Origin of the sequence: Candidatus Bartonella washoeensis Sb944nv, from assembly GCF_000278135.1 — a bacterium.
Taxonomy (GTDB): domain Bacteria; phylum Pseudomonadota; class Alphaproteobacteria; order Rhizobiales; family Rhizobiaceae; genus Bartonella; species Bartonella washoeensis.
The window spans coordinates 411,886-469,556 of record NZ_JH725022.1 but is presented as its reverse complement, the minus strand read 5'-3'; the positions used below and the strand labels follow the sequence as shown (position 1 = coordinate 469,556).

The following is a 57,671-nucleotide window of genomic DNA, read 5'->3' as shown; positions in this document are numbered from 1 at the left end:
TATTGAATCAATATTTACCGAAAGCAAGCCGCATGAAAAGTAATGGACGTTTAATGGCTTCTGCACACTATAACTTACCCACTGGCATCAATATCCCTATACCACTCATTAAAGCTGATCCAAACGATCTCGATAACGAAATTTCTACTATGTTAACAGCATTTGCAGAACAACCTAGAAATTCCAACACAGCAATAGCCGCTGTAAACCAAGTAATTATACCAATCCCTAACCCTCAAAAAACTGTACCCGTTGAGACAAATAAAATTGTTACGGCTTCTTTGTCTACAAACGCCGGATGGGCCATCCAAATTGGTTCTCTACCCAGTAAAGAACAAGCAAAGGCTCTGCTTTTAAAAGCAAAAAACATAGCCTATCCCACTTTAAAGCAGGCATCTTCACATATGCAACTGTTTGAAAAAAGTGGACGTCGCTATTATCGTGCGCGGTTTATAGGCTTTCAATCAAAAAAAGCTGCATTCAATGCTTGTTCGACGTTAAAGAAAGCAAATTTTAACTGCTATACTGTAGCTTACTAAAAATTTTTGAATTCTGCGTTAAGGATAGTATCATGACAGATAATGCTCTTGCTTCCTCTTCTGAAAAAGAAAAATTATTGAAGCAATCATCTCTGCTCTCATTGCGCTTTCTTCACGATGCTGCAACAAAACTTGCTGGCTTAAAATCTACTCCCACTACGCTAGATACGCAGTCTCTTGTTAATCTTCTTATTTGCCAAACAACGCGAAATCGTCGTCTCGCAATGCCTCATGTCCGCATTCATTTACGCGTTGCAAGCCAAACCGGTAGTGTCCCTATTAAAATCCATCTAGGTGCTACAAATGTCTAGTTTTATAAGTAATTTCACAAAAAATGATTTTATTAATGAGCGTTGTCTCACATTGCCTATAATCTTTAAAAATCCTTTCACAGTCGCACTTCTTCCTTAAATTTATAAGAATTGCGTCACCAACTTCTGTTCAACTATCTGTATAAACATCTTCAGCTTTTCAATAAAACTATCCCTTTTAAAATGCATTAAACCCGCCAAATGTTAGCCTATTTTGGGGTTTAATATCGAAGCTTGTCCTTGGTACTCTTTGTATAAGAAATAAAGTAAGGCTCGACATTGGATGCGCAATTTTCTCATTGTAAATGTTGTGAAAAAAAAATCTTCTTCAATAACTCGCGAGGCTGTCCAAGCAACACAGACGTTGTTCAAAATTGCCTAAGTCCTCTTCTGAACTTGTGTTTTTCAACACGAGAAAGCAATTTAAAAATATGACTCTTATCAATGAAAAAGCCGTAAAGAATTTATCAGATTAAATATCATTGGCATGCTTTAACAGGATATTGCATTGACTGCCAAGCCAGCTTTACTCGTTTCTTTATAGCGTTCACTCATATCATGTCCAGTCTGGCGCATTGTTTCTATACAAGCATCAAGAGAAACAAAATGTCTCCCATCACCATGCAACGCTAGGGAAGAAGCTGTCACCGCCTTAACGGCACCCATTGCGTTGCGTTCAATACAAGGAACCTGTACAAGACCTGCAACCGGATCACATGTCATTCCCAAATGATGCTCAAGTGCAATTTCTGCTGCGTTTTCAATTTGAGCTGGAGTTCCCCCCAATGCCGCCGTCAACCCTGCGGCTGCCATTGAAGATGCCGTCCCAACTTCACCTTGACAACCAACTTCTGCACCAGAAATAGAAGCATTATGTTTGATGACACCACCAATAGCTGCTGCCGTCAACAAAAAATTATGTATCCCCTCTCGATCTGAACCATCATTAAATTGAAGATAATAACGCAAAACTGCAGGTACTACACCAGCAGCACCATTTGTCGGTGCCGTAACAACACGACCACCCGCCGCGTTTTCCTCATTCACAGCTATAGCGTAAACAGAAAGCCAATCATTTGCCCAAAGTGGGTGATTACGATTTTTCTTTCGAACTTCCGAAAGCTTATCATGCAGTTTTTTAGCACGCCTTTGAACATGCAACCCACCCGGTAACTCACCTTCTTGTGAAAGTCCTCTCTCAATGCACTTTATCATAGCTGAAAAAATTTTATCAAGCCCACTATTAAGAGCACAACGCTCCATCTTTGTCTCTTCATTTATACGCTTCATTTCAGCAATTGAAAGTCCTGATTTTTCTGACATTGCCAACATCTTACTTGCAGAATCAAAGGGATATGGCACTGTAGATGTTTCTGGTTGTCTATTATTATTCCTACGACTTAATTCATCCTCAGTCACAACAAAGCCACCACCGATAGAATAATAAATTTGCCGTAAAAGAACATTGCCATCAGCATCCAGCCCTTCAAATGCAAGCCCATTAGCATGACCAGATAAGGTTATCTTTCGTTCAAAAATAAGATCACTTTGCAAATCAAACTGATAAGCAGGATGACCTTTCGGTTGCACTTTCTTTTCACGTTCAACCTTTTCTAACAGCAACTCTATATGGTCAGGATCAATAGTAGAAGCTTCTTCTCCCGCAAGCCCCAATATAATAGCTCTATCTGTAGCATGACCAATTCCCGTGAAAGCTAATGAACCATAAAGATAGACACGTATATGAGAAACTTTAGCATGAGATGGCCCCCTAAAATTTCGTGCAACAATCTCTTGCAAAAACATATTAGCAGCAGTCATCGGCCCCATTGTATGTGAGCTAGAAGGACCAATACCAATTTTAAAAAGTTCAAAAACAGATAAAAACACCGATCACCTCAAAATTCACCTCAAAATCAAATATGAACTTTGAGTGCACGCCTTTTTACCATTTCTGTGCTATTTAAAATCACATTGCGAGATAAGCTAAAAAAATAACAAAAATAAACACGAATGTCGCTCGTCTCGCTACTACCCAGCATTTTCTTTCTATAGCGCTTTCCATAGCTAACCTTCAAAAAAACTAACAATGATCCCCGAGCAATCATTCTCTTAATGTCTTAAACGTAGTAAAATAACTGTTAACATGCAATATTAAAATTTAACAAAAATGAAAGGTTCCCACCGAAATTTGTGATAATATCTCAAGTTCTTAAAACTTTACGCTTAATTACATAAAAATATTCTATGGATATGTTTCAATAAAACGTACAAAACTCTCGATTGGTTCGCGTTCAGTCTCAAAATTGTTTTCTGGGGCGTTCACATCACGATAACCAAGTGCCATACCACAGATAATATGCCGATCAGAAGGGACTGACAAAAGCGTACGAATTTGTTTGTGATAATCGGCAAAAGCAGCCTGACAACATGTATCTAATCCAAATCCACGCGCTGCTAACATAAGGGTCTGCATAAACATACCTAAATCAAGCCAACTCCCCATTTCCATGTCATGATCTATTGTGAACAAGAATCCCACAGGTGCGCCAAAAAATGTAAAGTTCCGTGCCTTCTGGTGAAGCATTTTTTCCTGCTCACCTTTTTGAATTCCAAGACTTTTATAAAGATCCAAACCAACTTTACGACGCCTCGAAAGATAAGGCTCACGCCATTGACGTGGATAATAATCAAATTCACGTTCTCCCTTTACACCTGAGAGTACGAGTTGTGAGAGTTGCTCTCCCACTCGCTGCAAAATTTTTCCAGTTAAAACAATCACTTGCCACGGTTGGAGATTTGTTCCAGATGGAGCACGTGCTGCAAATTTTAAAATTTCTTTGATTGTTTCCTGTGTAACCGGCTGATTAGTAAAAGCTCGAATTGACTTTCGTGACAGAATAGATTGGAAAATATCAATAGGAGAATCCGTCATTATTTTTACTTTCTCTTTGTAGAAAAATAAAACTGGATATTGTTGTCTTCTCATAAAGACAACATGTCACTAAAAAACTTAGCAACACTTTTTATTCGCTCTACTCTTCTCGAATGATTTATAAACTCTATGCATTATCAATATTTGTTACTTAAAAACTATCACAGCAGATCTTTTAATGACAAGGCAATCATCGAAAATGAATGAATGAATGAAACAAATTTTAAAATCAACGATTAACTCCTAATTCAGCTAAACTCTCAAAAAAAGTCTCCTCGATACGTTCTAAATCATGCAGCAGATCATTAATATCGTGCTGCATCTGCTGTAAATCAGCCCGTTTTTTATTAATCCTTGCAATTAATTCCTTAAGCTTTTTCTCATCATCTGGCGGTTTGCCCGCCATAGCTAACATATCAGATATCTCAGACAAAGAAAATTTAACTCTTTTAGCACGCAGTATTTGTTTTAATTTATGACGATCCGTTTGCGTATAAAGCCGTATGCCCCCACGCCGGACAGGCACAAGAAGCCCTTCTTCTTCATAATAACGCAAAGTCCGAGCAGTTATTGAAAACTCCCGTGTCAATTCACCAATTGAATAATATCCGTACATTCCTATCATTCTGTTTTCATAGATCACACTATTAGCAAATAGCATAGCTGTCTTTTATAAATTTTAGTTAGCATTTTATCCTCTTTATCCTCTGCTTTCTTGCATGTTTAATAAGGAATAAAAATTTCCCAGTCATGCAGACATCTACGTCAGAAAATTGATTATTTTTCGGATTATAGAAAAGATTTTTAATTATTCGTTATGATGCCTTTTCAGGCTTTTCTTTATAAAAAATATAATCAAAAAAATTCTAATGATCTTCAAAAGCTGTCGTCACCTCATTTTAAGATAATTTATCCTTTCCCCTTCACGTATGCCAGTCCATCATATTATCCTGATAAACTTTTCAACTTTGAATGTATTGAAAATAAACTCTAATGAGAAACTTTATAAATTAAATAAATTAAGCAATAAAAAGATTGCTATCATTAGATCAACATCTTTACACTTATGAAAGTGACAAACCAGCACCGTCATTTGTATTCGTCATCTCCCAATTTTGCTGGAATGCTATTACATTGAGATGCTTGATAAAAGGCATATTTACGCCTTTCTTAAACGTTTTTTTATCCATATACTAATCCCCACTTGTGACGTACAAGCAAATGGTTTTGATTGTTTTATCATAAATAGGTTTAATAAGATAAGAGAATCATACGATATTCGGGAGCTAATTCAAATTAAAATAATGAATTATGCTTATAAATTAATATCTTATCGAAAAATACAGCATAAGTATAATCAACTTCAAAGGTATTCGAAATGGCAATCGCCTTACAGTTATATTTATCAAAAAAGATACTATTTCTGCCTTTAAAAATCAAAAAATGCCCAAACTCTACATTCAGGCATTTTTATATCACTGCTGACATGCATTCAAATTACTCAGAAATTGCTCCGGCTGTCATATTTGTTAACATAGCTTTAGCCTCTTCGTTATTACTAGACTTACGCCGTTCATCAACAATCAAATCATCACGAACTGCAGCAATGCGGCGGATTTGAGCAATCGTACCACCTGTACCTGCAGGAATAAGACGACCGACAATAACATTCTCCTTAAGACCTTGCAAAGTATCAATCTTTCCAGAAACAGCCGCCTCAGTAAGTACTCGAGTTGTTTCCTGAAATGATGCTGCCGAAATAAAGGATGGTGTTTGAAGAGAAGCCTTTGTAATCCCAAGAAGGATAGGATTACCAGATGCAGGTCTTTTCCCTTCTGCAATCAAATTATCATTGATTTCATCCAATTCAATACGGTCAACATGATCACCCGGAATATAACCAGAATCTCCAGATTCAGTAATTTCAACTTTTTGCAACATCTGACGAACAATCACTTCAATGTGCTTGTCATTAATTAAAACACCCTGCAAACGATAAACTTCTTGGATTTCATTAACAAGATAAGACGCCAAAGCTTCAACCCCTTTAATCGCCAAGATATCGTGAGGAGCAGGATTACCATCGAGGATATAATCTCCTTTTTCAATTTGATCGCCTTCTTGGAAGTGAAACAACTTGCCCTTTGGAATCAAATATTCTACTGGCTCGAGAGTTTCATCATTTGGTTCAATGATAATACGGCGCTTATTCTTATAACCACGACCAAACCGGATCGTACCACTAACCTCGGCAATGATAGCGTGATCCTTTGGACGTCGCGCTTCAAACAGCTCAGCCACACGCGGGAGACCACCCGTAATATCTTTTGTCTTAGCACTTTCCATTGGCAAGCGAGCAATAACATCACCTGCTTTAACATGGGCTCCAGGCTCAACAGAAAGAATGGTTTCCACTGACATCATGTAACGGGCTTCACCACCCTTATACAATTTAGCAATACTTTCACCTTTTTTATCTGAATGGATGATAATAGCCGGTTTTAGATCAGCACCACGTGGATTTGCACGCCAATCAATCACCAAACGCTTCGTAATGCCCGTAGATTCATCAGCCGTCTCAGTAACTGATAAACCATCAATCATGTCTTCAAAGCCTACATAACCTTCAACTTCAGTTAGAATTGGACGTGTGTAGGGATCCCATTCCGCTATACGTTGGCCACATCTAACTACGTCACCATCATCAACAAAAATACGCGCACCATAGCTAATACGATGCACAATACGCTCTTTTCCAGCCCCATCTTTGATAATGACAGCCATATTACGTCCCATAACTACCAAATGGCCTTCAGAATTGCGAACCACATTGCGATTACGAATTTCCACCGTACCTTCATAAGATGCTTCTAAATGAGATGAATCAACAACCTGTGCTGTTCCGCCTAAGTGGAAAGTACGCATAGTAAGCTGAGTTCCCGGTTCACCAATTGATTGAGCGGCAATAACGCCAACTGCCTCACCCTGATTAACCGGTGTCCCACGCGCCAAATCACGTCCATAGCATTTTGCACAAACACCAAGGCGTGTTTCACATGTCAAAGCAGAGCGGATTTGAACAGACTGAATTCCGGCTTCTTCAATCTCAGCAACATCAGCCTCCTCAATCATTGCACCACCTTCAAGGATAACCTCTCCAGAAACTGGATGCAAAATATCAACAAGCGCTGTACGACCAAGAATTCTTTGCCCCAAAGATGCAACAATTTGTCCTGCATCAACAATTGGCTGCATGGTAAGACCCTTTGCCGTCCCACAATCAACTGCTGAAATAATAGCATCCTGTGCAACATCAACAAGACGCCTTGTTAGATAACCAGAGTTGGCAGTTTTTAACGCCGTATCAGCAAGTCCTTTACGTGCACCATGAGTCGAGTTGAAGTACTCGTTAACAGTTAGACCTTCTTTAAAATTTGAAATGATTGGTGTTTCAATAATTTCCCCAGATGGTTTTGCCATTAACCCACGCATACCAGCCAACTGCTTCATCTGGTTAGCAGAACCACGCGCACCAGAATGCGACATCATATAGATTGAGTTCATTGGCCGCTGCCGACCTGTTTTAGGATCAAATTCGACAGCCTGAATACGTTTCATCATTTCATCCGCAATGCGATCCGTACATTTACCCCAAGCGTCTACAACCTTGTTATACTTTTCACCTTGCGTAATCAGACCATCATTATATTGCTGTTCATATTCTTTAGCCAAAGCTTCCGTTTCTGCAACCAAACGTGACTTGCTATCAGGAATAACCATATCGTCCTTACCAAATGAAATTCCCGCTCGACAAGCATGAGAAAAGCCGAGCTGCATAATACGGTCACAGAAAATAACCGTCTCTTTTTGCCCACAGTGTCGATAGACTTGATCAATCATTTTCGAAATATTCTTTTTCGTCATTTCTTGATTAACAATATCAAATGAGATATTTGGGGTTTTCGGCAAAAGCTCCCCAATAATCAAACGACCAGGCGTAGTATCATAAAGTTTAGCAATTTCTTTCCCGTCATTACCTATACTTTTAACACGGCCTTTGATCTTCGTGTGAAGAGTTACAACCTTATTTTCCAATGCGTGATAGAGCTCACCTATGTCGGAAAAAGCCATTCCCTCACCCGGTTCTTTTTCAGAAACAATCGAAAGATAGTAAAGACCAAGAACCATGTCCTGTGACGGAACAATAATTGGTGCACCATTGGCTGGATGAAGAATATTATTGGTCGACATCATCAAAACACGCGCTTCAAGCTGCGCTTCAAGAGAAAGCGGAACATGAACCGCCATCTGATCACCATCAAAATCCGCATTAAAAGCAGTACATACCAATGGATGAAGCTGTATAGCTTTTCCCTCAATCAAAACAGGTTCAAAAGCTTGAATCCCCAAACGGTGCAATGTCGGTGCACGGTTCAGCAAAACAGGATGTTCACGAATAACTTCATCCAAGATATCCCAAACCTCTGGATGTTCTTTTTCAACAAGCTTCTTTGCCTGTTTTACGGTTGACGAATACCCCTTTGCATCAAGCCGTGCATAAATAAATGGCTTAAATAGTTCAAGAGCCATTTTTTTGGGGAGACCACATTGGTGTAACTTTAATTCAGGGCCTGTCACAATAACAGAACGCCCCGAGTAATCAACACGTTTTCCAAGTAAATTTTGACGGAAACGTCCTTGCTTACCTTTTAGCATATCTGAAAGAGATTTTAGCGGACGCTTATTGGCTCCAGTAATTACACGCCCACGCCGACCATTATCAAACAACGCATCAACAGCTTCCTGCACCATACGCTTTTCATTGCGCACAATAATTCCAGGAGCACGCAATTCAATCAGTCGCTTCAATCGGTTATTACGATTGATAACCCGCCGATAAAGATCGTTCAAATCTGACGTCGCAAAACGGCCACCATCAAGTGGAACCAATGGACGTAAATCTGGTGGAATAACCGGAATCGTTTTCATAATCATCCACTCTGGTTTATTGCCAGATTCAAGGAAATTTTCAACAATCTTAAGTCGTTTAATTAATTTCTTCTGCTTTAACTCCGAAGTCGTCTCAGACAATTCAACACGTAAATCATTCGCGATTTTTTCTAACTCCATGCTGGCTAGAAGTTCATAAATAGCTTCAGCACCAATCATGGCAGTAAACTGATCTTCACCGAACTCATCAATAGCAAGCATATATTCTTCTTCAGAAAGAAGCTGATGGAGTTTAAGGGATGTCAATCCTGGTTCTGTTACAATATAATTTTCAAAATAAAGAACCCGCTCAATATCTTTCAAAGTCAAATCTAAAAGTGTAGAAATACGACCTGGTAACGATTTAAGGAACCAAATATGAGCTACAGGCGCCGCAAGCTCAATGTGTCCCATACGCTCACGACGTACACGCGAAAGAGTAACCTCTACACCACATTTCTCACAGATAATGCCCTTATATTTCATGCGTTTATATTTACCGCATAAACATTCATAGTCTTTTATCGGACCAAATATACGCGCACAGAAAAGACCATCACGCTCTGGCTTAAAAGTCCTATAATTAATAGTCTCAGGCTTCTTGATCTCACCGTATGACCAGGACAAAATCTTCTCAGGGCTCGCAATTGAAATACGAATAGAGTCAAATGTCTGCGCTGGCGCATGAGGATTGAAAAGATTCATGACCTCGTGGTTCATGCTGTTCTCCTTCAAAGATTCTTAGAACCTGTTGTAATATCTCATTAATTCTACTACAGACCTTATTTAAAACTTGTTGCTACTTTTTAAAATGTCTGTGCTACTTTAATAGAAATTTCTTTATTTAGCCTCTTCTCAGAACAATCAGAGCACACTCTTTCTCAGTGCACTCTTGGAATTATTGTTCTTTTGTATCAGACAATGCTCGTTGTGCAATAAGCTCACGTGCATCATCAAGTTCTACATTGAGAGCGAGTGAACGCATTTCTTTTACCAATACATTAAAGCTCTCTGGTATACCTGCCTCAAATGTATCGTCACCACGCACAATCGCCTCATAAACTTTTGTTCGACCAGCCACATCATCCGATTTGACTGTTAGCATCTCTTGCAAAGTATATGCTGCGCCATAAGCTTCAAGTGCCCAGACCTCCATTTCACCAAAACGCTGACCACCAAATTGTGCTTTACCACCTAATGGCTGCTGCGTAACAAGTGAATATGGTCCAATCGAACGCGCATGAATTTTATCATCAACAAGGTGATGCAATTTCAACATGTAAATATAACCCACCGTCACTGGACGATCAAAAGGCTCTCCAGTGCGACCATCATAAAGCGTAACCTGCCCTGAGCTATCTAAGCCAGCTTCTTCAAGCATCATATTAATATCAGCTTCATGCGCTCCATCAAAAACAGGCGTTGCAATTGAAACACCTTTTCTCATCTGCTGCGCTAATTTGTAAAGGCTCTCATTGTCATATTGACGCACTGGTTCATTATGATCATTATCAGGCAAGAGACTCTCAATACGCTGACGTAAAGGAAGTATATCCCCAGTCTCTTGATACAAATCTACCAACTTACCAATCTTCTTGCCCATACCTGCGCACGCCCAACCAAGGTGCGTCTCAAGAATTTGACCCACATTCATACGACTAGGCACACCAAGCGGATTCAAGACGATATCAGCATGGGTCCCATCTTCAAGAAATGGCATATCTTCTATTGGAAGAATACGTGATACAACACCTTTGTTACCATGACGTCCCGCCATCTTATCGCCTGGTTGGATTTTGCGTTTCACAGCCACAAAAACTTTCACCATCTTCATGACACCAGGGGGCATTTCATCGCCTCTTTGGACCTTCTCAACTTTATCCATAAAACGGCGTTGCAACGCTTCTTTTGATTCATCATACTGTTTGCGCAAAGCCTCAATTTCATTCTGAAGCTTTTCGTCTTCAACAGCAAATTGCCACCACTGCGATCTTGGATAATGACCCATTATCGTACTGTCGAGCTTCTTGCTTTTTACAAAACCTTTTGGACCTTCTACAGCAACTTTACCTACCAACATATCGGTAAGACGTGCATAGACATTGCGATCAAGAATCGACTGTTCATCATCACGGTCTTTAGCTAAACGCTCAATTTCTTCACGTTCAATGGCCATCGCACGTTCATCTTTTTCCACACCATGGCAGTTAAAAACACGAACTTCCACAACAGTCCCAAAAGTCCCAGGAGGCATTCGCATCGAAGTATCACGAACATCTGAAGCCTTTTCCCCAAAAATTGCACGCAGAAGCTTCTCTTCCGGTGTCATGGGACTTTCACCCTTTGGTGTAATCTTACCAACCAAAATATCACCAGGCTGAACTTCAGCACCAATATAAATAATACCAGCCTCGTCAAGATTCCTTAGAGCCTCTTCCGCAACATTAGGAATATCACGCGTAATCTCTTCAGGACCAAGCTTTGTATCACGTGCTGCAACCTCAAACTCTTCAATATGAATGGAGGTAAAAACATCATCGGCAACAATACGCTCGGAAAGCAAAATGGAATCTTCATAATTGTATCCATTCCAAGGCATAAATGCCACCAAAACATTCCGCCCAAGAGCTAGATCACCAAGATCGGTAGACGGCCCATCTGCAATGATATTACCCTTCTCTATCCGATCACCAACATGCACAAGAGGACGCTGATTAATACAAGTAGACTGATTGGAACGCTGAAATTTCTGTAAACGGTAAATATCAACGCCAGACTTGGAAGGATCTAAATCCTCTGTGGCACGGATAACAATACGGGTGGCATCAACTTGATCAACAATACCAGCACGCTTTGCACCAACAGCGGCTCCTGAATCACGAGCTACTATTGCTTCCATACCCGTACCAACAAATGGCGCTTCAGCACGCACAAGCGGAACTGCCTGACGCTGCATATTCGATCCCATAAGCGCACGATTGGCATCATCATTTTCCAAAAACGGAATAAGAGCAGCAGCTACTGAAACCAACTGTTTTGGTGAAACATCCATTAAATCAACATGATCACGCGGTGCCATCAAAACTTCACCCGCATGACGGCAGACAACAAATTCTTCTGTAAAACGCCCTTCAGAATCTAATGACGAATTGGCCTGAGCTACATAATGCTTTGATTCTTCCATAGCAGAAAGATAAATAACTTCTGTAGTCACTTTACCATCAATAATTTTGCGGTATGGACTTTCAATAAAACCATATTTATTAACACGCGCAAAAGTTGCTAAGGAATTAATCAGACCAATATTAGGACCCTCCGGTGTTTCAATCGGACAAATACGACCATAATGCGTAGGATGGACGTCACGAACTTCAAAACCTGCACGTTCGCGGGTCAAACCGCCTGGACCAAGAGCAGAAAGACGACGCTTATGGGTAATTTCAGATAATGGATTGGTTTGATCCATAAACTGCGATAACTGTGAAGACCCAAAAAATTCACGAACCGCTGCAGCTGCTGGCTTTGCATTGATCAAATCCTGTGGCATAACCGTGTCAATTTCAACAGATGACATACGCTCTTTTATCGCACGCTCCATACGAAGCAAACCAATGCGATACTGATTTTCCATCAATTCGCCAACTGAACGAACGCGACGATTGCCAAGGTTATCAATATCATCAATTTCCCCACGCCCATCACGCAATTCAACCAACATCTTAACAACAGCAAGAATATCTTCTTGACGCAAAACACGAACCGTGTCCGGACAATCAAGATCCATACGCAAATTCATCTTAACACGTCCAACAGCGGAAAGATCGTAACGCTCCGGATCAAAAAATAATGAATGGAACATAGCTTCTGCTGTGTCTATTGTCGGTGGCTCACCTGGACGCATGACTCGATAAATATCAAACAATGCATCTTGACGACTTTCGTTTTTATCGACTTTTAAAGTGTTACGGATATATGCCCCAATATTCATATGATCAATATCAAGGATATTAATTTGATCCGCATTAACATCAAATAAAATCTTTAATGCTTTTTCGTCAATCTCATCACCAGCTTCAAGATAAATCTCACCTGTCTCATAATTGACTATATCTTCCGCTAGATAGGATCCTAATAAATCATCCTCACTGACTTTAACTGCCTTTAGACCTTTTTCTGCCAAAGTCTTTACAGCACGAATCGTTAGCTTTTTACCAGCTTCAGCAACAACTTCACCACTGTCTGCATCTACAAGGTCAGAAACGAGCTTCATTCCTTTAAAGCGATCAACAGAATAAGGAATACGCCATCCATCTCCGTCCCGTTCATAAGCAACTTTATTATAAAAAGTCGACAAAATATCTGACGCATCCATACCTAATGCCATTAAAAGGCTCGTAACAGGAATCTTGCGCCGCCGATCAATACGAGCATAAATGATGTCCTTAGCATCAAATTCAATATCAAGCCAAGAACCGCGATAAGGAATAACACGAGCAGCAAAAAGAAACTTTCCCGATGAATGCGATTTTCCTTTATCATGGTCAAAAAAGACACCAGGAGAACGATGCATCTGTGAAACAATAACACGCTCTGTACCATTAACGATAAAGGTACCATTCGTCGTCATTAAAGGCATATCGCCCATATAAACGCCCTGTTCTTTAATATCTTTGATATCTTTCGAGCCAGTATCCTCATCAACATCAAAAACGATTAGACGCAATATGACTTTTAATGGTGCAGCATAAGTCAAATCACGTTGACGACATTCTTCAACATCAAATTTTGGTAAATCAAATTCATAACCAACAAACTCGAGCATAGCTGTACCGGAAAAATCCGAAATAGGAAATACCGATTTAAAAACAGCCTGTAAGCCTTCATCTGGACGCCCGCCTTTCGGTTCCTCAATCATGAGAAACTGATCGTATGATGCTTTTTGAACCTCAATAAGATTTGGCATTTCTGCCACTTCGGGAATCTTACCAAAAAACTTGCGTACGCGCTTACGACCATTGAATTGTGACGTCATTGCTAGGGTCTGAGCCATCGTCGCTCCTCGATCTTTACTCTTCAAGGTAGACTAAACCTTGAAAGCTTTACATCATTAACCTGCACATGCAGACCAGTTCATTTGATACCCATAGTGAGTATCATCAACTCACCCCATTAACAGCAGCCATTGATTTACTTGGCTCTACAATGAGGGGCACTAGGAGTAAAACCCACATCCGTTACAGCCACTGAACTGTTGGAAAGGGTTTCATTAACCACCTTTTCTCCTTTCAGGAGAAAGAAATCGGCGAACATGAATGCCCGCCGATAAAACCAAATTTACTTAAGTTCAACTTTAGCACCAGCAGCTTCAAGTTGAGATTTAATTTTTTCTGCTTCGTCTTTAGAAGCACCCTCTTTAATAGGCTTAGGCGCTCCCTCAACAAGATCTTTAGCTTCTTTAAGACCAAGTCCAGTAAGAGCACGAACTTCCTTAATGACATTAATTTTTTGAGCACCACCTTCAACAAGAATGACATCAAATTCTGTTTTTTCTTCAGCAGCTGGAGCAGCAGCACCGGCAACAGCAGCAACAGCTACAGGAGCAGCAGCTGAAACTCCCCATTTTTCTTCAAGTAATTTAGAAAGCTCTGCAGCTTCCAAAAGAGTTAGGTTAGAAAGGTCCTCTACGATCTTCTCTAGATCAGCCATTTTAAAATTCCTTCAATTAAAAGATTTGAACCATTGTTTAGAACTTATTCAAAAAAAATAGAAAAGCATCCAAGCTCTCCCATTACCATGAATACAAAACAGCCTTAAGCCGCTTTACCCTCCTGAGCATATGCGCCAATAACACGTGCAACCTGCCCACCAGGTGCATTAACAACCTGTGCAATACGGGTCGCAGGAGTAGAAACCATACCAACAAGTTTCGCCCGCAACTCATTTAATGAAGGCAATGAAGCCAAAGACTTCACAGCATCTACACTCAAATTTGTTGCACCCATTGAACCGCCAAGGATGACAAACTTGTCATTGGTTTTCGCAAAATCAACAGCAATTTTTGGCGCTGTAATTGGATCTTCTGAATAAGCAATCAGTGTCTGCCCAGTAAACAAACCCACTATCGATTCAGATTCCGTGCCCTGAAGAGCGATTTTAGCAAGACGGTTTTTGGCGACTTTAACGGCACCGCCAGCTTCACCCATTTTTGAACGAAGATCGTTCATCTGTGAAACTGTCAGACCGGAATAATGTGCAACAACAACAGAACCAGACTTTCGAAAAGCCTCATTAAGCCATGTAACAAATTCGCGTTTTTCCGCTCTATTCACTGTCTCTCTCCATTTAACAGATTTGCTTAAAACAAACCTGCTGGTTACCTTTGATAACATAAAATACTTCATGCTATCGATGAGGATCCTGTCCCCTTTTTCACGCACAACGATCAAAGGCAACCTTGGCTCAAACCCTTTAAGTCTTCAAACTCTATAGTTCTTACCCCAGTCTCATGAAGGTTTTTATGATTAAGATACTCAAATAGTACCACCCACAATCTCGGACAGGATATTCCGGAATTTCTTCCGGTACAACCTAAGCTCAATAAAGCCTAGATAGCTGAATGCCAACAAAAAGCGACACCCTAAATATATTTTTGATATTCACATACCCCAAAATAAAATTATAAATCTGCACCTATTCTGAACGAACGGTTGCAGGATCAACTTTAATTCCAACCCCCATAGTAGAAGAAACTGCGACACGCTTAATATATTCACCTTTTGCACCTTGTGGCTTAGCTTTAATAACCGCACTCGCAAAAGCTTTAATATTTTCTATTATCTTCTCAACCCCAAAAGAAGCCTTACCAATACCAGCATGCACAATACCAGCTTTTTCAACACGAAACTCAACAGCACCACCTTTAGAAGCCTTAACAGCACTGGCAACATCAAGTGTTACGGTACCAACTTTAGGATTTGGCATCAAACTCCGTGGACCTAGTATCTTACCAAGACGACCAACAAGAGGCATCATGTCTGGTGTTGCAATACAACGATCAAAATCAATCGTCCCACCATTAATGCTTTCGAACAAATCTTCAGCTCCTACAATATCTGCACCAGCAGCCTTAGCTTCTTCAGCCTTATCCCCACGTGCAAAAACAGCAACACGAACATGGCGCCCAGTTCCATTGGGCAAATGCGCAACACCTCTAACCATTTGATCTGCATGACGCGGATCAACACCTAAATTCATTGAAATCTCAATTGTTTCATCAAACTTAGCAACCGCACGCTCTTTAATCATCGAGACTGCATCTTTTAAAGCGTAAAGTTGATTAAAATCAATATCTTTACGAATATTTTTTATTCTCTTTGCTACTTTTGCCATAACATTAGCCTACCACTTCCAAGCCCATAGAGCGCGCAGAACCTTCAATCATGCGCATTGCTGCCTCAACGTCATTTGCATTAAGATCCTTCATTTTTGCCTCTGCAATTGAACGAATTTTATCACGAGAGATACTGCCCACAGATATTTTACCAGGCTCTTTCGAGCCAGACTTCAAATTTGCTTCCTTCTTTAAGAAAAACGATACAGGAGGCGTCTTTAGAGAAAATGTGAAAGACTTATCTTGGTAATAAGTGATAACTACTGGTATCGGTGCCCCTTTTTCCATTTCCTGCGTAGCCGCATTAAATGCCTTACAGAACTCCATAATATTAATACCACGCTGACCAAGAGCAGGACCAATCGGTGGAGACGGTGTAGCCGCCCCGGCAGGAACCTGCAGCTTGAGCTGACCTATACTTTTTTTTGCCATAACAATCTGCCTTCAATTTTACTGGTAAACCGACAATTAATCTTGCCTGCCACCGGCTGCAGTCAAGTGGTTCGGATCCTTAAGCCGACAATAGCCATAAATCACCTCCCACCAGTTACTTAAAGTGATTAAAACCACCCTAAGCTTAATCAGAGTTTTTCAACCTGACCAAACTCCAAATCAACGGGCGTAGGACGCCCAAAAATTAGCACCTCAACCTTAAGGCGAGAGCGCTCTTCTTCAACCTCTTGAACAACTCCGTTAAATGAAACAAAAGGACCATCAGCAACACGCACTTGCTCTCCAACCTCAAACAACACAGAAGACTTTGGAGAACCAACACCTTCCTGAACTTGTTTAAGAATCTGCTCCGCTTCTCGATCAGAAATAGGAACAGGACGTGAATCTGAACCTAAAAAACCTGTCACTTTAGGCGTATTCTTAATGAGATGATAAACCTCATCTGTTAACTCAGCACAAACAAGAACATAACCAGGAAAAAATTTTCGCTCTGTATCAATCTTACGACCACGACGAACTTCAACAACACGCTCTGTGGGAACAAAAATTTTTTCAAATAAGTGATCAAGCCCTTTTTGTTTCGCTTCCTTCTCAATAGCTTCCGCTACTTTCTTTTCAAAATTTGAATACGCTTGAACAATATACCAACGAGCAGCCACAATCACACTTCCTTGCACCATCAACCAAAAAGATACTTCAGGAGATCAATACCACGCCAAACACTAAAATGCATAACCTGATCTACAATAAAAAAGAAAGCTGAAGCCAATGCCGTTACTAACAACACCATAACAGTAGAAATCACCGTCTCACGACGGGTAGGCCACTTCACTTTAACTGTTTCTGCATAAACCTGCCTTAAAAAGGTAATGGGATTACTTTTAGTTGCCATCAGTCACCACTATACTCTTTGCTCTAACCTTATTGTAATCTATACAACAAATAAAATACGACGAAAATGCGAAAGACTAAACTTCAGCCTTATACAGTCACCTCGTTCTTTACTCAATACCGATTCATGGACAAAAAAACAAGCCCTATACAAAAAAAAGCAAAGAAGGCAGTGCAAATCTACCTTCTCACCGACTAAAACCCATTCACTTCTGGCAGGGGCAGCAGGACTTGAACCCGCGACCTGCGGTTTTGGAGACCGCCGCTCTACCAACTGAGCTATACCCCTAACTCTGTAAAATTAAAATACCTCGCAATACACCTTCAGTAACTATTATGAATATTATTTACTCAATGATTTTAGAAACGATACCTGCACCAACAGTACGACCACCTTCACGAATAGCAAAACGAAGCTTCTCTTCCATAGCAATCGGAACGATCAATGAAACATCCATTGCAACATTATCACCAGGCATAACCATCTCTGTACCTTCTGGTAGCGTAACAATCCCCGTCACATCTGTTGTACGGAAGTAAAACTGTGGACGATAATTCGTGAAAAAGGGTGTATGACGACCACCTTCATCTTTCGTTAAAATGTAAGCCTCTGCTTTAAACCGCGTGTGAGGTGTAACGGAACCAGGTTTCGCCAAAACTTGTCCGCGCTCAATCCCTTCACGATCAATACCTCGAAGCAACGCTCCAATGTTATCACCAGCCTGACCCTGATCTAAAAGCTTACGGAACATTTCAACCCCTGTAACTGTCGTCTTAGAAGTTGGTCGAATTCCTATAATCTCAATTTCCTCACCAACTTTAATAACACCCCGCTCAACACGACCAGTCACAACAGTTCCACGACCCGATATCGAAAAAACATCCTCTATCGGCATCAAAAATGGTTGATCAACAGGACGCTCAGGAGTTGGTATATAATTATCCACTTCACTCATTAAAAGGCGGACAGCATCTTCACCAATGCTTTTATCTTTGTCCTCAAGGGCAGCCAACGCTGAACCTTTAACTATTGGAATATCATCTCCTGGGAAGTCATATTTCGATAAAAGCTCCCGAACTTCAAGCTCAACAAGTTCCAAAAGCTCAGCATCATCAACCTGATCAACCTTATTAAGAAAAACCACAATCGCAGGAACACCAACCTGACGCGCCAAAAGAATATGCTCACGAGTCTGAGGCATGGGACCATCAGCGGCAGAAACAACCAAAATCGCACCATCCATCTGTGCTGCTCCTGTAATCATGTTCTTCACATAATCTGCGTGCCCAGGACAATCAACATGCGCATAGTGACGCTTCTCTGTTTCATACTCAACATGCGCGGTGGAAATAGTAATCCCACGTGCACGCTCTTCTGGTGCTGCATCAATTTGGTCATACGCTTTAAATTCACCAAAATATTTCGTAATTGCTGCCGTCAATGAAGTCTTCCCATGATCAACGTGACCAATGGTACCAATATTAACATGCGGCTTCGTACGTTCAAATTTGCTCTTTGCCATTGCTGTCAATCTCTTATCTTGTTAGCACCTAGAATAGGCTTCCAGAACTGAATCAAACTGGACCAAAAAACAGCCCAACCATTACAACTCTTAGACGGCAAACTCCGCCCAATTTATGATGAAAATTATTTTCCATCGTGGTCACTTGCCTAATCACCAACAATGTCTGGCATCAATAATCATTTGGAGCGGGTAGCGGGAATCGAACCCGCATATTCAGCTTGGAAGGCTGCTGCTCTACCATTGAGCTATACCCGCATACCATTTAATAACTTTCTTCCGATGAATGGTGGAGGGGGTTGGATTCGAACCAACGTAGCATACGCAACGGATTTACAGTCCGCCCCCTTTAACCACTCGGGCACCCCTCCATTACATCGTCAAAGTTGCGCGATGAGGCATCACTACAACCAATTCTTGATCACTTATCCAATTGATTGGTCGCGGGGTGGTTATGCCGATTACTATCGTATCTGTCAACAGAATAAATACAATTCTGTACAAAATTCCCTAATAATTTTAAAATACAGCTTTTTTCTATCTACTTTTGTCATTAACACGCTATAAAGAAAATATGAAAGAAAAAATATCGAAAAATTTTGACTATGCTCGTCTACGGCCTCGATCCCACTATGCAAAAGGCTTTCCCTCTCCGCCCGCAACGCACATGGACCAGAAAAAATCCTTCTTAAAAGAAGGAATAATTCACCTTTATGGGATCCACTCAATTTATGCAGCTTTAAAAAATCCCAAAAGGGTTTTTAAGCATCTCTATGCAACACCAAATGCCTTAAAACGATTAAATATACCCGAATCAGATTTCCCTTGTCCCATTACATTATGCACACCTAAAAAACTTGATTCGCTCGTTGGAAGTGATGCAGTTCATCAAGGTGTTGTTGCCGAAACTGTCCCTCTCAAGCCGTGCCAATTGTCTGAACTAACGAATACTGATCTTGTCATTGTAATGGATCAAATTACCGATCCACATAATGTCGGCGCTATTATGCGTTCTGCAGTTGCATTTAAAGCTGGAGCACTCATCACTACTTTTCGTCACTCTCCCCAAGAAAGTGGCGTTCTTGCCAAAGCCGCCTCAGGAGCTCTAGAGATGATTAATTATATAACTGTACAAAACCTCTCTAACGCCCTCCAAGAACTTCATAAAGCAGGTTTTACTAGCTTTGGTCTCGATTCCGAAGGTGAGTATCCTCTAGAAACAGCATTAACAGGCGAAAAAATTGCCCTTGTCCTAGGAGCAGAAGGTAAAGGCTTACGCAAAAAAACACGTGAAACTGTTGGCGCCTTAACACGCCTTGATATGCCTGGAAACATTAAATCATTAAATGTTTCAAACGCAGCAACAATAGCACTCTATGCAGCTCATAAACATCTTAGACTGTAATTTTTACTTTATCATGCGAAATATCAAAAAAACCAACTAAAAAAAAGCCTGAAAAAAGCCCGCCAATATGGCTCTCCCATGCAATTGAAACATTCCCTCCTTCAAACAGAGAAGAGGAAATTCCTATGATAAAATTAATCATCAGCCATATGCCAACATAAATCTGCACCGTCTTCGAACAAAGCGCTTTTTTAATCGACCTCAAAGGGCCAAAAAATCTCTTATTCCGTACACTGACACCAACATAAACAGCGGAAAAACCGTAACGTGCAACGGCCCCCATCATTCCAGAAATTACACCAGAAGCCCCGACAACCGGGACTGTACTATCTTGATGAAATGTAAAATAAGTCAACACAGAAATAGCTGCCGTTAATACCCAAAAAATTAAAAAACGTAAACTGCCCAACTGCCTTACCAAAGGAGATCCAAAAACCAAAAGCCAAGCCATATTAATAGCAACATGTTCAAAACTACCATGCATGAATGAATAACTCATAATAGTATGACCAAATGCTAAAGGCTCTGCCTTGAATAACACCGGTGTAAATGAAAAAAATTGAAGGCTTTTAAAATAGAGCCAACCAGAAAAAAAATACTGCGGAATGAAATAAATATAACAACAAAGTGCTATCAAAACGACTATAATAAATGGGACATTAAGCAATGGTTCTTTAGGCTGTTTTGATAAAAAAAGAGTATTATTACATTTGTGGTCAGCATCTTTCATGGTATAAAATTTCCTACTCTTTGTAGAATTAGATAGTCCTTCGTACAAAACAGATATATGCATTTTGATAATGAAGAACCGAACTTAAAACTTATATTCCTTTAGTTCTTACTTCTAAATATCGAATGTCTTACCATGAAAAGCTTTTTGTATCTTATACAAAACTATTAAAAAACGGATATAAAAACCTTCCCCATGAAATGGCTAACCCGTTCTAACGCAAATTGAGATTGTTTAAATTAGCTGAACTTCTTATTGTATCCATAGTCTTGATTGCTAATCTATTTAATGCGATCAACCAAAATGAAAAGACTAGACCCTCATTAGAATCATAGAGCATAAACCCATTTGTGTTCTTTCTGTGTAATAATGATGACTTATCGTTGCAATTTGATAACCTACATCTTCAAGAAAACCACCACAAACGCAAAATAAACAACCTATCTATTAAGCACCCGAGTAAAAATAATATAGAAGATTTATAATAAATAATGCGTTGATTTTAATATATAATTTTACATAAAAGATCATTGAGGGGATAGATTTTGAGCGCTCTGCTTGCAATCTTGTAACCACACGTCATAAATAGGGTGCTCTACAGCATTCAAGCCAGGACTATCGGCATACATCCATCCTGTAAAAATACGCCGTACTTTTTTATCTAATGTTATTTCATTAACTTCAATAAACCCAGTTGTGCGGGTCGGCTCGTCCTCAGAACTGGTATAACACACTCGCGGTGTTACCTGAAAAGCACCGTATTGATAAACTTCACCAAGAGAAACTTCAAAACGCGTGGTCCGACCAGTAATTTTATCAAGCCCCGAAAAAACAGCAATTCCATTGCTAATACGTGCAGCTTGCACTCTGCTCATTGAAGACAAGAACACTATAATCCCGACAAAAAAAGCACAAAAAAGACGCCTCAACCCTGTCAGTAAAAAAAAACTCATAACATCAAATCAATCGCATTTAAAAATAATTCTAATTACAAAATAGCGCAAACTAAGAAAAAATACACTCACGCATTAAAACAGGTCATTTTCTAGGTGACCATGCATCATAATCTTCGTATATAGAAGAGCGCTCATCGTTATGAACAATGGAGCTCTTTGGTCGATATGCTGCATTTGTCCCTGTCATGTTAGCAATATGGGGCTTTTCCCATTCATACGGCTGATAATTCTCCTGCGTAGGCGGATTATCACAGCGATGATGGATCCAACCATGCCAACCTGGTGGAATAGTAGAAGCTTCAGAATAATCTTTATAAATTACCCAGCGGCGCCTATAACCATCTTTATGGCAGCCACCCTCATAATAAATATTCCCAAACTGGTCCTCCCCTACACGCTTGCCTTTGCACCACGTGAAAAAGCGTGTATTGATGGTATTACCACTCCACCACGTAAAGATTTGCTTAAAAAAACTAGCCATTCTTTATTCCATTTCTTAGCATGCTGATAAAATGAACCGTTGGAATAAACCTCTTATGACACTTGAAATTACTGAAAATAAAAATTATCCGTAAAATTAATCACAATTTCATTTTATAGAAAATCTTAATTCGTATTCTTTAGCTATAAAAATAGCATATTTATGGACTTTTCTCCACCCTATAACATTAATCTATACCAAGTTTTACCTTCACAAGTTCATTCACAGTCTGAGGATTTGCCTTACCACCTGTTGCCTTCATTACCTGTCCAACAAACCAACCAACTAAAGCGGGTTTTTGTTTTGCTTGCGCCACTTTATCAGAATTATTAGCAACAATTTCATCAACAGCTCTCTCAATCGCCTTTGTATCTGTTACCTGCTTCATATTGCGTTCTTCGACAACCTGACGTGGATCCCCACCTTCACTCCAAATAATCTCAAACAGATCCTTAGCAATTTTTCCAGAAATAGTGCCTTCTTTAATAAGATCAATGATGCACCCCAATTGGTTTGGTGTTATCGGTGTCTCTTCAATCCCACGATTATCTTTATTTAAAGCACCCAAAAGATCATTGATCACCCAATTAGCAGCCATCTTCCCATCACGGCCACGTGCCACTTCTTCAAAATAGTCAGCAATTGCTTTTTCTGTTACAAGAATCGAGGCGTCATACGGAGTCAACCCCATCTTATTGATAAAACGTTCTCTTATATCATCAGGTAATTCGGGCAATTCTTCTGCCAAAGCGTCGACAAATGCTTGATCAAATTCCAATGGTAAAAGATCAGGGTCAGGAAAATAGCGATAATCATGTGCTTCTTCCTTTGAACGCATAGACCGCGTTTCACCTTTAGCTGCGTCAAAAAGCCGAGTTTCTTGATTTATTACACCACCATCTTCTAAAATTGCAATCTGACGACGTGCCTCATATTCAATCGCTTGACCAATAAAACGAATAGAGTTAACATTCTTGATCTCACAGCGTGTTCCAAAATCTTCACCAGGACGACGAACTGATACATTAACATCCGCACGCATAGAACCTTCATCCATATTGCCATCGCAGGTACCCAAATAACGAACAATTGTACGCAATTTTGTCATATAGGCTTTGGCTTCATCTGCTGAGCGCATATCTGGTTTAGAAACAATTTCCATAAGCGCAACACCAGAACGGTTAAGATCTACAAAAGACATTGTTGGGTGTTGATCGTGCATTGACTTTCCAGCATCCTGTTCAAGGTGCAATCTTTCAATCCCAATTTCAATGTCTTCAAACTGGCCATTTGAATCCGGACCAACAGATATGGTGACCTTCCCCTCACCTACAATCGGATAGCGAAATTGAGAAATTTGATACCCCTGCGGTAAATCAGGATAGAAATAATTCTTGCGATCAAAAACAGATTTCAGATTAATGTTAGCCTTTAATCCTAAGCCAGTTCGAACCGCTTGACGAACACATTCATGGTTAATAACAGGTAGCATACCAGGCATAGCAGCATCAATAAACGATACGTGATTATTTGGCTCAGCACCAAATTTGGTTGACGCACCTGAAAAAAGTTTTGAATTTGATATGATTTGCGCATGAACCTCCATGCCAATGATGACTTCCCAATCACCTGTAACGCCAGAAATAAAACGCTTAGAATCAGGAGTACGCGTATCAATGATTCCCATTGCCAATCCACTATTAATATTTTAAAGCATATTCGATGGCTAATCTAAAACCACTATAAGTGCAAGCCTAGAATATAAATGTAATAAAAGAGCCCTACTTTAATCAGGCTTTTCTCTTGAGAAAATATTAACCTTTTTTAGATGCTTTTTTCTTGGCTGGAGCCTTTTCTGCATTTTTTTCTTTCACTGCTGTTTTTTTCTTCTCTGGTTTTTTTTCGGTTAAATCTGATTCATCATATTCCTTCATCAGCTCTTCAACTGTCACTTCTTTATCTGTGACTTTTATCCGCGCTAGCAAATGGTCAATGACTTTTTCTTCAAAGATTGGAGCACGTAGATTTGCAACAGCTTCAGGTGTTTTACGGAAAAAATCCATAATCTCTTTTTCTTGCCCAGGATATTGGCGAACCTGATCAAAAACTGCTGCCTTTAGTTCATCCTCACTTATTTTAACACCAACTTTCATCCCAATTTCAGAAAGTACCAAACCGAGACGAACACGACGCTGCGCAAGCACACGATATTCTTCTCGCGCTTCCTCCTCTGTAACTCCTTCATCTTCGAAAGTGCGTCCAGCCTTTTTCAGATCATCATTAACCTGGGCCCATATATTGTTAAACTCAATTTCCAAGAGTCCTTCAGGAATTTCAAAACTGTAATCAGCATCTAAAGCATCAAGAATTTGACGCTTAATTTTTTGACGAGTCATTGAGCCATATTGATTTTCTATCTGCCCACGAACAACTTCACGTAAACGATCTAGAGATTCTAAACCAACTTTTTGCGCTGCTTCATCATCAATTTTTAACGAATCCGGTTTAGAGACAGCTTTAACAGTGATATCAAATTCTGCATCACGACCAGCCAAATGTACTGCACTATAATTATCAGGAAATTTAACAGAAATTGTTTTCATATCACCTGCCTTCACGCCAACCAATTGCTCCTCAAAACCAGGAATAAATTGTTTTGATCCAAGAATCAGTTGTGCACCATGATCTGCTCCCCCCTCAAATGGGACACCCTCAAGTTTTCCTAGATAATCTATTGTAACACGATCACCTTCTTCAGAAGTTCCCTCTTTTAACGAATAACTACGGGTAGAAGAAAGGATACGCTCTACTTGCTCATCAATCTCTTGTTCAGGAATAACCGCAATTTCACGAATAATTTCAATATGTTCAAAGTCTTTAATTTCAAATTTTGGTAAAACTTCATACTTCAAACTGAAAACCAAATCGGCTTTAGCATCCAGAATTTTTTCATCTTCATCTATATCAATCTGCGGCTGCATAGCTGAACGTTCATTGCGGTCAGCTAAAATAGAACGGGGCGCATCGCTTACAATCTCATTAAGAATTTCCGCCATAAAAGATTTGCCGTACATCTTTCGCAGGTATCCAGCAGGCACCTTACCGGGACGAAAACCATTAAGCTTGATCTTACCTTTGGTATCATCCAACCGTTCATTCAATCTTTCTTCTAAATCTCTCGCCGGAACCACGATCTTAATTTCGCGTTTCAGTCCTTCATTAAGCGTCTCGGTAACCTGCATCAAACAACCTTCATTTTTTTCTAAGGAGAGGGGTAACCCACTCTGATAAATTACATTCTAACACTGGAGTGTCAAATCACCATGAAGTGGAATTCCAAACACGTAAAAATCCGTAGTGCTCAAGAAACTCCATTGGTGCGGATGGAGGGACTCGAACCCCCACGGTCTCCCGCCAGAACCTAAATCTGGTGCGTCTACCAATTTCGCCACATCCGCTCAAACTTACAAGCCAGTAACCTTATACAAGCGGCGTTTCTATACCATTAATTAAAGAAAAAAAGCAAACAAATATATTCAAAAAGCTAAATACACATCATTCTTAATAAATGACAAAAACAAAATCTATGCTTTTCAGACAGAAAAGCTTCCGCTATATGTTAAATATGTTCAATACTCCAATCCATATCATAGGCGGCGGTCTAGCAGGTAGTGAAGCAAGCTGGCAAATCGCTCAATCAAGAATCCCTGTTGTTTTGCATGAAATGCGGCCTCAAAAGAAGTCTGATGCCCATAAAACCGATAAGCTTGCAGAACTTGTCTGTTCCAATTCATTCCGTTCTGATGATTCCTCTACAAATGCCGTAGGACTTTTACATACTGAAATGCGATTAGCAAAATCCTTGATTATGAAGGCTGCGGATGCCAATAAAGTACCTGCAGGAAGTGCGCTTGCCGTTGATCGTAATAGATTTTCAAAAAATGTTACAGAAACACTCGAGAATCATCCTCTAATAACTATAGAACGTGAGGAAATTCAAAAGATTCCTGAGGATTGGCGTCACGTTATCATTGCAACTGGCCCCCTTACTTCACCAACTCTCGCTCAAGCAATACAAGCAATAACTGGAACAGAAGCGCTCTCTTTTTTTGATGCCATTGCCCCCATTATCTACACAGATAGTATTGATATGGACATTTGTTGGTATCAATCTCGCTATGATAAAATCGGACCTGAGGGAACTGGAAAGGATTACCTTAATTGCCCCCTTAATAAAGAACAATATGAAGCATTTGTTCAAGCGCTGAAAAGTGCAGAAAAAACAGAATTCCGTGACTTTGAAAAAACACCGTATTTCGATGGATGCCTGCCAATCGAAGTTATGGCTGAACGCGGCCTTGAAACTTTAAGGCATGGCCCCATGAAACCTATGGGATTAACTAATGCCCACAATCCCACAGTTAAAGCCTACGCCGTCGTCCAATTACGCCAAGACAATAAACTTGGAACCCTTTATAATATGGTCGGCTTTCAAACAAAACTAAAATATGGCGAACAAATTCGCATTTTTAGAATGATCCCTGGTCTTGAAAAAGCTGAGTTTGCACGCCTTGGGGGACTTCACCGCAATACCTATCTCAACTCACCAATCATTCTTGATCAAACTCTTCGTTTAAAAGAAAGGCCTCAACTGCGCTTTGCTGGACAAATTACTGGATGTGAAGGTTATGTAGAATCATCTGCAATAGGGCTTCTCGCTGGACGTTTTGCCGCCGCTGAATATAACAATAACACCCCTTGCCTACCACCACCAACCACAGCGTTTGGGGCTCTTTTGAACCATATTACAGGCGGCCACATCGTAATGGAAGAAACAGAGAGAAAATCCTTTCAACCAATGAATATCAATTTTGGACTTTTCCCACCGATTGCTTCTATCAATCACTCAGGAAAACGCTTGACAAGCAAAGAAAAAAAAATAGCGAAAAAGCAAGCACTAACTGCAAGAGCCCTGAATGACTGTATACAATGGTTAAAAGGCGTAGAAAAAAATAATTCCTAAACCAATCTATTTTTTCTCATTTTCATGAGATATAAACCACAAATTTTCCGACTATTCGATCCGTATTGTGGTCTCTAATTTGTTGAACAGCATAGAAAATTTAAAAGAAAATTTTACTATAAATAGATTTGTTATTATTATAAAAACGAATCCTAAAAACACCTTAATCGTCAAATGCGATAAAAAATCAATCAGACGTACCTTCAATATCAACATTTCCATTGCTACTATAAATGTCAGCTATAAAAAAGCACGATAGCCCCTCAAGATCAATGTTTTATTGAAATGTTGGAATTTATCTATGCACATCAACCGCATGCAAATCTTGAAAATATCTTCAAAACTCACAATATTGGAAGAAAAAAAACGCTGCAAAACTTTATCTAAGAAGTATGTGCAAAATACTCGCGAAAAAAACCCGTTTATAAATAAACTGGGTTTTTTTCCAGTGTAACGTAAATTATTTATTATTAACAGCTTCTTTAAGAGTTTTTCCTGCAGAGAATTTGGGTACAGAACGCGCTGGAATATCAATTTCAGCTCCAGTCGAAGGATTGCGTCCTTTTGTAGCAGCACGACGAGAAACTTCGAAAGAACCAAACCCCGGAAGACGAACATCACCTCCTGAAGCTAAAGCTTCCGTTACAGAAGCGATAAAAGCATCAACGACAGAGCCAGCTTGCGCCTTCGAAACACCTGCCTTTTCAGCAACGGAGTTAACCAATTCACTTTTATTCATTAAACATTTCCTTTCCCTATATTACCAGATAACACAACTTAACCGTGTCATCCATCAGTTTATTGAAAAGTACAATAAACAGAAGTCTTATTTTTATCCAAGACATTGTTTTTTAGCAATAATCACAGTTATTCACGGATTTTTTTTACTTTTTCTCAAAATAGATAGAGAAAGAAACAAGAAAATGTCTGCTGTTTCTTTGAAAATGTAGTTAAAAATCAGATAATGAATCAGTGCGCAATCTGCATTCCTTCACTATCGCTCTCTGTCCTGATAGCTACAGGCACCGTGGAAGGCTCCGTCCATTCAATAGGATCAGGAAAACGAACCAAAGCATGGTTGAGAACTTCGCTTACATGACTTACCGGAATAATTTCCATATTATTTTTGACATCATCGGGAATATCAATCAAATCCTTTGCATTTTCTTCAGGAATGAGCACTTTCCTTATACCTCCTCGAAGAGCCGCAAGCAGTTTTTCTTTCAATCCACCAATCGGCAAAACACGCCCACGTAAAGTAATTTCACCAGTCATCGCAATATCTTTATACACAGCTATCCCTGTTAACACCGAAACAATTGCAGTAACCATTGCAATCCCAGCTGATGGACCATCTTTTGGTGTAGCACCTTCTGGAACATGAACATGGATATCGCGCTTATCAAAAAGGGGAGGTTCAATGCCAAAATCAATAGCACGAAACCGTACATAAGACGCTGCTGCTGAAATTGACTCTTTCATGATATCACGCAAATTTCCAGTTACGGTCATTTTGCCTTTACCTGACATCATAACACCTTCGATAGTCAATAGCTCCCCACCAACCTCGGTCCACGCAAGTCCAGTAACAATCCCAACCTGATTTTCTCCTTCAATCTGGTTGTAACGATAACGTTTAACACCTAGGAAATCATCAATATTATTTTCCGTAATCTTTACGGATTTTTGATACGTTTTAAGAATTTTTGTAACTGATTTACGTGCTATCTTCATTAATTCACGCTCAAGGTTACGAACACCCGCTTCACGCGTGTAAAATTGAATAATCGATCTTATAGCTCCATCAGAAACACTCAACTCCTTTTTAGACAAACAGTGATCTTTCAATGCTTTTGGTAAAAGATGCTGTTTAACAATCTCCATTTTTTCACATTCAGTATAGCCAGCAATACGAATAATTTCCATACGATCCATTAACGGCCCTGGGATATTAAGAGTATTGGCAGTTGTAATAAACATAACATCAGAAAGATCATATTCGACTTCCAAATAGTGATCAATAAAAGTACCATTTTGTTCAGGATCAAGCACTTCTAATAAAGCCGATGCAGGATCTCCACGGAAATCTTGCCCCATTTTATCAATTTCATCGAGTAAGAAAAGTGGATTAGACTTTTTAGCTTTTTTCATAGACTGAATAATTTTTCCAGGCATAGAACCAATATATGTGCGACGATGTCCACGAATTTCTGCTTCATCTCGCACACCTCCTAGTGAGATACGAACGTATTCACGCCCCGTCGCTTTTGCAATAGAGCGAGCAAGTGATGTTTTCCCTACACCAGGTGGCCCCAGTAAACAAATAATAGGACCTTTTATTTTTGATGCTCGGCTTTGTACTGCTAAATATTCAACAATTCTCTCCTTGACTTTTTCAAGACCAAAATGTTCATTATTCATGACTTTTTCAGCAAAATCTAAATTGTTTTTGATTTTCGACTTTTTGCCCCAAGGCATTGCTAATAACCAATCAAGATAGTTACGTACAACTGTTGCCTCTGCAGACATAGGAGACATATTCCGTAACTTTCTGAATTCTGCCTCTGCCTTTTCGCGTGCTTCCTTCGAAAACTTTGTCTTCGTGATGCGGTCTTCTAACTCAGAGAGCTCATCGCGGCTATCATCACCTGCTCCTAATTCTTTCTGGATAGCCTTCATTTGCTCATTGAGATAATATTCACGTTGGTTTTTTTCCATTTGCCGTTTAACATGCGAACGAATACGCTTCTCAACCTGCAAAACAGAAATCTCTCCTTCCATGAAAGAAAGAACACGCTCAAGGCGATCACGAATAGGCAATAGCGCTAATATTTCTTGTTTTTCTGAAAGTTTAATCATCAAATGAGAGGAAATAGTATCGGCAAGCTTAGAAGGATTATCGATCTGGCCAATAGCATTGACAATTTCAGGAGAAATTTTTTTATTAAGCTTTACATAATTTTCAAAATAGGCAATCACCGATCTTGAGAGAGCTTCAATCTCAACATCATTCTCCCTAGACTCCTCGATAATAGTTGCACAAGCTTGATGATAATCTTCATGTGCTGTAAACTGGATAATTCTTGCGCGAGCAATCCCCTCAACCAAAACCTTTACGGTTCCATCAGGAAGCTTCAAAAGTTGAAGAATATTAGCAAACGTCCCAATATCATAAATATCTTCCGATTTTGGATCGTCATCAGAAGCATTCTTTTGTGTAACTAATAATATCTGCTTATCAACTGCCATCGTCTCTTCAAGAGCGCGAATTGATTTTTCTCGGCCTACAAAAAGTGGAACAATCATATGTGGGAAGACAACGATATCACGAAGAGGTAAAACAGCGTAAACCCCTTCTCTTACCCCATCTGTCTTTTCATCAATATATTGCATAATTCTCCTTTCTGGAGCCTATGTGATCTATTTACTACACAAGCCCGCCCTTAGAAAGCCTCCAGCTCTCCACAATACATGAAGTGGTAACTGCGAACATATAAATCAAGCATTCTGACTACAATACCCAAAAACAACCATCCTCAAATGGTGTTTATTACCACTTCTCATATCGCATAATATCATGCCGATACATTTTCTTTATCTTCTGCACATTCTGAGTAAATATAAAGAGGACGTGCTTCGCCATCAACTACATCACTCGAAATGACCACTTTTTGAACTCCTTCAAGAGCTGGAAGCTCAAACATAGTCTCAAGAAGTATCTTCTCCATAATAGAGCGCAAACCACGCGCACCAGTTTTACGCTCAATCGCCTTCTTAGCAATAACCCGTAAAGCATCTTCATGAAATGCTAACTCAACATTTTCCATCTCAAAAAGACGCTGATATTGCTTCACCAACGCATTTTTAGGTTGTGATAAAATTTGAACAAGTGCGTTAACATCCAAATCCTCTAAAGTAGCCACAATGGGAAGACGACCAATAAACTCTGGTATCAAACCGAACTTTATAAGATCTTCTGGCTCTAAATCACGAAAAATCTCACCGACACAACGTTCATCAGGTGCCTTAACTGTAGCAGAAAAACCAATGGAAGTTTTTTTACCACGTCCTGAAATAATTCGCTCCAAACCAGCAAAAGCTCCGCCACAAATGAACAAAATATTTGTTGTATCAACCTGAAGAAACTCTTGCTGCGGATGCTTGCGCCCCCCCTGAGGAGGAACAGAAGCAATTGTTCCTTCCATAATTTTTAACAACGCTTGCTGAACACCTTCCCCTGAAACATCTCTTGTAATAGAAGGATTGTCAGCTTTGCGAGAAATCTTATCAACCTCATCAATATAAACAATACCACGTTGTGCTCGTTCGACATTATAGTCAGCAGCTTGCAGAAGTTTCAAAATAATATTTTCAACATCTTCACCCACATAGCCTGCTTCAGTCAAAGTGGTAGCATCTGCCATCGTAAAAGGTACATCAATAATACGCGCCAATGTTTGTGCTAGATAAGTTTTACCACATCCCGTTGGACCAACAAGGAGAATGTTTGATTTTGCTAACTCAATATCATTGCTTTTAGACTGATGCGCAAGCCGTTTATAATGATTATGAACAGCAACGGAAAGAACGCGCTTTGCATGCTGCTGGCCAATAACGTAGTCATCAAGAACTGTTATAATCTCCTGTGGAGTAGGAACACCATCACGCGCCTTAATGCTAGAAGATTTATTTTCTTCACGAATAATATCCATGCAAAGCTCTACACATTCATCACAGATGAACACAGTAGGACCCGCGATGAGTTTACGCACTTCATGCTGACTTTTGCCGCAGAACGAGCAATAGAGAGTATTTTTTGATTCGCTCCCGCTATTGCCAATCTTGCTCATTTCATTTTCCTTTCACCACGATATATGAATACTTCGTCTTTCCAAAGGAAGCTTTTCATAACGACAATTAAAAGACATATACAAAACTATGCGTATCACAATATCTTTAGGTGTTTTTATTATTATTTTCGCGATATTTTTACAAAATTCTTTCTTAAAAGTAGTTCTCTTTTCTATAAAAATTCTTAATCTTTTTCTTCTTTTTCAGTTTCTGCGCGATATTGTATAACGTCATCAACTAAGCCAAACTGTTTGGCTTCTTCCGCTGTCATAAAGTGATCACGATCGAGAGTTCTCTCAATAACCTCATAATCCTGACCAGTATGTTGAACATAAATTTCATTTAAACGTTGTTTCATCTTTATAATGTCTTGCGCATGCCTTTCAATATCTGAAGCCTGACCTTGAAACCCCCCAGATGGCTGATGCACCATAATACGTGCATTCGGCAAAGTAAAACGGTGTCCTTTCGCTCCAGCCGTTAAAAGTAACGACCCCATAGAAGCAGCTTGGCCCATGCAAAGCGTAGAAACAGGAGGGCGAATAAACTGCATAGTATCGTAAATTGCCATACCAGATGTTACCACACCACCTGGTGAATTTATATAAAGACTAATTTCTTTCTTAGGATTTTCCGCTTCCAAGAAGAGCAATTGCGCACAAACAAGCATCGCCATGCCATCTTCAACAGGACCATTAATAAAAATAATCCGTTCTTTTAAAAGACGAGAAAAAATATCATAAGCCCGTTCGCCGCGATTAGTTTGTTCAATAACCATAGGAATAAGGCTTAATGCTGTTTTCATTGGATTATCCATGTTTTTACTTCCGTTCATATAAAAATCGCTCTTCACGCATTTAACACCTTCATCCTTAGGCTAACACTCTTCTCTTACGCAAGCCATAATCAACAACTGTTTAAGCAAGATTAAAATCCCAATGGTTAAAATAGTAATAACAACTCTAACTGAATAAATGATGAGCATCAGGAAACAAGACACTGCCCAATGGTAAAAGCTTCCCTCTTGTGGTTTTTTGAGTGCTCTTTGCCTTTCTGTGGATATGAAATCCTATAAAACATGGATGTTCAAACGGTTCAACTCCAAAAGCTGGATCAAAAATACACTCAGTTTTTCGCCCCGTCCAATAATAAAAAGTTTCCTTCTGCTTTGCTTCATGAAAAAAACCATAGCGTTTAGCCAATCGTGAAATACCATCATTGCCAAATATCGTAACTCCAAGATTTTTCGGTAAAATCGGCATTTTTTTCCTCTTTAACCAAAACGGCGTCCAAACACGACGTTTAAACCCAAGCCATTCAGGAACAATCTCTGTACTTGCCCCATAATCTTCAAACACCTTTATAATAGGGTTATCAGGTGGAAAATAAAGTGCAGAAACACCTACCTTTACAGTATTTTCTTTTGCAAACCAAACTTTATCCGCATCTGGATGAAACTGTTTAACTAAATAGACATCCGTATATCTAACCAAACACCCTACTGATATTTGATTAACATAACACGAAAAAAATCTGAAAACTGAACAATTGTACACCCTGGATTACCATCAGAAAAATTTGGATCAAGGCAGTAAATTGCCGAACGTAGTAAAATTGATTCAGCATTATGTAATTCAACACCAAAGGGTAGGTTTTCCAATTTATCATAGCTGAAAAGCTTAACACGCTGCCCAGTTTAACCATTGAGGACAAACAAAGCCTATCAACAAGTCTTAATTGTCAACTATACCAAAAAGTGCAAATATCCACAGGCAATGTATCAAAAATATTCCAAACTTACACGAAAAAGCTGTTCAACATCACGAACACTCTCAGCAAGAGCAAAAATCACTATGCGATCACCAGACAAAATGCGCGTATCTGCCGAAAGCTGTATTATTGTCTTATTGCGATAAATTGCACCAATTCTCAAGCCATCTGATAAATTGAGCTCTGACAAGGACTTACCAACCAATGAAGACGTTTGCATCACTTCAGCCTCAATAATTTCCGCCCGACCATTAAAAACCGAGTGAACAGCACGAATACGTCCACGACGCATTTGTTGCAAAATTCTCGATATAGTAACACTATGTGGATTAAGATATGCATCCACACCAACGGCACGGCTAAATTCCTGGTAAGCAACATTATTGATCAAAACCATATTAGCCTTGCATCCCAACCTTTTAGCGATAATAGCACTTAAAAGATTGACTTGGTCCTGATTGGTCAATGTAATCATTAAATCAGCCTGATCAATTCCAGCATCCTGAAGAATCACTGGATCCAATACATTACCATATAAAACGGTCGTTTTTTCAAGTTGGTCAGCAATCGTGAGCGCTCTTTCTCTATGTGATTCTATAATCTTCAATCTTAATTTATGGAGGCGTTTTTCAATAGCTTGAGCAACATAAAGACCAATGTGACCGCCTCCTGCAATAATCATACGGTGAGCATCTTGTTCTTTATGACCAAAAAGCCCCACCGCACGGCGCATCTGGTCACGAGCAGCAACAAGATAGGTTACATCACCAACACGTAACTGCGTCTGTGAGTGTGCGATCAGTAATTCTGAGCCACGTTTAATAGCGGTAACCGTCGTCCGAAGATCTGGGAAAAGCTCCGTTAACTGACGCAAAGGTGTATTAATAACTGGACAATCTTCCATACACTCCAAAGCTAATGCAACAATATCATCATTACAAAAATAAAGAACATCTATTGCACCAGGTAAAGCAATACGACGCAGAACCATTTCCCCAACTTCAACTTCTGGCGAAATAACCACATCAATAGGAATATTCTCTCGAGCAAAAAGCGTTTTATAGCGTGGTTCTAAATAAGATTGTGAGCGAATACGTGCAATTTTTGTTGGAACATTAAACAATGAATGTGCCACCTGACACGCCACCATATTGACTTCATCAAATAAAGTCACTGCAATCAACATATCAGCTTTATCTGCATCAGCAGCCAAAAGTATCTCAGGCCGCGAACCATGACCAACAAACCCCCTGACATCCAACGTATCGCGAATTTTTTCAATCAATCTCGCTTCAATATCAACAACAGTGACATCGTGATTTTCAGCAGCAAGACGCTCTGCTATCCCATAACCGACCTGTCCCGCCCCGCAAATAATAACACGCATAATCTACGAAACTCCAAGTGCTTTAAGCTTACGGTGTAAAGCTGAACGTTCCATACCTATAAATTCAGCTGTACGCGATATATTCCCACCCAAGCGCCCAATTTGCGCCTCTAAATACCTCTTTTCAAATAACTCTCGTGCTTCACGCAACGGTAAATCCATTATACTCTCATCGGTATCCATTTGAAAACGTGGCAAAGAATGGCTCACTTCCTTAGGAAGAAACTCTGTTGTTATTGGACCATCACCATCGCGTACCAGAATGAGAAGACGCTCAATATTGTTGCGTAGCTGCCGCACATTGCCCGGCCAAGCATGTGTTTGCAAAATAGCTATCACATCATCACTAATTTCACGCGGCTTAATACCAACCTGCTGCGATATTGTTTTAACAAAATGACGTACAAGTTCCGGAATATCTTCACGACGCGCTGAAAGTGGTGGAACAGCAATAGGCACAACCGAAAGACGGTGAAAAAGATCTTCTCTAAAGTTCCCGTCAGAGATGAGATTTTCAAGATTTTGCGCAGTTGAGGAAATGATACGAACATCTACCTTGACACGTTTTGTGCCACCAACCCTCTCAAATGTCTGCCCCGTTAATACCCGAAGAATCTTACCTTGAGTCTCACGTGGCATATCAGCAATTTCATCAAGATATAATATTCCACCATGCGCTTCCTCTAATGCACCGATCTTGCGCTCTCCTCCCTCCATTTCGCTGCCAAACAACTCTATTTCCATTCTTTCCGGAGTGATCGTTGCTGCATTTATTGTAACAAATGGCCCATTCGAACGCGTAGAAAGCGCGTGAATAGCACGTGCTACCCTTTCTTTTCCGGCACCAGAAGGGCCAGTAATCATAATACGACTATTGGTCGGTGCTACTTTTTCTATAGTTTGACGCAAATGTTTCATAGCGGTTGATGTCCCGAGCAATTCCAATGTCTCACTCGAGCGCTTTCGTAATTCTAAAAGCTCACGTTTTAAATTTGAATTTTCAAGAGTCCGCTCCGCAATTAATACAAGCCGATCAGCTTTAAAAGGTTTTTCAATGAAGTCGTATGCTCCTCGTTTTATAGCAGAAACAGCCGTCTCAATATTACCATGACCAGAAATCATGACCACCGGAAGAGTGGGATATCGCGTTTTAATTTCATCAAGCAATGCTAACCCATCAAGACGACTTCCTTGCAACCAAATATCCAAAAAAATGAGCTTTGGGATACGCTCACCGATTTGTGTTAATGCTTCATCAGAGTTACATGCAACACGTGTTTCATAGCCTTCATCATCTAAAATACCGGCAATAAGCTCACGAATATCCGCTTCATCATCAACAATTAAGATATCTGATACCATCCTATTCCCCTATCTTATGATTTGTGGCTTGTATAATACTATCTTGCTTAGCCCCATCCGCCGGAAATATCAAACGGATCATTGCTCCACGACCTCCATAAAAGCTCTTTGGTGCATCATGTAATTCCATGGTACCACCATGATCCTCAATAACTTTGCGCACAATGGCTAATCCGAGCCCTGTACCCTTTTCCCGCGTTGTTATATAAGGCTCTAATAATTTTTGCCTTTGTTCTTTAGGAAGTCCTTTACCATTATCAATAACATCGACAACCACACACCCTTCTTGACGATAAGAACGTACAAGAATATGACCGCGAATGTTTTCCTCTCGCATAACGGAATCTATAGATTCGCTTGCGTTTTTGATAACATTACAAAAAGCTTGCACAATGAGACGATTATCAAATGCCCCTAAAAGTGGTGCACTTCCTAAATCTTGTTCAAAATGAATATCATGTCGTGTCACTTCTATCAAGAAACATGCTTCACGCAGTAATCCACGTATATCTAAAATATTCATTTGCGGTTTGGGCATACGCGCAAAAGAAGAAAACTCATCAACCATACGCCCAATACCTCCAACCTGTCGAATAATCGTATCGATACACCGTTCGAAAACTTCGCGATCCTGTGTAATAACTTTGTTGTAACGTTTGCGAATACGTTCAGCCGATAATTGGATAGGTGTGAGTGGATTTTTGATTTCATGGGCAATACGGCGTGCAATATCTGCCCACGCAGATGAACGTTGAGCCTCAACAAGGTCTGTAATATCATCAATCGTTAAAACCCAAGATTGCCCTTGCCCGTCATCCTCTTCCATCGTAATTTGCACATTACAAACGCGTTCTTGTCCTGCAACACTTAAACTCACCTGCTCACGGTGATTCTTACGATCTAACGAACGAGCGAACTGAAAAACCTGCCAAATTTCAGTACTTAATAATAAAAGACTGTGTCCAATAACTTTTTCAGAGCGAATATCAAACATCGTTTCAATAGACCGATTGATAATTGTAATATCACCATTGTCATCAATTCCAGCCACACCTGCTGTTACACCAGATAAAACAGCTTCAGAAAAACGTCGCCTCTCATCAATTTGATCGCGAACTGCAATCAACTCATTGCGCCGACTTTTTAATTCACTGACCATATAATTAAAAGTTTTTGACAACTGTCCAATATCCCCATCTCGCGCACGCACTGGCACAAAAACTTCCATATTCCCAGAAGCTACATCATCAGCAGCACTAATAAGAATACGAATAGGACGCACTAAGCGATCAGCAACAGCAATACCTGCCCAAATGGCCGATAAAAATAAACTAAAAAAAAGACACAGATAAAGCATACCAAATGCGATTTGCGTTAGCAGACGATTTTCATTTAAATCACGATAACGATCTGTATTGATTTCCGTCAAACGCAAAGCAGATAAAACATCTTTATCAACGTCACGCACCAGATACAAAAATGTGTTTGGAATATTGGTAAATTTTAAAATAATGCCAAAATAATCATGAACCCCCGGTTGAAAAGAAAAAGGCCTGGCGCTAGTTGCACGCTCAATAAGATGAGAAGGGGGGATAGGCAGTTTATCCTCATCACCAAGATCGCTTGATATAAAAATGGTTCCACTAGAACTTAATAAAAATGCACCGCGCAGATTGCGCCCTATAGCGTGACGCGTCAATTGCATACGATATTCAGCTGGACTACGCTCTAAAAGTTTTTTGTTATCAAGTGCAAATGCCATAGCGTAGGACAAATTTTTCAAATTTTGAAGCATTTCATCCGCATAAGCATTTGCTAAATCGATAGAAGAACCTACAATTTGGCGTGTTGTTGTATCAAACCACCGATCAAGCCCTAAATTCAGTGCAGGCCCTGATACAAGAGCGACTGCAACAGCTGGCATGGTTGCAACAAGTGCAAACAACGAAATAAGGCGCACATGAAGACGGGAGCCTGCACGCCTTGACCGCCACGCACGAATGATGGGAATCATCTCATAAAAAACAATGATTACAAGCCCTAAAACCCAAACACTATTAACCCCTATAAGAATAAGAGTTACAGCTCTACTGGGCACAACAGGAGTTAATCCAATAAGGATGATAAATGAAAAAGACGCTGTTAATAAAGCCAACACAATGATTGTAATACCTAAAAAGATATATACCTTACTTAAGCGATACAACTCACCGTTATAAGTATTTTTATCTATCTCTTGGAGGCTCGTAACAGATGTTGTATTCATGATTAGCTTACATTACCTTATCCTATGTTTCCATATAACCCCTTGTGATAAAAATTGACAATACCAATACCGCATTTAAAATAGAGCCAATCTAGCAAATAAAGAAAGAACTTCTACATTTTCCAAAATATCTTTAAAATAAAGCGTTTTAGGTGTTACTTTACATAAGGAGATAAAATGCGGTTAACAAAACAGACCAATTATGCCCTCCGGATGCTCATGTATTGTGCAGATAATCAGGGATCTCTAAGCCGTATTCCAGAAATTGCCAAAACATACGCTGTTTCCGAACTTTTTTTATTTAAAATCCTTCAACCACTTGTTGAAGCAGGTTTTATAAAAACAGTACGAGGACGCAATGGCGGTGTTAAATTGGCTAAACCTGCAGCAGAAATTTCAGTAGCTGATGTTGTCAAAGTAACGGAAGATAACTTTTCCATGGCACAATGTTTTGATACTTCAGAACCTAACTGTCCATTGATCAATTTTTGTGGCTTAAATACCGCACTTCAAAAAGCATTAAATGCTTTTTTCGATGTCTTATCAGTGATATCTCTTGCTGATCTACAACGAACATCCTTTCGGAATCAATTAAAAATTGATAACCATAAAACAATCAACTGAGATAATACGAAGGGAAATTAAGCATTTCTATTGCAGCAATAATATTAGCCGCCGGACGCGGTGAAAGAGCAGGATCTCTACAAAAAATCCCAAAACAATACCGGCTTTTAGGACAAGACCCGGTTATTTGTCATACTGTGCGTTGTTTTCTGCAGCATCCAGCCATCACAACCATTATTCTCGTTATTCATCCAGAAGATCGCAAAATCTGTGAGCACGCTATTGTTGATTTTAAAGAGCAGATTATCATTGTTGAAGGGGGGAATACACGTCAAATATCCACCTTACGTGGGCTTCATGCACTTAAAAAGTTCAAGCCTAACTATGTACATATTCATGATGGTGCACGCCCATTTATTCAAAACCAGCTCCTCGAGCAAATCCATACTATCGTTAATCATCAACAAGGCGTTCTCCCTGTTCTCGCCATTTCTGATACTCTTAAACGTGTCAATAGCAAAGACTATGTTTTAGAAACAATTCCACGCACGCATCTTTATAGTGCACAAACTCCACAGTGTTTTCCCTTTGAACGCATCTTAGATGCTCATGAAAAAGCGATGCAAACTTGCAAAAAAGAATTTACCGATGATTCTGCAATTGCCGAATGGTTTGGGATTCCTATGCGTACCATCCCTGGAGATCCTCATAACATAAAAATTACTTGGCACGAAGATTTTGATACCGCACATTTATATCTCCAAAAAAAAATGCAAATGTTTCCTGATATTCGTATAGGCAATGGCTATGATGTTCATTCTTTTGAGGAAGGAAATTCTCTTATTTTATGTGGCATAAAAATTCCTTTTCATAAAAAATTAAATGGACACTCCGATGCTGATGTTGCATTTCATGCGCTAACAGATGCCCTGCTCGCTACACGAGGTGCTGGAGATATTGGCACACACTTCCCTCCCTCTGACCCCCAGTGGAAAAATGCATCATCAGAAACTTTTCTCCGTCATGCCCTTGATATTATTAAACAAGCAGGTGGACGTATTGCCAATGTTGATATCACACTGATCGCCGAAAATCCTAAAATCGGCCCCTATCGTCATAAAATGACAGAAAATCTTATAAATATACTCACAATTTCACCCGATCGAATCTCCATTAAAGCGACAACAAATGAAAAATTGGGATTTATTGGCCGTGAAGAGGGCATTGCTGCTTTTGCAACAGCAAGCGTCCTTTATCCAGGAGGAATTCCCAAATGACATCTTTGTGTGAAAAACGAGCGCACGCAGTTCTTACAGCTTGTCGTCAAAAAAGCTTGCTTTTAACAACTGTTGAATCTTGTACGGGAGGACTCATTGCTGCAAATCTTACAAGTATTGTAGGATCATCCGATGTACTTGATTGTGGATTTGTTGTTTATTCAAATGAATCTAAAACGCGCCTTGTTGGCGTATGCGCTGAACTTATAAAAACGTACGGTGCCGTTTCAAAAGAAGTTGCTCTTGCAATGGCAGAAGGTGGATTAAAATATTCACGAGCTGGAATTGCAGTCGCTGTAACAGGGATTGCAGGACCAGGAGGAGCGTGTCCTAATAAACCTATCGGACTTGTGCATTTCGCAGTTGCTTACAAAAACCATGAAACTCGGCATACAAAATTGCGCTTTGAGAATCTCGACCGTGATGCTATTCGCTATGCAACCGTTGAAAATGCTTTGAAAATGACCCTAGAATGTCTCCAATGATATTCCCGACATCGAATTTCTAGATTGCACAGCACTACAATCATAGTCTATGATACGGCAGAAGGTGTTGCGTAAGAAAATCAACTGAATGAATTACCTTATCGAAGAGCCATAAATCTGATCAGCGCGCATTTCAAAAGCATGGGTAAACTTACGAAAAGCAATATCAAACATTGAGCCCATCACCAATCCAAGCATTTTGTTTTTAAATTCATAATCAATAAAAAACTCTACATTACATGTTTTGGTATTCTCAATGCTATGAAAAACCCAACGATTTTCAAGATATCTGAATGGACCATCAATATATTTAACCTCTATAAGATTTTTCTGTGGCTGAAGAGATACTTGGGTCGTAAAAGTTTCTCGAATAACTTTATAACCCACTGTCATATCAGCAAGAAGCAATGTCTTGTCTTCGCATCGTTTCCGAGAACGTACGATTAAAGCCTCGCACATCGGTAAGAATTCAGGATACCGCTCAATATCTGAAACAAGGTCAAACATTTCACGAGCACTATGAGCAATCACCCGATGTGTTGTAAAAGTCGGCATAACTATCTCTGTAAAGCAAATTTTTCATCCCGCGCTTTTTGCAAAATAGCAAAATCATCGCCTGCATGATGAGATGAACGCGTCAGAGGATTGGAAGCCATATGTAAAAACCCCTTCACTTTACCAATCTTGGCAAAAGACTCAAATTCCTCAGGAGACACAAAACGAATAACTGGATGATGCTTTCGTGTAGGCTGCAAATATTGTCCTATTGTCATAAAGTCAACATCAGCAGAACGTAAATCATCCATCAATTGAAGAATTTCATTTCGCTCCTCCCCAAGCCCAACCATAATCCCTGATTTTGTAAAGATTGTTGGATCAAGTTCTTTAACGCGTTGTAACAACCGAATTGAATGAAAATAGCGCGCTCCTGGACGAACCTTTAAATATTTAGATGGAACTGTTTCCAAATTATGGTTAAAAACATCAGGCTTAGCAGAAACAACGATTTCTAAAGCGCCATCCTTATGACGAAAATCAGGTGTAAGAACTTCAATTGTTGTCTTGGGAGCCTTTCGACGAATAGCATAAATAACTTTTGCAAAATGCTGTGCACCACCATCTGCAAGATCATCGCGATCAACAGATGTAATGACAACATGTTTTAATTCCATCTGTGCAACAGCATCCGCTACACGTTCTGGCTCATTCTCATCAACTGCAAGCGGAATACCTGTCGCAACGTTGCAAAAAGCACAAGCCCGTGTACATATCTCACCTAAAATCATGAAACTTGCATGCTTCTGGCTCCAACATTCACCAACATTTGGGCACCCGGCTTCTTCACAGACAGTCACCAATTTATTGGCACGCACAATACCATGCGTTTCTTTATATACTTGTGATGTTGGCGCTTTTACACGAATCCAATCCGGTTTTTTCTGAATGCTTGTATCTGGACGATGCGCCTTCTCAGGATGACGGAGACGTCTATTTGTAACTCTATCAACAACCGTAACCATTTAAGCCTCTGCCTTTTCAATAATGGAACGCCGATGAAAAATCACAAAATACAAGATTTTTCATACAATCCAGCCATCAAGCATTTAGAACTTGACCATAAGCATCCAATACACTTTCTTTCATCATTTCCGACAATGTTGGATGTGGAAAGACGGTATGCATCAATTCTTCCTCAGTCGTTTCAAGATTCATAGCAATAACAAAACCTTGAATTAGTTCCGTTACTTCTGCTCCTACCATATGTGCACCAAGAAGCTGTCCTGTTTTTTTATCAAAGATCGTTTTTACTAATCCTTGATCTTCCCCCAAAGCAATTGCTTTACCATTAGCGGAAAAGGAATAACGACCAATACGTATATCATAGCCAGCTTCTCTCGCTGCTGCTTCTGAAAGCCCTACAGAGGCAACCTGTGGTGTACAATATGTACACCCTGGAATTTTTCTTTTATCAAGCGGATGAGCACTGTTCAAGCCTGCAAGATGCTCAATACATATCACACCTTCTTCTTCTGCTTTATGTGCCAACATAGGAGGACCTGCTACATCACCAATAGCGTAAATGCCTTCCACCCCGGTCCAACTCCATTCATCAGTTACAATACACCCGCGATCGATTTTTATACCTAATGCTTCCAATCCAAGATTTTCAATATTACCCTGAACCCCAACAGCTGAAATGAGCCGATTAGCTGTGATTGTTTCTATCGCACCCTTCACATCAATATGCGCGTTGAGAGAATCAGAGGCTTTTTCAACCTTTGTTACTTTTGCTTGCGTGAGGACTCGTATACCTCTTTTCTCTAACTGCTTACGAGCAAATTTTGAAATTTCAACGTCTTCAGCTGGCATAATATGAGGCATCATTTCAACAACAGTTACCTTCGCCCCCATATCGTTATAAAAAGAGGCAAACTCAATACCAATTGCTCCAGACCCCATTACCAAAAGTGAGTTCGGCATAGTATGTGGGATCATAGCTTCAAAATAAGTCCAAATAAGCTTTCCATCTGGCTCAATACCAGGAAGAGAACGAGGACGTGCACCCGTTGCAATAATGACATGCTTTGCTTGATATCTTCCCTCTCCTAATGTTTCTTTAGGAACGGGATTTTGTGGTTGCATAATCGGTTTGGAAGATGAAGAAACCATAATTTCCGCAAGCTCACTCCCTTTCGCCTTCTTGGTAAGCTTCGCTTCACCCCAAATAATATCAACTTTGTTTTTTCTCATCAAAAAATCAACACCAGCATTTAAACGTGCTGAAACTCCACGCGAACGTGCCACAACATCTTTGATATTTGCTTCAACTGAACCGTTAAGTTTTAGACCATAATCTTTCGCATGTTCAGCAAAATGCTTCATTTCCGCTGAACGTAAGAGTGCCTTTGTAGGGATACATCCCCAATTTAAGCAAATCCCACCTAAATGTTCACGTTCAACAATCGCAGTTTTGAAACCACATTGTGCTGCACGGATTGCAGTTACATATCCACCAGGCCCTGATCCAATAACAATTACATCATAAAGTTTCATCACAGTAATTCCTCCATGGATATATAAAAATGGATACGTATTCTTTAAGCTTTAAAAACCAAAAAACAATATGAAAGAATTTTCCTGTATCTTTCATTTCAAACTCAACATACATGTATTGATCAAATAGAAGCGGTAGAGATAATATCATTCAAACTGCCTCAATCTGCCTCTACCATATTAATACCATGCGCACATACAATTTATGTGCAGCAGTTTTAAACATCTCAAATTAACATTGCCAATGGATTTTCAATCATCTTCTTAAAGGTCTGCGCAAGTTCTGCTGCTAAAGCACCATCAATAGCGCGATGATCAGCAGAAAGTGTAACCGACATAACTGTCGCAACCACTAATGCATCATTTTTAACAACCGCGCGTTTTTCACCTGCACCAATAGCAAAAATCGTCGCATGCGGCGGATTAAGAATAGCAGAAAAACTTTTTACACCATACATCCCCATATTTGATATAGCCGTTGTTCCACCTTGATATTCTTCCATTTTTAACTTGCGCTCACGTGCACGCTTTGCAAAATTCTTCATCTCATTAGAGATAATAGACAAAGATTTTTCCTCTGCACGGCGAACAATTGGGGTAATTAAACCATTTGCAATAGAAACAGCCACCCCAATATCACAATGTTTGTGCTGAAGTATTCCACCTTCAAGCCAAGATACATTAGCATCGGGAACTGCCTTTAAAGAAAGTGCTACCGCTTTAATCACCATATCGTTAACGGAAAGCTTATAAGCAGGTTTAGAACCTTCCTGTGTCTTGATCATTGGAGCAGCAGCATTTAATTGCATACGGAGCTCTAATAACGCATCGAGTTCACAATCTATCGTCACATAAAAATGTGGTACTCTTTGCTTTGATTCAACCAAACGTTTGGCGATTGTTTTACGCATACTATTATGGGGTATAAATGTATATTCATCTTCTTTAAAAAGTTGCAGTATCTGTTTATCAGAAGCATCTGCCACTATTGACCGTTGGTTTTGTAATGAACAAGAATCCTCAAAAATATCACCACTCAAGACTTTTTCTACATCGCGCTTAATAATACGCCCGTGGGGACCGCTCCCAGAAATAAGTGATAAGTCAAAGCCAGACTGAGCTGCTAATCGTCGCGCTAAAGGAGAAGCAAAAAGACGTATGTCTTTTTTATCTCGCTGAATTACTTTTTGAGATGATGATACATGAGACATTTGTGTTGTCTTCGAATCCGTCTTTTTTTCTTCCTCTGTTTCTTTTATTGCAAAAGAGGATGAGTTTTTTTCTGCCACCTTTGCTGCTTCAGCTAAATCTTCGCCTTCTTCTGCTAAAACGACAATTAAAGTATTTACTTTAACGCCTTGAGTTCCAGCAGGAACAACGATCTTAGCAACCGTTCCTTCATCAACAGCCTCAACCTCCATTGTCGCCTTATCTGTCTCAATTTCAGCAATAACATCTCCGGAAGAAACCTTATCTCCTTCTTTGACATTCCATTTTGACAAATTTCCTTCTTCCATCGTAGGAGAAAGCGCAGGCATTGTAATTTTAATAGGCATAGTGCTTTCCTCCGTTACACTCTATAAGTCACAGCCTTAACAGCCTCAACAATTTCAGCAACATTGGGTAAAGCCAATTTTTCAAGATTCGCAGCATAAGGCATGGGAACATCCTTACCAGAAATTGTAGCAACCGGCGCATCAAGATAGTCAAATGCTTGCTGCATAACCCGCGTTGCTATCTCAGTTCCAACAGATGACTGAGGATATCCCTCTTCAACTGTTACCATACAGCCTGTTTTTTTAACCGAAGAAAGAATTGTTGGAAGATCCATTGGACGAATAGTACGCAAATCTATTAATTCAACATCGATACCAAGTTTTTCAATTTCCGGCAACGCCTGAACCGCATAATGCATCCCAATCCCATAGGCAACAATTGTTACATCCTGACCAAGCTTATGAATACGTGCTTTACCAATGGGCAAAACAAAATCATCCATCTTAGGAACTTCAAATTGATGGCCGTACAAAATCTCATTTTCAAGGAAAATCACAGGATTATCATCACGAATAGCAGCCTTCAACAAACCTTTTGCATCTGCAGCGCTATAAGGCATAACAACTTTAAGGCCTGGTACATGACTATACCATGCAGCATAACACTGAGAATGTTGAGCACCAACACGCGCAGCCGCACCATTGGGACCACGAAAAACCATAGGCGCAGACATTTGCCCACCAGACATATAACGGGTTTTTGCTGCCGAATTGATAATTTGATCAATCGCCTGCATAGCAAAATTAAATGTCATAAACTCGACAATGGGACGCAATCCTCCAAACGCGGCACCAACAGCCAAGCCTGCAAAACCGTGTTCTGTGATGGGTGTATCAATAACCCGGCGCGCACCAAACTCTTCCAATAAACCTTGACTCACTTTATAAGCACCTTGATATTGCGCTACTTCCTCCCCCAAAAGGAAAACCATTTCATCACGCCGCATCTCTTCAGCCATAGCCTGATTAAGCGCCTCACGCACCGTCATTGTAATCATTTGCGTCCCTGCTGGAATATCAGAATCAGAGGAGATATCAAAAGTAGGAGGTTCGGGCATTAAAGAAGAAAGAGAAGGAGATTTTTCCCTCGATTTTTGTATATTATCGGCAGTCTGTGAAATATCCGAAGCACTTTCTCCTTCCTCCAATAACACTGCAATAACGGTATTCACCTTTACACCTTCAGAACCCTCAAGCACAACAATTTTACCAAGAATGCCTTCATCAACAGCCTCTACTTCCATCATTGCTTTATCAGTTTCAATTTCAGCAATTACATCACCAGCGTTAACTTTATCTCCTTCTTTCTTGAGCCATTTAGACAATTTACCTTCTTCCATCGTTGGTGAAAGCGCCGGCATCAAAATATCAATGGACATACTTGCTTCCCTCGCATCAAACTAAAACATCAGTATAGAGCTCAGAAGCATCTGGCTCTTGATCATTTTGCGCAAAATCTGCCGCATCAGCAACAATCGCACGCACCTCTTTATCAATAGATTTTAAATCGTCTTCGCTTGCCCAACCTTGTTTAAGAATTCGATTTTTGACCTGATCAATCGGATCCTGTTCCTCTTTTATTTTCTGAACTTCTTCCTTTGAGCGATATTTTGCTGGATCGGACATCGAGTGACCACGATAGCGATAGGTCTGCATATCAAGAATAAACGGCCCTTTACCTAAACGTGCCCAAGTAATGGCTTCATCAGCAGCACCTTTTACTGCTCGAACATCCATACCGTCAACCACAATACCTGGAATTTCAAAGGAAAGACCACGACGAGAAAAATCAGTCTCTGCAGATGCACGTGCAACTGATGTTCCCATAGCATATTGATTATTTTCAATAATATAAACAACGGGAAGCTTCCAAAGCGAAGCCATATTAAAACTTTCGTAAACCTGCCCCTGATTTGCAGCACCATCACCAAAATAAACCAATGTTATATTATCTTTACCAAGATATTGATTCGAAAATGCCAAACCTGAGCCAATAGGAACCTGCGCCCCAACAATACCATGGCCACCATAAAAATTCTTTTCTTTAGAAAACATATGCATCGAGCCACCCTTCCCTTTGGAAAAGCCACCTTGACGCCCTGTTAATTCTGCCATTACACCACGCGGGCTCATCCCAACCGCTAACATATGCCCATGATCACGGTAAGATGTAATAACCTGATCACCTTCTTTTGCTGCTTTCAGTGTTCCAACAACAACAGCTTCTTGCCCAATATAGAGATGACAAAATCCACCAATAAGTCCCATACCGTAAAGTTGACCTGCTTTTTCTTCAAAACGACGAATTAAAAGCATCTCACGATAAGCATTCATTTCCTCTTCTTTTGTAAAAGTGGCTATTTTTGCTCTCTTTGTGGTATTTGATAATGCAGTATGCACCACCGATGCAGAATTTTTTTTAAATCGTTCTGCCATATTAAACTCCCTTTTATATTTTTTAGGAATAACCTTTACGAACAAAAGTTACAAGCATTATCAATCAGCTTAAATGATATCATAGGTAACTGTTTTAAAATATTTCTTGAAATTAAGCGATTTCTAATTAATTTTTAATATCATTTAAAGGGGTCAAAATTGTTAATTCATTGGGCTTGGAAAAGTTTAAATTTTTCCGGACATATTCATCCAACATATCTTTCTCAATATGCCCGTCGCGTAATAGAGAAATACGCTTTTCAATGAACATCCGCTCAGCTTCTACCTTATGAAGCTCTTCTTCTAATTCGATAATATGTTGATTAACTTCACTGCGTGAATACAATCCGTACTCACCATGATAAATATGATAACTGAAGTAGCTTAAAACTGCCACTGTCATAAATGGCAGTACAAAGCGCATTTTGATCGATTTGCGTTTCTGTTTTGTCCACATAAAATAGCACAGTCTTTATAGCACAATCCTCTTAATATTTAGCCCAACTATGCATGATTTTGATTAATACCTCATTACCAAATCGCTACACACAAACAATTTGTTGTTATCTAAAATACACCTGCAACAACAAAGCGATGCCATATTATTTATTTTATATTACAACTTTTTGTATCTACTAATTTATAATTTGATCCCCATTTTTGTCCGTAAATTTCCCAGCTACAATGATTATGAAATCAACAATTGCCCAAATTCCAGTAATAATTAATCCGAAAACTGTTAAAGAAAGAATAAGCATTAAAGCACCAGTCTTAACTTTACCAACTATAAAACGGTGAACACCAAATACACCCGTAACCCAACAAATAAGTGCAAGCATTAATTTAAAATTTTCTGAGCTTCGTTGTAACAAAGGAAAAACAGAACTGACAACATCACCTTCACACACAAAATCAATGTTGTCGCCCACCTTCGGTGGAGTTTTCCCTAGCCAATCCCAAGTTGCGAATTGATAACGCTTACCGTCGTCACCCGATACAAGATAAGTTGTTTGATCTTGACTAATAATTGTGCCTCTCATCTTTAATACCTATAAAATTGTTGCTCACATGTTATTAATAAAACCATCAAACCTCATGATAAAAAAAGAGGTCTGTTTCCAACAGCCATTAACAACGCCAATCGCCTGCATAACATGCCTGTATCCCTAGCATTTCTTCAATGCGAATGAGCTGATTGTATTTTGCTAATCTATCCGAGCGTGCAAGTGAACCCGTTTTTATTTGTCCACAATTTGTTGCAACCGCAAGATCCGCAATGAAAGAATCCTCCGTTTCGCCCGAACGATGCGATATAATAGCACTATAGCCTGCTTTATGTGCAGTTTCTATAGCATCAAGTGTCTCACTCAACGTTCCAATCTGATTAACTTTAATAAGAATAGAATTGGCAGCACCCATTTTTATACCATCGCGTAAACGTGCCGAATTCGTTACAAATAAATCATCGCCAACAAGCTGACATTTTTCACCAATCGAATCAGTAAGTAATTTCCAACCTTCCCAATCATCCTCAGCCATCCCGTCCTCAATCGTAATAATGGGATAAGTTCTAACGAGGTGCGCTAAATAATCTACCTGTTGCTGAGAATTACGAGATTTACCTTCACCTTTATAAAAATATGAACCATTTTTATAAAATTCGGTTGAAGCACAATCTAAACCAAGTGCAATTTGTTCACCTGGTTTATATCCACACGTTATTATAGATTCCATAATAAAATCAAACGCTTGCTCTGCGCTTTTAAATTGGGGCGCAAAACCACCTTCATCACCAACATTGGTATTATAACCAGCATCTTTTAACCGTTTTTTTAAGGTATGAAAAATTTCAGCACCATAGCGGACTGCTTCTTTCAGGGTAGGTGCCCCAACCGGAAGAATCATAAATTCTTGAAAATCAATCGGATTATCAGCATGTACACCACCATTAATAATATTCATCATTGGTGTTGGAAGAATATGCGCTTGTGTACCACCAATATAACGATAAAGGGGCAAACACAATGATTCCGCTGCAGCTTTTGCAACAGCTAATGAAACGCCAAGAAGTGCATTGGCACCAAGACGTGTTTTGTTTGGCGTCCCATCCAACGCGATCATTGCTTGATCAATAGCAATTTGATCTCTTGCATCTCGCCCACCAAGTTCCTCAAGAATTTCGCCATTGACTGCAGCAACTGCTTTTTCAACACCTTTTCCTTGATAACGTACGCCACCATCACGAAGTTCTACAGCTTCATGTGCACCCGTCGATGCTCCTGAAGGAACAAGAGCACGACCAAAAGCCCCATTTTCTAAATGAACATCAACTTCTACAGTCGGATTACCTCGGCTATCGAGCACTTCACGCCCAATGATATCGACAATTACAGTCATATAAGTTTCCTTCTCCAACAAAAATCTCGCTTCATCCTAAACGCCATAATGGTGGAATATCCTCTGTAATTGACTATTCAATTTACCTTTTTGGACAGATAATCAAATTCCATTAAAGTCTCAAGGAGTCTTTGTAAATGATCAATCTTAATCATATTAGGTCCATCAGAAGGTGCATTATCTGGATCTTGATGCGTTTCTAAGAAAACACCTGCGATCCCAACAGAAACAGCCGCACGCGCTAAAACTTCAACAAATTGACGCTGTCCACCAGACGAATCACCTTTGCCTCCTGGCTCTTGAACAGAATGTGTTGCATCAAAAATAACAGGTGCTCCAAATGAACGTAAAATGGGCAATGAACGCATATCAGAAATAAGTCGGTTATAACCAAACGATGTGCCTCGTTCACAAAGCATAACATTAGAATTACCGCTTTCAACGACCTTTCTTAAAACATTTTCCATGTCCCACGGGGCCAAAAACTGACCTTTTTTAATATTAATAACCCGCCCGGTTTTGGCTGCTGCCACCAAAAGATCTGTTTGACGGCATAAAAAAGCGGGTATTTGCAAAATATCTACCGTAGAAGCAACAGCTGTACATTGCTCTTCTGTATGCACATCAGTCAATACCGGACAGCCAAATTCCTTCTTCAGATCGGAGAAAATAGCCATCGCTTTTTCAAGACCAATACCACGTGCTGCACTCAAAGATGTTCTGTTGGCTTTATCGTAACTGGATTTATAAACAAACCCAATACCAACTTGATCTGTAATTGTTTTAATCCGACCAGCCATTTCAAAAGCATGTTCTCGACTTTCCATCTGGCACGGTCCCACAATTAATGAAAAAGGCGCTTCATTTGAAAAAACAATATTTCCAACTCTCACACTGGCATTTGGTTGAGACATTTTATTCCTCAAAAAATAAGTAACCAAATTTACGAACTAAACCAATCGACTCTGTTCTATAGTAGCTTCAATAAAAGAAGAAAAAAGTGGATGTGGATCAAATGGACGTGATTTCAATTCTGGATGATATTGAACACCAATAAACCATGGATGATCTGTATACTCTACCGTTTCTGGCAAAATACCATCCGGAGACATACCAGAAAAAATGAGTCCACACTGTTCGAGCTTCTCTTTATAATCAATATTCACCTCATAACGATGACGATGCCGCTCACAAATCCTTGTCGTTCCATAAATTTTGGCAATATGGCTTCCTTCCTTTAATTCCGCCGCAAAAGCACCAAGACGCATCGTACCACCGAGATTGCCGCATTTTGAACGTTTCTCAAGAACATTCTCTTTAAGCCATTCTGTCATTAAACCTACAATTGGATTTTTTGTCTCACAAAATTCACTTGATGAAGCATTCTCAATATGTGCAATATTGCGTGCAACCTCTATACAAGCCAATTGCATTCCAAGACAAATACCTAAAAAAGGAATTTTATGCTCCCGTGCAAATTGAATTGCTCGAATTTTACCTTCTGTACCACGCACCCCAAAAGCACCAGGAACCAAAATTCCATGGACTTTTTGTAAAGTGGATGCAGGATCTTCTCTTTCAAAAAGCTCTGCTTCAATCCATTCAATATTAACCTTCACTTTATTGGCTAAACCACCATGTGCAATCGCCTCAATCAAAGATTTATATGCATCCTTCAATCCCGTATATTTCCCAACAACAGCAATTGTAACCTGCCCTTCAGGATGATGAACTCGATATGTAATATCTTCCCAACGATCCATTTTGGGCTTAGGGGTTGGGTCAATCCCAAAAGCACAAAGCACTTCTGAATCTAACCCTTCTTTATGATACGCCATGGGAACATCATAAATCGTTGGCATATCCAATGCCTGAATAACTGCATTTGGGCGAACATTACAAAAAAGTGATAATTTGTGCCGCTCTGTTTTTGGAATAAACCGATCTGCTCGTACCAACAGAATATCTGGAGCAATACCAACTGATTGTAACTCTTTAACAGAATGCTGTGTCGGCTTGGTTTTTAATTCACCCGCCGAAGAAATATAAGGCATTAATGTAAGATGCATATAAATAGCGCTTTGCCTTGGTAACTCATTGTGAAGTTGACGAATCGCCTCAAGAAAAGGCATTGCCTCAATATCACCAACTGTTCCACCTATTTCACATAAAACAAAATCAAAATCCTCATTTCCAGTGGTAATGAATGTCTTAATTTCATCGGTAACATGAGGAATAACTTGAACTGTTGCGCCTAAGTAATCACCACGTCTTTCTCGTTCAATGATATTACGATAAATACGTCCCGTTGTAATATTGTCTTGGCTACTCGCAGAATATCCAGTAAAACGTTCATAATGACCAAGATCAAGATCCGTTTCCGCACCATCATCGGTCACAAACACTTCACCATGTTGATAAGGTGACATCGTACCTGGATCAACATTCAAATAAGGATCAAGTTTGCGAAGCCGTATACGATACCCACGAGCCTGCAATAATGCAGCTAACGCCGCTGCTGCGATGCCTTTTCCAAGGGAAGAAACCACACCACCAGTAATAAAAATATAACGTGCCATGGGCTTATGGTGATAAGCAGTTTATAATGATTTTTCCAGAAAAAAATGCAAAAAGAAAAAATTTTCCTTCTGTAAAATAAAAAAAGGTGAAAAAATCACCTTTTTTAAAAATCTATACTCGCTTAAAAAACTAATTTATACCACTATCAGGAACTGAATCTTCAAGGAGTGCTGGAACTGGGCTTTCAGTTGCTGGAACAGCAGATTTGTTTTCTTCTTGAGTAGGAATCGGAACACCACCCAATTGCTCAAGAATAGAAGGTTGAGACCCTTCATCTAATGATGGCGCAGATTCTGAATTGCTTTTATTTATAGGATTTTGTTCTGAATTAACCGGAATACGCTTGAGAATATCAGAACCAGAGTTCGATATACTTCCCACCACAGTAAGCCCAATGCATACTGCAAAAAAACAGCATGCCAAAATAGCCGTTAAACGAGACAACGCATTTTTAGACCCACGCGTCCTCATCAATCCCGAACCACTACTAACACCAAGCCCACCACCTTCGGAAGGCTGGATTAATATAATACCAACCAAAGTAATAACAACCAAAAAATGGATAACAATAAGTACTGTTTGCATAAACCCTGCTCTTTAAATAACTATTTATAGCTATTTACACATAAATTGCACACAATCCAAGGGGGAAACCAAGGTTCCCCTGTTATAATTTACGATAAACATCGCAAATAGTTAAAAAATCAATCGCTTTTAAGCTTGCTCCACCTATCAGAGCACCATTAACATGAGCAGCACTCAAAAGCTCGAATGCATTCGATGGTTTTACTGATCCACCATAAAGCAAACGCATCTTGCTCCCATTATCGCCAAAGCGCGAACGGATTTTATCATGAATAAAGGCATGTATTTCTGCAATATCTGCTGAAGTAGCCGTATTACCAGTACCTATAGCCCACACAGGTTCATAAGCGATAATGACATTCTCCGCTGTTGCGCCATCTGGCAATGATCCCTCAAGCTGCCGCGTGAGCACATCGAAAACTTTATTACTTTTGCGCTCTTCTAATGTTTCTCCAATACAAACAAGAGCAATGAGACCGGCTCTCCATGCTGCTTGCACTTTAGCACAAACAATTGCATCACTTTCTTGATAAACTGTGCGACGTTCTGAATGCCCAATAATAACATGACTTGCTCCTGCTTCTTTAAGCATAAAAGCTGAAATATCTCCAGTATAAGGACCATAGTCATCAAAATGACAATTTTGCCCACCTAAGAGAAGATTTCCGCCATCAAGCGCATCAAAAGACCGCGATAAAAGCGTTGCCGGAACACAAATAAGCGCTTCAAACAAACGGCCTAAATCAGAGCTAACACCAGCAGCAATGGCACGCAACTCTCCAAGCGACTCACCTGTCCCATTCATCTTCCAATTTCCAGCAATCAAAGGTCTAATATTTGGAGTCATATTTTCACCTCAAAAGCACACACAACACATCTTTATTATCCTAGGTATCAAATCACACAGCGAAAGCAAGTCTTTAAGCTTGCATCTTATGCATCTTTATTGCAAATTCCATTACTGATTTGGTGATAATTGTGTTAATAAATGGAATTAAACGATGCTTGAGGTCATAAGAAACACCACAAACTCTTGGATTGCTAAGATTTTTTTAGCTATTTTACTCTTATGCTTCGTCCTGTTATGGGGGATACCGCAGTTACACACAAAAAGTGAAAGAGATCTTATTACCTCTGGAAAATCTATAGTAGATATTGATACTTATCGCCTTGCGCTTGCTGATCAGAGCTTACGCTTAGCGCTCACTTCTCATCTTGGGCGAATGTTCACGCCAGATGAAATACAAAAATACAGAATTCCTGCTTTTGTTTTCAATCGGTTACAGCAAGATGTGCTTTTTGATGAACAAGTGCGCCAAATGGAAATCAATCTTTCAAAAGACACAATAGCCCGCATCATTGGTGCTGACAAGATGTTTCAGCAAAATGGTGTTTTCAATCAAGATTTGTTTCGCAACTACCTTCAGCAATTACAAATTAGTGAAAATACTTTCCTTGATTACTACACAAAAAGAGAAAAACGTAATCAGCTCATTTTAGCTTCGCTATCTGGGATGAAAGCACCAGATCTCTTTTATAAAGCCCTTTCTCTTTATCAGGAAGAAACCCGCATTGCCGATTATGTTGTTATCAATTTAAAAGACAAGGAAACAGCCACTGATCCTGATCAAGAAACATTACAAAAATGGTTTGAAACTCATAGAAATGAATTTCGTGCTCCTGAATACCGCACCGTTTCTTTCTTATCTATGAAACTCGCTGAATTTGTAAAACCGGAAGATATTCCAGCAGATGAAGCAAGAGCTTATTATACCCAAAATGCCTCGCGTTTTATGGCTCCTGAAAAACGCACCATTGAAGAATTACGATTCCCTACACGCGAAGCTGCTGATAATGCAGCAAAAAAAATAGCCGATGGATTAAGTTTTGATGAGCTCGTTAAAGCTGAAAAAAAGACGCTCAAAGACATAACAAAAGGGCCTCTCGCGGAAAGTGAACTTCCTCGTTATTTAGCATCTGAGATTTTTGAACTCAAACAAGGGCAAATCAGCGCTGTAATCAATGATTTACAAGGTCCTGTTATCATTCGTGTAACAGATATTGCGCCTTCTGCCTTACTCCCCTTTGAGAACGTAGAAGAAAATATTCGCCAAACACTTGCCAAAAATCGCGCTGCAGATGAGATGCGGAATAATTATACAGCAATCGAAAATGCACGTTTTGAGGGAGCTTCTCTCAAAGAGCTTGCCAACCAATACAAATTACCTCTACGTACAGTTACCCTTGATAAAACAGGAAAAACAACTCAAGGTATAATGCTCACAGATTTACCTCAAAAAGATATTTTACTGAACTCTATCTATCAATCAAACGAAGAAGTTGATCTTGATCCACTCTCTCTTCAAGAAGGCGGCTATCTTTGGTATAAAGTGGATGCCATCATCCCTGCACGCGACAAAACACTCGAAGAAGTCAAGCAAGATGCCGTTTCTCAATGGAAAAGCGAACAAACCCAACGCCTTCTTGATGAAAAAGCCGAAAATGCTCTCAAACAGCTTACTGAAGGAAAAAGCCTTGTTTCTCTCGCTCACGCACTTGGTACAGCAAAACAAACGACACAAGCTTTACGGCGCCAAGATTCATCTGAAGTCCTTGGACCTGAAGGCATTCAAACATTATTTTCTAGTCCAAAAGGTCATTACGGGATAATAAAAGGTCCGATTGCAACAAACCGTATTCTTTATCAAATAAAGACTGTGACCATACCTAAAGACATAACCGCTCATACCCTTTCACCCGAGGTTCGTAACAATATAGATATGATGATAAAAGAAGATCTCAAGCTAGAAATGCTACAAATTGCCAATAAAGAACATCCTTTAAAAATTAATAGCGCTAACTATAATCAAATCTTTCACACTCATCAGTGAAAGTGTTGAAAATAATTTTTTAAGTATTTATTAATTAAGCATTTTACCTATAGCTGAAAAAGCAAAATAAGAATTTTTCTTTGCCAATATTGGAGCAAATAGCGTCTGATCTGCATAATAATCTGATTGCTTGCAAATTCGCGATTTTGCGAAAAAAGAGTGAATGAAATTTGGAAAATAGCTTTGTCAGTGCATAAGAAATATTATCTGTTGAAGCTATTCTGTAAATATTCTCGGAAAAATGGTAATTAGTTATAATTTCACAACCTCTACACAACTGAATTTTTCTCTCACCTAGAAAGGTGATTTCCCTCATAAAAACAGAAATCGTACTTTATCAGTAAATTAGAGATTAGCGATACATTCAATGTGCTGAGTATCAACAAGCATCATGAGAAAATCAACTGATGAATTGTATAAGCTTAATTTCATTTTTTTACGTTCTCTTCTGTATCTACCGAAGACAAATCCATGAACTGGAGAGCATTACCAATAAATAAATACATGGTATTTTTTAAATTATAAGTTCAAATTTTTATCCTTTTGAGATTATCGCACTCTAACTTGTCAACGTTGTTTCTAAA

The 57,671-nt window shown here is 39.6% G+C and carries 45 protein-coding genes, 4 tRNA genes and 1 pseudogene (1 of these 50 running past the window's edge); 8 read left to right on the top strand and 42 right to left on the bottom strand.

Annotation, left to right across the window (positions count from 1 at the left end):
- Together MCQ_RS02005 and MCQ_RS02000 are read left to right on the top strand one after the other, a co-directional pair.
- A protein-coding gene (locus MCQ_RS02005; protein WP_006923218.1) for a D-alanyl-D-alanine carboxypeptidase crosses the window boundary here: on the top strand, nt 1-539 show its 3' end. Its footprint begins 811 nt before the window's first position; only the last 539 of its 1,350 coding nucleotides appear in the window; its start codon lies beyond the left edge, outside the window; the stop codon is at nt 537-539.
- A gap of 32 nt (nt 540-571) precedes the next feature.
- Nucleotides 572-850: a hypothetical protein gene (locus MCQ_RS02000; RefSeq protein WP_006923217.1), complete on the top strand. Its 279-nt coding sequence runs from the start codon at nt 572-574 to the stop codon at nt 848-850.
- Between the two features lie 492 nt (nt 851-1,342).
- Here the strand turns inward: MCQ_RS02000 and MCQ_RS01995 are convergent, their stop codons facing one another.
- The 15 genes from MCQ_RS01995 to MCQ_RS01920 form a co-directional block, all read right to left on the bottom strand.
- Nucleotides 1,343-2,740 carry an L-serine ammonia-lyase gene (locus MCQ_RS01995; protein ID WP_006923216.1) on the bottom strand — a complete coding sequence of 466 codons (1,398 nt, stop codon included), beginning with the start codon at nt 2,738-2,740 and terminating at the stop codon, nt 1,343-1,345.
- A 355-nt stretch (nt 2,741-3,095) separates the two neighbouring features.
- Nucleotides 3,096-3,785: a nitroreductase gene (locus MCQ_RS01985; protein WP_006923215.1), complete on the bottom strand. Its 690-nt coding sequence runs from the start codon at nt 3,783-3,785 to the stop codon at nt 3,096-3,098.
- 229 nt (nt 3,786-4,014) lie between these two features.
- Nucleotides 4,015-4,401 (bottom strand): MerR family transcriptional regulator, encoded by a 387-nt coding sequence (locus MCQ_RS01980; RefSeq protein ID WP_035007716.1) that lies wholly within the window; start codon nt 4,399-4,401, stop codon nt 4,015-4,017.
- An 881-nt stretch (nt 4,402-5,282) separates the two neighbouring features.
- Complete coding sequence (gene rpoC / locus MCQ_RS01975; protein ID WP_006923212.1) at nt 5,283-9,494, bottom strand: DNA-directed RNA polymerase subunit beta'; 4,212 nt, start codon at nt 9,492-9,494, stop codon at nt 5,283-5,285.
- Nucleotides 9,495-9,672: 178 nt separating this feature from the next.
- Nucleotides 9,673-13,824 (bottom strand): DNA-directed RNA polymerase subunit beta, encoded by a 4,152-nt coding sequence (gene rpoB / locus MCQ_RS01970; protein ID WP_006923211.1) that lies wholly within the window; start codon nt 13,822-13,824, stop codon nt 9,673-9,675.
- 284 nt (nt 13,825-14,108) lie between these two features.
- The gene (gene rplL / locus MCQ_RS01965) at nt 14,109-14,480 is read right to left on the bottom strand and encodes a 50S ribosomal protein L7/L12 (RefSeq protein WP_006923209.1); all 372 of its coding nucleotides are present in this window, start codon (nt 14,478-14,480) and stop codon (nt 14,109-14,111) included.
- Between the two features lie 104 nt (nt 14,481-14,584).
- Nucleotides 14,585-15,103: a 50S ribosomal protein L10 gene (gene rplJ, locus MCQ_RS01960; RefSeq protein ID WP_006923208.1), complete on the bottom strand. Its 519-nt coding sequence runs from the start codon at nt 15,101-15,103 to the stop codon at nt 14,585-14,587.
- A 361-nt stretch (nt 15,104-15,464) separates the two neighbouring features.
- Nucleotides 15,465-16,163, bottom strand: a complete 699-nt coding sequence (gene rplA, locus MCQ_RS01955; RefSeq protein WP_006923207.1) for a 50S ribosomal protein L1 — start codon at nt 16,161-16,163, stop codon at nt 15,465-15,467.
- A gap of 4 nt (nt 16,164-16,167) precedes the next feature.
- Entirely contained in the window at nt 16,168-16,596 is a 429-nt protein-coding gene (gene rplK / locus MCQ_RS01950; RefSeq protein WP_006923206.1) for a 50S ribosomal protein L11, read from the bottom strand.
- Between the two features lie 149 nt (nt 16,597-16,745).
- Nucleotides 16,746-17,276 (bottom strand): transcription termination/antitermination protein NusG, encoded by a 531-nt coding sequence (gene nusG, locus MCQ_RS01945; RefSeq protein WP_035007775.1) that lies wholly within the window; start codon nt 17,274-17,276, stop codon nt 16,746-16,748.
- Between the two features lie 20 nt (nt 17,277-17,296).
- The gene (gene secE / locus MCQ_RS01940; RefSeq protein WP_006923204.1) at nt 17,297-17,509 is read right to left on the bottom strand and encodes a preprotein translocase subunit SecE; all 213 of its coding nucleotides are present in this window, start codon (nt 17,507-17,509) and stop codon (nt 17,297-17,299) included.
- A gap of 212 nt (nt 17,510-17,721) precedes the next feature.
- A tRNA-Trp gene (locus tag MCQ_RS01935) sits at nt 17,722-17,797 on the bottom strand.
- Between the two features lie 58 nt (nt 17,798-17,855).
- Entirely contained in the window at nt 17,856-19,031 is a 1,176-nt protein-coding gene (tuf, locus tag MCQ_RS01930) for an elongation factor Tu (protein ID WP_006923203.1), read from the bottom strand.
- A gap of 184 nt (nt 19,032-19,215) precedes the next feature.
- Nucleotides 19,216-19,289 (bottom strand) — tRNA-Gly (locus MCQ_RS01925).
- Between the two features lie 29 nt (nt 19,290-19,318).
- Nucleotides 19,319-19,402 (bottom strand) — tRNA-Tyr (locus MCQ_RS01920).
- A gap of 203 nt (nt 19,403-19,605) precedes the next feature.
- On the opposite strand from MCQ_RS01920, the gene rlmB reads away from it, so the two are divergent.
- A complete protein-coding gene (gene rlmB, locus MCQ_RS01915) occupies nt 19,606-20,436 on the top strand; it encodes a 23S rRNA (guanosine(2251)-2'-O)-methyltransferase RlmB (RefSeq protein WP_006923202.1) in 831 nt (276 codons plus the stop codon).
- Here the strand turns inward: rlmB and MCQ_RS01910 are convergent.
- The 6 genes from MCQ_RS01910 to MCQ_RS01885 form a co-directional block, all read right to left on the bottom strand.
- The gene (locus tag MCQ_RS01910) at nt 20,426-21,166 is read right to left on the bottom strand and encodes a rhomboid family intramembrane serine protease (protein WP_006923201.1); all 741 of its coding nucleotides are present in this window, start codon (nt 21,164-21,166) and stop codon (nt 20,426-20,428) included. The genes rlmB and MCQ_RS01910 overlap by 11 nt on opposite strands.
- A 527-nt stretch (nt 21,167-21,693) precedes the next feature.
- Nucleotides 21,694-22,119: a DUF2155 domain-containing protein gene (locus MCQ_RS01905; protein ID WP_006923200.1), complete on the bottom strand. Its 426-nt coding sequence runs from the start codon at nt 22,117-22,119 to the stop codon at nt 21,694-21,696.
- An 85-nt stretch (nt 22,120-22,204) separates the two neighbouring features.
- Entirely contained in the window at nt 22,205-22,603 is a 399-nt protein-coding gene (locus MCQ_RS01900) for an NADH:ubiquinone oxidoreductase subunit NDUFA12 (protein WP_006923199.1), read from the bottom strand.
- Nucleotides 22,604-22,790: 187 nt separating this feature from the next.
- Nucleotides 22,791-24,290: an Asp-tRNA(Asn)/Glu-tRNA(Gln) amidotransferase subunit GatB gene (gatB, locus tag MCQ_RS01895; protein ID WP_006923198.1), complete on the bottom strand. Its 1,500-nt coding sequence runs from the start codon at nt 24,288-24,290 to the stop codon at nt 22,791-22,793.
- A gap of 127 nt (nt 24,291-24,417) precedes the next feature.
- Complete coding sequence (tig, locus tag MCQ_RS01890; RefSeq protein ID WP_006923196.1) at nt 24,418-25,845, bottom strand: trigger factor; 1,428 nt, start codon at nt 25,843-25,845, stop codon at nt 24,418-24,420.
- Nucleotides 25,846-25,978: 133 nt separating this feature from the next.
- A tRNA-Leu gene (locus tag MCQ_RS01885) sits at nt 25,979-26,061 on the bottom strand.
- Between the two features lie 158 nt (nt 26,062-26,219).
- On the opposite strand from MCQ_RS01885, the gene trmFO reads away from it, so the two are divergent.
- Nucleotides 26,220-27,626 carry a methylenetetrahydrofolate--tRNA-(uracil(54)-C(5))-methyltransferase (FADH(2)-oxidizing) TrmFO gene (gene trmFO / locus MCQ_RS01880; RefSeq protein ID WP_035007774.1) on the top strand — a complete coding sequence of 469 codons (1,407 nt, stop codon included), beginning with the start codon at nt 26,220-26,222 and terminating at the stop codon, nt 27,624-27,626.
- Between the two features lie 460 nt (nt 27,627-28,086).
- Here the strand turns inward: trmFO and MCQ_RS01875 are convergent, their stop codons facing one another.
- The 8 genes and pseudogenes from MCQ_RS01875 to MCQ_RS01840 all read right to left on the bottom strand — a co-directional run bounded on the left by MCQ_RS01875 (nt 28,087) and on the right by MCQ_RS01840 (nt 39,262).
- Entirely contained in the window at nt 28,087-28,365 is a 279-nt protein-coding gene (locus MCQ_RS01875; protein WP_006923194.1) for an HU family DNA-binding protein, read from the bottom strand.
- Nucleotides 28,366-28,595: 230 nt separating this feature from the next.
- Nucleotides 28,596-31,019 carry an endopeptidase La gene (gene lon, locus MCQ_RS01870; RefSeq protein ID WP_006923193.1) on the bottom strand — a complete coding sequence of 808 codons (2,424 nt, stop codon included), beginning with the start codon at nt 31,017-31,019 and terminating at the stop codon, nt 28,596-28,598.
- A gap of 182 nt (nt 31,020-31,201) precedes the next feature.
- On the bottom strand, nt 31,202-32,476 hold the full coding sequence (gene clpX / locus MCQ_RS01865; protein ID WP_006923192.1) for an ATP-dependent Clp protease ATP-binding subunit ClpX: 1,275 nt from the start codon (nt 32,474-32,476) through the stop codon (nt 31,202-31,204).
- A 185-nt stretch (nt 32,477-32,661) separates the two neighbouring features.
- Nucleotides 32,662-33,294, bottom strand: a complete 633-nt coding sequence (gene clpP / locus MCQ_RS01860) for an ATP-dependent Clp endopeptidase proteolytic subunit ClpP (RefSeq protein ID WP_006923191.1) — start codon at nt 33,292-33,294, stop codon at nt 32,662-32,664.
- 145 nt (nt 33,295-33,439) lie between these two features.
- A pseudogene (locus MCQ_RS01855) lies at nt 33,440-34,181 on the bottom strand (glycosyltransferase family 32 protein).
- Nucleotides 34,182-34,257: 76 nt separating this feature from the next.
- Nucleotides 34,258-35,634: a Trk system potassium transporter TrkA gene (trkA, locus tag MCQ_RS01850; RefSeq protein WP_006923189.1), complete on the bottom strand. Its 1,377-nt coding sequence runs from the start codon at nt 35,632-35,634 to the stop codon at nt 34,258-34,260.
- A gap of 3 nt (nt 35,635-35,637) precedes the next feature.
- A complete protein-coding gene (gene ntrX / locus MCQ_RS01845; protein WP_006923188.1) occupies nt 35,638-36,996 on the bottom strand; it encodes a nitrogen assimilation response regulator NtrX in 1,359 nt (452 codons plus the stop codon).
- A 1-nt stretch (nt 36,997) separates the two neighbouring features.
- Nucleotides 36,998-39,262 (bottom strand): sensor histidine kinase NtrY-like, encoded by a 2,265-nt coding sequence (locus MCQ_RS01840; protein WP_006923187.1) that lies wholly within the window; start codon nt 39,260-39,262, stop codon nt 36,998-37,000.
- Between the two features lie 177 nt (nt 39,263-39,439).
- On the opposite strand from MCQ_RS01840, the gene rirA reads away from it, so the two are divergent.
- The 3 genes from rirA to MCQ_RS01825 are packed head-to-tail and all read left to right on the top strand — an operon-like array spanning nt 39,440 to nt 41,588.
- Nucleotides 39,440-39,886: an iron-responsive transcriptional regulator RirA gene (gene rirA / locus MCQ_RS01835; protein ID WP_006923186.1), complete on the top strand. Its 447-nt coding sequence runs from the start codon at nt 39,440-39,442 to the stop codon at nt 39,884-39,886.
- A gap of 23 nt (nt 39,887-39,909) precedes the next feature.
- Entirely contained in the window at nt 39,910-41,103 is a 1,194-nt protein-coding gene (locus MCQ_RS01830) for a bifunctional 2-C-methyl-D-erythritol 4-phosphate cytidylyltransferase/2-C-methyl-D-erythritol 2,4-cyclodiphosphate synthase (RefSeq protein WP_181461093.1), read from the top strand.
- The gene (locus MCQ_RS01825) at nt 41,100-41,588 is read left to right on the top strand and encodes a CinA family protein (protein ID WP_006923184.1); all 489 of its coding nucleotides are present in this window, start codon (nt 41,100-41,102) and stop codon (nt 41,586-41,588) included. The genes MCQ_RS01830 and MCQ_RS01825 overlap by 4 nt, the downstream gene beginning before the upstream one ends.
- 93 nt (nt 41,589-41,681) lie before the next feature.
- Here the strand turns inward: MCQ_RS01825 and MCQ_RS01820 are convergent, their stop codons facing one another.
- The 13 genes from MCQ_RS01820 to tpiA all read right to left on the bottom strand — a co-directional run bounded on the left by MCQ_RS01820 (nt 41,682) and on the right by tpiA (nt 55,043).
- Nucleotides 41,682-42,143: a type II toxin-antitoxin system RatA family toxin gene (locus MCQ_RS01820; protein WP_006923183.1), complete on the bottom strand. Its 462-nt coding sequence runs from the start codon at nt 42,141-42,143 to the stop codon at nt 41,682-41,684.
- 2 nt (nt 42,144-42,145) lie between these two features.
- The gene (gene lipA / locus MCQ_RS01815) at nt 42,146-43,108 is read right to left on the bottom strand and encodes a lipoyl synthase (protein WP_006923182.1); all 963 of its coding nucleotides are present in this window, start codon (nt 43,106-43,108) and stop codon (nt 42,146-42,148) included.
- Between the two features lie 76 nt (nt 43,109-43,184).
- Entirely contained in the window at nt 43,185-44,645 is a 1,461-nt protein-coding gene (gene lpdA, locus MCQ_RS01810; protein WP_108702497.1) for a dihydrolipoyl dehydrogenase, read from the bottom strand.
- A gap of 224 nt (nt 44,646-44,869) precedes the next feature.
- Nucleotides 44,870-46,198 carry a pyruvate dehydrogenase complex dihydrolipoamide acetyltransferase gene (locus tag MCQ_RS01805; protein WP_006923179.1) on the bottom strand — a complete coding sequence of 443 codons (1,329 nt, stop codon included), beginning with the start codon at nt 46,196-46,198 and terminating at the stop codon, nt 44,870-44,872.
- 14 nt (nt 46,199-46,212) lie between these two features.
- Nucleotides 46,213-47,577, bottom strand: a complete 1,365-nt coding sequence (locus MCQ_RS01800) for a pyruvate dehydrogenase complex E1 component subunit beta (protein ID WP_006923178.1) — start codon at nt 47,575-47,577, stop codon at nt 46,213-46,215.
- Nucleotides 47,578-47,593: 16 nt separating this feature from the next.
- Nucleotides 47,594-48,634: a pyruvate dehydrogenase (acetyl-transferring) E1 component subunit alpha gene (gene pdhA / locus MCQ_RS01795; protein ID WP_006923177.1), complete on the bottom strand. Its 1,041-nt coding sequence runs from the start codon at nt 48,632-48,634 to the stop codon at nt 47,594-47,596.
- A 127-nt stretch (nt 48,635-48,761) separates the two neighbouring features.
- A complete protein-coding gene (locus MCQ_RS01790) occupies nt 48,762-49,091 on the bottom strand; it encodes an FtsB family cell division protein (protein WP_006923176.1) in 330 nt (109 codons plus the stop codon).
- Nucleotides 49,092-49,269: 178 nt separating this feature from the next.
- Nucleotides 49,270-49,674 carry a TM2 domain-containing protein gene (locus MCQ_RS01785; RefSeq protein ID WP_006923175.1) on the bottom strand — a complete coding sequence of 135 codons (405 nt, stop codon included), beginning with the start codon at nt 49,672-49,674 and terminating at the stop codon, nt 49,270-49,272.
- A gap of 88 nt (nt 49,675-49,762) precedes the next feature.
- The gene (gene eno, locus MCQ_RS01780) at nt 49,763-51,031 is read right to left on the bottom strand and encodes a phosphopyruvate hydratase (RefSeq protein ID WP_006923174.1); all 1,269 of its coding nucleotides are present in this window, start codon (nt 51,029-51,031) and stop codon (nt 49,763-49,765) included.
- Nucleotides 51,032-51,108: 77 nt separating this feature from the next.
- Entirely contained in the window at nt 51,109-51,945 is an 837-nt protein-coding gene (gene kdsA, locus MCQ_RS01775; RefSeq protein ID WP_006923173.1) for a 3-deoxy-8-phosphooctulonate synthase, read from the bottom strand.
- A gap of 36 nt (nt 51,946-51,981) precedes the next feature.
- Entirely contained in the window at nt 51,982-53,610 is a 1,629-nt protein-coding gene (locus tag MCQ_RS01770) for a CTP synthase (protein ID WP_006923172.1), read from the bottom strand.
- A 130-nt stretch (nt 53,611-53,740) separates the two neighbouring features.
- On the bottom strand, nt 53,741-54,196 hold the full coding sequence (gene secG, locus MCQ_RS01765; protein ID WP_006923171.1) for a preprotein translocase subunit SecG: 456 nt from the start codon (nt 54,194-54,196) through the stop codon (nt 53,741-53,743).
- An 82-nt stretch (nt 54,197-54,278) separates the two neighbouring features.
- Nucleotides 54,279-55,043, bottom strand: coding sequence for a triose-phosphate isomerase (tpiA, locus tag MCQ_RS01760; RefSeq protein ID WP_006923170.1), 765 nt, complete (start codon nt 55,041-55,043; stop codon nt 54,279-54,281).
- A gap of 154 nt (nt 55,044-55,197) precedes the next feature.
- Here tpiA and MCQ_RS01755 point away from each other — a divergent pair, with 154 nt between their 5' ends.
- Complete coding sequence (locus MCQ_RS01755) at nt 55,198-57,087, top strand: peptidyl-prolyl cis-trans isomerase (RefSeq protein WP_006923169.1); 1,890 nt, start codon at nt 55,198-55,200, stop codon at nt 57,085-57,087.
- Nucleotides 57,088-57,671 lie beyond the last annotated feature (584 nt).

Excerpts from the sequence above, each read along its gene's own strand:
- pdhA (WP_006923177.1), bottom strand. The coding sequence starts at position 48,634 with ATGGCAGAACGATTTAAAAAAAATTCTGCATCGGTGGTGCATACTGCA.
- rplK (WP_006923206.1), bottom strand. The coding sequence starts at position 16,596 with ATGGCAAAAAAAAGTATAGGTCAGCTCAAGCTGCAGGTTCCTGCCGGG.
- MCQ_RS01905 (WP_006923200.1), bottom strand. The coding sequence starts at position 22,119 with ATGAGTTTTTTTTTACTGACAGGGTTGAGGCGTCTTTTTTGTGCTTTT.
- secE (WP_006923204.1), bottom strand. The coding sequence starts at position 17,509 with ATGGCAACTAAAAGTAATCCCATTACCTTTTTAAGGCAGGTTTATGCA.
- MCQ_RS01770 (WP_006923172.1), bottom strand. The coding sequence starts at position 53,610 with ATGGCACGTTATATTTTTATTACTGGTGGTGTGGTTTCTTCCCTTGGA.
- rplA (WP_006923207.1), bottom strand. The coding sequence starts at position 16,163 with ATGGCAAAAGTAGCAAAGAGAATAAAAAATATTCGTAAAGATATTGAT.
- gatB (WP_006923198.1), bottom strand. The coding sequence starts at position 24,290 with ATGGGAATCATTGATACGCGTACTCCTGATTCTAAGCGTTTTATTTCT.
- rpoC (WP_006923212.1), bottom strand. The coding sequence starts at position 9,494 with ATGAACCACGAGGTCATGAATCTTTTCAATCCTCATGCGCCAGCGCAG.
- trmFO (WP_035007774.1), top strand. The coding sequence starts at position 26,220 with ATGTTAAATATGTTCAATACTCCAATCCATATCATAGGCGGCGGTCTA.
- kdsA (WP_006923173.1), bottom strand. The coding sequence starts at position 51,945 with ATGTCTCAACCAAATGCCAGTGTGAGAGTTGGAAATATTGTTTTTTCA.
- secG (WP_006923171.1), bottom strand. The coding sequence starts at position 54,196 with ATGCAAACAGTACTTATTGTTATCCATTTTTTGGTTGTTATTACTTTG.
- clpP (WP_006923191.1), bottom strand. The coding sequence starts at position 33,294 with ATGGATAATCCAATGAAAACAGCATTAAGCCTTATTCCTATGGTTATT.
- MCQ_RS01800 (WP_006923178.1), bottom strand. The coding sequence starts at position 47,577 with ATGTCCATTGATATTTTGATGCCGGCGCTTTCACCAACGATGGAAGAA.
- MCQ_RS01980 (WP_035007716.1), bottom strand. The coding sequence starts at position 4,401 with ATGTACGGATATTATTCAATTGGTGAATTGACACGGGAGTTTTCAATA.
- MCQ_RS01910 (WP_006923201.1), bottom strand. The coding sequence starts at position 21,166 with ATGAAAGATGCTGACCACAAATGTAATAATACTCTTTTTTTATCAAAA.
- MCQ_RS01985 (WP_006923215.1), bottom strand. The coding sequence starts at position 3,785 with ATGACGGATTCTCCTATTGATATTTTCCAATCTATTCTGTCACGAAAG.
- ntrX (WP_006923188.1), bottom strand. The coding sequence starts at position 36,996 with ATGGTATCAGATATCTTAATTGTTGATGATGAAGCGGATATTCGTGAG.
- eno (WP_006923174.1), bottom strand. The coding sequence starts at position 51,031 with ATGACTGTAATTGTCGATATCATTGGGCGTGAAGTGCTCGATAGCCGA.
- MCQ_RS01900 (WP_006923199.1), bottom strand. The coding sequence starts at position 22,603 with ATGGCTAGTTTTTTTAAGCAAATCTTTACGTGGTGGAGTGGTAATACC.
- MCQ_RS01790 (WP_006923176.1), bottom strand. The coding sequence starts at position 49,091 with ATGTGGACAAAACAGAAACGCAAATCGATCAAAATGCGCTTTGTACTG.
- tig (WP_006923196.1), bottom strand. The coding sequence starts at position 25,845 with ATGCAGGTTACCGAGACGCTTAATGAAGGACTGAAACGCGAAATTAAG.
- rpoB (WP_006923211.1), bottom strand. The coding sequence starts at position 13,824 with ATGGCTCAGACCCTAGCAATGACGTCACAATTCAATGGTCGTAAGCGC.
- MCQ_RS01785 (WP_006923175.1), bottom strand. The coding sequence starts at position 49,674 with ATGAGAGGCACAATTATTAGTCAAGATCAAACAACTTATCTTGTATCG.
- lipA (WP_006923182.1), bottom strand. The coding sequence starts at position 43,108 with ATGGTTACGGTTGTTGATAGAGTTACAAATAGACGTCTCCGTCATCCT.
- MCQ_RS01840 (WP_006923187.1), bottom strand. The coding sequence starts at position 39,262 with ATGAATACAACATCTGTTACGAGCCTCCAAGAGATAGATAAAAATACT.
- MCQ_RS02000 (WP_006923217.1), top strand. The coding sequence starts at position 572 with ATGACAGATAATGCTCTTGCTTCCTCTTCTGAAAAAGAAAAATTATTG.
- tpiA (WP_006923170.1), bottom strand. The coding sequence starts at position 55,043 with ATGACTCCAAATATTAGACCTTTGATTGCTGGAAATTGGAAGATGAAT.
- rirA (WP_006923186.1), top strand. The coding sequence starts at position 39,440 with ATGCGGTTAACAAAACAGACCAATTATGCCCTCCGGATGCTCATGTAT.
- MCQ_RS01805 (WP_006923179.1), bottom strand. The coding sequence starts at position 46,198 with ATGCCTATTAAAATTACAATGCCTGCGCTTTCTCCTACGATGGAAGAA.
- trkA (WP_006923189.1), bottom strand. The coding sequence starts at position 35,634 with ATGCGTGTTATTATTTGCGGGGCGGGACAGGTCGGTTATGGGATAGCA.
- MCQ_RS01875 (WP_006923194.1), bottom strand. The coding sequence starts at position 28,365 with ATGAATAAAAGTGAATTGGTTAACTCCGTTGCTGAAAAGGCAGGTGTT.
- rlmB (WP_006923202.1), top strand. The coding sequence starts at position 19,606 with ATGAAAGAAAAAATATCGAAAAATTTTGACTATGCTCGTCTACGGCCT.
- rplL (WP_006923209.1), bottom strand. The coding sequence starts at position 14,480 with ATGGCTGATCTAGAGAAGATCGTAGAGGACCTTTCTAACCTAACTCTT.
- clpX (WP_006923192.1), bottom strand. The coding sequence starts at position 32,476 with ATGAGCAAGATTGGCAATAGCGGGAGCGAATCAAAAAATACTCTCTAT.
- MCQ_RS01825 (WP_006923184.1), top strand. The coding sequence starts at position 41,100 with ATGACATCTTTGTGTGAAAAACGAGCGCACGCAGTTCTTACAGCTTGT.
- tuf (WP_006923203.1), bottom strand. The coding sequence starts at position 19,031 with ATGGCAAAGAGCAAATTTGAACGTACGAAGCCGCATGTTAATATTGGT.
- lon (WP_006923193.1), bottom strand. The coding sequence starts at position 31,019 with ATGCAATATATTGATGAAAAGACAGATGGGGTAAGAGAAGGGGTTTAC.
- MCQ_RS01755 (WP_006923169.1), top strand. The coding sequence starts at position 55,198 with ATGCTTGAGGTCATAAGAAACACCACAAACTCTTGGATTGCTAAGATT.
- MCQ_RS01820 (WP_006923183.1), bottom strand. The coding sequence starts at position 42,143 with ATGCCGACTTTTACAACACATCGGGTGATTGCTCATAGTGCTCGTGAA.